Genomic DNA, 57671 nt, shown 5'->3' with positions numbered 1-57671 from the left:
CCGTCAGCTGACGTGCGTAGGTGAGGTAGTAGGAACCGAGAATGATATCCTGGGAAGGAACCGTGATCGGCTTACCGGAGGCAGGTGAGAAGATGTTGTTAGGCGCAAGCATCAGCTGGCGGGCTTCCATCTGTGCTTCCACGGAAAGTGGCACGTGCACAGCCATCTGGTCACCATCGAAGTCAGCATTGTAAGCAGTACAAACCAGCGGGTGCACACGGAGCGCGGAACCCTCGATCAGCACAGGCTCGAATGCCTGGATGGACAAACGGTGCAGAGTAGGAGCACGGTTCAGCATCACCGGGTGGCCTTTGGTCACCTCTTCAAGGATGTCCCAGACCTCGGTGGTCTTGCGGTCGATCATCTTCTTGGCACTACGCACGGTGTGGCAGTAGCCGAGCTCTTTCAAGCGGCGGATGATGAAGGGCTCAAACAAGGTGAGTGCCATCTTCTTGGGAAGACCACACTGGCCAAGCTTCAGCTCAGGTCCAATCACAATCACGGAACGGCCGGAGTAATCGACCCGCTTACCGAGAAGGTTCTGACGGAAACGTCCACCCTTACCTTTCAGCATGTCGGAAAGCGACTTCAGTGCACGGTTACCCGCACCGGTGACGGCGCGGCCGTGACGACCGTTATCAAAGAGGGCGTCCACAGCTTCCTGCAGCATGCGCTTCTCGTTACGGATGATGACGTCAGGGGTCTTGAGTTTCAGCAGGTTCTTCAGTCGGTTGTTCCGGTTGATGACACGACGGTAGAGGTCGTTCAGATCGGAAGTCGCGAAGCGACCACCTTCCAGTGGCACCAGCGGACGAAGATCGGGCGGGATCACAGGAAGCACGTTCATGACCATCCACTCGGGGCGAGTGTTGGACTGATCGAAGCCACGGGCCAGCTTGATACGCTTGGCGAGTTTCTTCTTAGTCTGCTTCGAGCGGGTGTTCAGCATTTCCTCTTCCAGCTGCACGGTCAGTTCGGCGAGTTTCACCTGGCTGAGCAGTGACTGCAGAGCTTCGGCACCCATTTCGGCGGTGAAGTTTCCTTCACCGTAGGCGTCCTCGGCATCGAAGAGTTCGTGTTCGCTGAGAAGCTGACCAAGCTGGAGCTCGGAGCTTCCGACGTCGGTCACCACGTAGTCCTCGTAGTAAATGATGCGCTCCAGCTGACGGGCGGCGAGATCGAGGATCAGGCCGATGCGGGATGGCATACACTTGTAGAACCAAATGTGGGAAACAGGCACAGCGAGCTCGATGTGGCCCATGCGCTCACGACGAACGCGGGACAGGGTCACTTCCACACCGCAGCGGTCACAGACCACGCCTTTGTGTTTGATACGCTTGTATTTACCGCAAGCACACTCCCAGTCACGGGTGGGACCGAAGATGCGTTCGCAGAACAGACCGCCTTTCTCAGGCTTGAAGGTCCGGTAGTTAATGGTTTCAGGGTTGAGCACTTCGCCACTGGACCAGCTACGGATGATGTCCGGAGAGGCCACGGTGATAGCGACGTGATCGAACTGTTCAGGCTTTTCATTGACCCCGAAGAGTTCACGCAGATTATTTTCAACGCTCATATTATAATAAGATTTAAGATTTAAGTTTTAAGTTTCAAGTGTGAGCCGCCGCTTACGCGACGGTTGTTGTTTGTTACTGCGGTTAGAGTGTGAGGTCATCGAGGGAGAAGTCAGCTCCGCCACCTTTCTTCGGTTGGCCACCCGTTCCTGGGCGGACGTCGAGGCAGAGGGACTGCATTTCCTTCATGAGAACGTTGAACGACTCCGGAGTGCCAGCCTCCAGGTTGTTATCGCCTTTAACGATGGCTTCGTAGATGCGTGTGCGGCCTTGAACATCATCCGACTTAACGGTGAGGATCTCCTGCAGGGTGTAGGCGGCGCCGTAGGCTTCGAGGGCCCAGACCTCCATCTCACCGAATCGCTGACCACCGTATTGTGCCTTACCACCGAGCGGCTGCTGGGTGACGAGGGAGTAGGGACCAACGGCACGGGCGTGGATTTTATCCGCGACCAAGTGACCGAGTTTCAGCATGTAGATCATACCGACCACAACGGGGTTCTGGAAGGCTTCACCGGTGCGACCATCGTAAAGAGTGGACTTACCAGCGATGGTTCCGTCCTGACCGTCACCGATCCAGGTGTAACCATTGCTTTCCTTCTCACCGGGCTTGCGTTCGCGGAGCTCGCCGTTGTCGCCGACGTATTTCACGCCGTCGACCTTCTTGGCCTTGCTCATGAACTTCCAGATTTCGGCTTCGGGGATACCGTCGAAAATAGGAGTCGCGACGGTGAATCCGAGGGCCTTGGCAGCCACACCGAGGTGGGTTTCAAGAACCTGACCGACGTTCATCCGAGATGGCACACCGAGTGGGTTCAGGCAGATTTCAACGGGCGTTCCGTCGCTCAGGAAAGGCATGTCCTCTTCAGGAACGATGGTAGCAACCACCCCTTTGTTACCGTGACGACCGGCCATCTTATCACCGACGCTGAGCTTACGCTTGGCGGCGACGAAGACCTTCACTTCCTTGATCGCACCTGGATCGATTTCGTCACCACTCTCAAGTTGGTCGAGGCGGCGTTCGCGATCGGTGTCCAGCTCGCCGAAGCGGCTTTCGAAGGAGGAGATGATTTCCAGGATCTTGTTACGGATCGGAGAAGGATCGATTTCGATGTGATCGTAGATCGCGGCGAGCTTACGAAGAAGCGTCTTGGTGATCTTACGGTTCGCAGGGATGATGATCTCACCGGACTGGGCGTTGACCACATCAAGCGGGATTTTCTCCCCGAGAAGGATGTCAGAGAGCTTCTCGGTGAGCTGCTCAGTGAGGTGGTCCTTCTTCTTCTTATAGTCGTCGTTGATCTTCTTGACCTGCTTCTTCAGCTTCACTGGATCAAGCTCGTTCTCGCGCTTGCGGGCGAGACCGTGGGTGACCACGCGAATGTCTTGAACGATACCGACACAACCGGATGGCACACGCAGTGAGGTGTCCTTCACGTCCGCGGCTTTCTCACCGAAGATGGCGCGCAGCAGGCGTTCCTCAGGGGCGAGTTCGGTCTCGGACTTCGGTGTGATCTTACCAACGAGGATGTCGCCAGGCTTGACCTCGGCACCGACGCGGATGATTCCGTCGTGGTCCAGGTTCTTCAGAGCTTCATCACCGACGTTGGGGATATCACGGGTGATTTCCTCAGGTCCCAGTTTGGTGTCACGGGCAGCGCACTCGAACTCGGAGATGTGGATGGAGGTGTAGATGTCCTCTTTCACCACCTTCTCGGAGATGACGATGGCATCCTCGAAGTTGTATCCGTTCCATGGCATGAACGCGACCAGAACGTTACGTCCCAGAGCGAGTTCACCGCCTTCGGTGTTGGGGCCGTCAGCGAGCACGTCGCCGACCTTCACCTTAGTGCCTTTTTTCAGAATTGGCTTCTGGTTCAGGCAGGTGCCGGCATTCGAGCGCATGAACTTACGCAGCGGATAGACGAAGGTGCCTTTCGCTGGGTTGCTCTTCACCGAGTTGATGTCGGAGAGGAACTTCTCGTCAGAAACGGGCAGTTCGCCATCCTTGGTGGTGATGATGATTTCGGCAGTGGCGGCGGCGATGATGCCGTCGGCCTCAGCAGTGACCACAGCACGTGAGTCAGCGGCGGCCTTGGCTTCCAGTCCGGTTCCCACCAGTGGGGCATCGGAAATCAGAAGCGGCACGCCCTGGCGCTGCATGTTGGCACCCATCAGAGCACGGTTGGCATCATCGTGCTCCAGGAAAGGAATGATCCCGGCAGCCACGGAGACGAGCTGCTTCGGTGACACGTCCATGTATTGCACGGTGGTAGGATCCACCTCGATGAACTCGCCTTTTTCACGGGCGGTGATCTTCTCGGTGAGGAAATTCCCTTTGTCATCGATTGGGTTGTTCGCCTGGGCGATGAGGAATTCTTCTTCCTGATCGGCTGTGACATACTCAATCTGGTTGGTCACCTTGCCGTCCTTGACCTGGCGGTATGGAGTCTCAATGAAACCAAACTCGTTAATGCGGGCGTAGGTGCAGAGGGAGTTGATCAGACCAATATTGGGACCCTCGGGAGTCTCAATCGGGCAGATACGGCCGTAGTGGGATGTGTGAACGTCTCGCACCTCGAATCCGGCACGATCGCGGTTCAAACCTCCCGGTCCGAGAGCGGACAGACGGCGTTTGTGAGTCAGCTCGGCCAGAGGGTTGGTCTGGTCCATGAACTGGGACAGCTGGGAACGACCGAAGAAGTCGCGGATCACAGCGCTGAGTGCCTTCGGGTTGATCAGCTTCTGAGGAGTCATGCCTTCGAGGTTCACATCGAAGAGGGTCATGCGCTCCTTGACCAGACGCTCGGTGCGGGCAAGACCAACACGGCACTGGTTACCCAGAAGTTCACCGACGGCACGCACACGGCGGGAGCCAAGGTGATCAATATCATCCAGCACACCCTCACCTTTCTTCACGCGAAGGAGGTATTTGACAGCGCCGAGGAAATCCTCAGGCACCATGACCCGGGCGTTGGAGTCGACGTCCAGCTTCAGCTTTTGGTTGATCTTGTAACGACCGACGCGGGTCAGATCGTAGCGTTTTTCATCGAAGAAGAGACGCTCAAGCAGGGCCTTAGAGTTGGTGGTGGTCGGCGGATCACCCGGGCGAAGCTTGCGGTAGATGTCTTTCAGGGCGGACTCTTCATCGTGTGCCGGGTCCTTTTTCAGGGACTTGAGCAGGATTTCGTCTTCGCGGGAATCGATCACCTCAACGTCCTTGTAGCCCAGCTCGATGAGTTGGTTGACGTTACCGATGGTCATTGGCTCGTAAGCCTTCACGATGACGACTTCGCCGTCCAAGATGTCCTCGAAGGTCACCTTCTGAGCGAGTTCCTCTTCATCGTTGTCCTTGACGATCTTCTTGAGGTTGAGTTTCTCGATGTTGTAGAACTGCTCGCAGAGGTCACGATCGGTCGGCCATCCCATGGCGCGAAGGAAGGTGGTGGCGAGGAATTTCCGACGGCGGCGGCGACGGTCGAGATAGACGTAGAGCAGATCGTTGGTATCGAACTGCGTTTCAAGCCAGGATCCGCGATCGGGAATGATGCGGAAGGAATGGAGAAGCTTACCATTCAAGTGAGTGGATGTTTCAAAGCAGATACCGGGTGAACGGTGCAGCTGGGAAACGATGACACGCTCGGCGCCGTTGATGACGAAGGTGCCGCGACGGGTCATCATAGGCATTTCGCCCATGTAAACACGCTCTTTCTTGGTGCCGGTTTCGTCTTTCAGTTTGAAAGTCACGTAAAGGGCGGCGCTGAAGGTCTCACCGGTCTGCAGGGACTGAAGGGCCGTGGCCTTTGGCTCCTCCATGTCATAGGAAATGAATTCGAGGGTGATCGCCTCGTCGTAACTTTTGATTGGGAAGATCTCTCGGAAGACGGCTTGAAGTCCGGTGTCCTCGCGCTGGGAAGCTGGGATGTCCTCTTGCAAAAAGTCCTCGTAGGATTTGCTCTGAACTTCAATCAAGTTGGGTGGTTCGATAACTTCTTCGATCGTTCCGTAGTAGCGTCGTTCGGCCATAATAGTTAGTGGGTATGAGCTGGTGTTTGGCTTGTAATGACAACCTGAGAATCGGCTAATTTAAACGTTCCACGCTTAGGCAGAATTACCCGCACTGTTTCCAGTCCGGGTTCCGTAGTTAGCTTGATTGCTTCAGATTGTTAGGTTGTAGTGAATGTCCGGGGAACGTCTTCCCTGGCGATTCACGAGCGGGTTTCAAGTATGCCTGCGGAGGTTTTGCCGCCGTGGTTGACCTTGGCAGTCATACCTGAATACCGCGCGTGGATGCGGTTTTTGTCTTTTTTTGGGGTAGCTGACTTGTGTGTGGCGCTTGTTCCACATTGGTGGGCAGAGGCACCACACACAAAGAAAGCTTTGGTTTGCTTAGAACTAGTCTAGGCAGGCACAAGTAGCGGACTACTTGAGCTCAATCTTGGCACCAGCTTCTTCAAGCTTGGCCTTAGCTGCTTCAGCGTCTTCTTTCGATGCGGCTTCAAGCACGGGAGTGGGAGCACTCTCGACGAGCTTCTTGGCATCTGCAAGTCCGAGTCCGCTAGCAACTTCGCGCACTGCCTTAATGACAGCGATCTTGTTACCACCGGCTTCAGCAAGCACGACGTCGAATTCAGTTTTTTCCTCGGCTGGAGCACCTGCATCACCACCACCGGCGGCAACTGCAACTGCAGCAGGAGCGGCGGCGGAAACGCCCCACTCTTCTTCGAGGGATTTTACAAGCTCAGCGGCTTCAAGCACGGTGAGTTTGCCCAGTTCTTCAGCTAGTTTTGATAAGTCAGCCATTTTATTTTTCTCCTTTTGTTGGTTACGTCGCGCCCGGAGCTTCCGGACATTTCAGCTCTTATGCCTAAGATCCGACGTGGGAACCTTATTTTGATCAGGCGCTTCCCTGGAGGGGGTGAACGCCATCCGTTCAGATTGTTTGGTTTGCTATAGAAGCGATCAGTTAAGCCAGTCGATTTGCACCGCCTGGCACTGAAAATTAGTCCTCGCTGTGTTTCGCTTGGATAACACGGGCCAGCGATGTAGCAGGCTCGTTGAGCACGCGGGCCAGCTGGGTAGCCGGTGCGTTGATAACTGCGAGAAGTTGACCAAGCAGGACTTCGCGTGATGGAAGGTCGGCAAGGGCAGTGATTTGAGCTGGCTCAAGGACGTCGCCGTCGAGGATGCCGGTCTTGACTTCAGGGCGGTTGAACTCCTTGACGAAGTTCTTCAGAGTCTTGGCCGCGCCGCAGACATCGGATTCACCGGTGACGAAGGCTGTTTGGCCGAGCAGCTGATCGCTGATGTCGGGAAGGTTGGCGTTCTCGAGAGCTTTGCGCATGTAGCTGTTTTTTGCAACATGGCACTCAGAGCCGTTTTCGGAAAGACGGGTGCGAAGTTCATCGAACTCAGGCACGGTCATGCCGGTGTAATCAACCACGAGGACGAACGGGGAATTGTCAACGCGCTCGAAGAGCTCATCGATGATGTATTTTTTATCAGGATTCATTAGTCGTTTCTCCTTGGTAGGTTAGTTGATTGCGTAGAGGGAGGAATCGAGAGCCACACCCGGGCACATGCTGGCGGAAAGGGTGACGTTTTCGATGTAGTTACCTTTGGCAGAAGCAGGCTTGGCCTTCACCACGCTGTCGAGGAGAGCGTTGGTGTTTTCGGTCAGTTGAGCTTCGCTGAAGGATGCTTTACCGACAGCCGCGGCGATGTTGCCGTTTTTGTCGAGTTTGTAGTCGATGCGACCAGCTTTCACAGCATTCACTGCGGCAGCGGTGTCTTCGGTGACGGTGCCTGTTTTCGGGTTAGGCATCAGACCGCGTGGTCCGAGAACACGGGCGATCTTACGAACTTCGAGCATGGCATCTGGAGTGGCGATGGCAGCATCGAAATCGGTGAAGCCTTCTTGCACTTTCTTGATCAGATCTTCCATGCCGACTTCGTCAGCACCTGCGGCTTCAGCGGCCTTGGCGGCATCACCGGTGGCGAATACGACGACCTTGACTTGCTTACCGGTGCCGTGTGGCAGGGCAACGGAGCCACGGACCATCTGATCACTCTTACGAGGATCGACGCCGAGTTTGAAAGAAAGAGTGACGGTGGGGTCAAACTTGGGTGCAGGGAACTTCTTGATCAGTCCCACTGCGTCTTCGAGGCCGTATTGCTTGTCGATATCGACAAGTTCAGCCGCCTTCTGGTAGCGTTTGCTTTTTTTGCTCATTGTTTTGTTTGCAGTGCGGTCGAGCCGACCCTGGATGGATCAGCCCTCCTGCGGGTTGTGTAGCGGCGGTTCAGAACCGCCTTGAGAGAGTGAAGAAGAAGAGGCAAATTGCCTCTTCGACGGATTACATCCCTGTGATTTCGAGGCCCATTTGGCGGGCGGTGCCGGCAAGGATCTTGGCGGCTTGCTCTGGATCGTTGGTGTTGAGATCGGAGATCTTGGCTTCCACCACTTCCATCAGCTGCTCTTTGGAGATGCTGCCGCAGGACACGGTGTTGGGAGTGCCGGAACCGGAAGCGATCTTGGCGGCTTTCTTGAGAAGCACAGCTGCTGGTGGCTGCTTGGTGATGAAGGTGAAGGATGCGTCCTTGAACACCGTGATGACGGTGGGAAGGAGATCTCCAGCCTGCTTTTGAGTAGCAGCGTTGAAGTCCTTACAGAACTGCATGATGTTAACACCGGCTTGACCGAGGGCGGGACCTACGGGTGGAGACGGGTTGGCTTGACCTGCTTGAATTTGCAGTTTGAGGACTTGTTTTACTTCCTTGGCCATGGTGATGCTTGGTTGTTGGTTCTTTGGTTATGGTTAAATGATTCCGTTATTCACGGCGACATTAAGAGAGTGGATGCAGTGGCCTTAGCCTTTTTCAACCTGCCAAGCTTCGAGCTCGACTGGTGTGGAGCGACCGAAGATGGTCACGGAAACGAGGAGTTTGCCAGTTTCGTGGTCGATTTCCTCGATGATGCCGGTCTGGCCCTCGAAAGGACCGTCGCCAACCTTGACGCTGTCGCCAGTGTCGAAGCTGATGGCCGGGCGAACGCTTTCCTCGCGCTCTTTGATTTGACCAAGCATGCCATCGACCTCACGCTGACGCATGGGGATGGGTTTGTCCTTGGTTCCGGCGAATCCGATGACGCCGTCCATTTCCTTGATGAAGTACCACGTTTTTTCAACGAGGCTGTTATCTTCAGCAAAGAGCTTCATGTTGACGATGATGTAGCCAGGGAAGAACTTGCGTTTGGTTTCGATTTTTTTACCTTTGCGGTTTTCTTCGACACGCTCCTGGGGAACGAGGACTTCGAAGATATAGTCGCCCATTTCCTCGGACTCGACAAGGCGCTTAATGCGGTCGCGCACCTTCTGCTCTTGACCGGAGAGAACGTGGACGACGAACCACTGTTTGCGGGCTTCTGGGATGGCAGGCATAAGATTGGAGTTGAGGGAAGTAGGAAAAAGAAAGTGAGTAGCTCCGTTGCGCCAGAACAAGTGGCAGCCAGACCGGAGCGGCGAGTGATTAGTGACCGAGGCCGGTCAAGAGTCCGATGACCTTGGTGGCGATCACGTCAAAAAGAGAAACAAATCCTGCGAGGAGGATCATAGCAACGAGTACGACGAGAGTGGAATCGACCAACTCTTTGTATTTCTGGAATCCCTTGGCTTTGGGATCGTTATCCCAGGGCCAGGAGGCCTTGCGGAGTTCGGCTTTGACTTCGTGAATGAAGGTGGCGATTTTCCTGAACATACTGCGGTGTAATGGGTTGCCCGAAGACGGGCGAAGTTAATTGTGACGCTGTTTAAAAAAGCTGGCAGGGAAGACAGGACTCGAACCTGCAACTTTCGGTTTTGGAAACCGACGCTCTACCATTGAACTACTTCCCTTTGGTGCTGTTAGCTTTTTTAAAGTGAACCGAGAGATCCGATTCGAGATTGAGAGTGCTTTAGGCGATTGAGGGGCACTTCGACGTTCGAGCCGAAGTGCCCCTGAAAACCAGCCTTTCGGCAATCTGACTACCTCAGGGTGAGACAGTCAGACTTAAGTGTGTTAGGCGATGATCTCACCGACACGACCAGCACCCACGGTGCGGCCACCTTCACGGATAGCGAACTTGTCAGCTTGATCCATGGCGATTGGTGTGATGAGAGTCACTTCCAGCTCGACGTTGTCGCCAGGCATGACCATTTCGACGCCTTCTGGAAGCTTGATGCTGCCAGTCACGTCGGTGGTGCGGAAGTAGAACTGAGGACGGTAGTTACTGAAGAAAGGAGTGTGACGGCCACCTTCATCCTTGGAGAGAACGTAGATCTCACCTTTGAACTGGGTGTGAGGAGTCACGCTGCCTTTTTTGGCGATAACCTGACCACGCTCGAGGTCGTCTTTCTTAAGACCACGCATAAGGAGACCAACGTTGTCACCGGCACGACCTTCGTCGAGCAACTTACGGAACATTTCGATGTCAGTAACGGTGGTGGTTTGAGTGTCGCGGATACCGACGATTTCAACCTCTTCCATTTTCTTAACGATACCGCGCTCAACACGACCGGTAGCGACGGTGCCGCGACCTTCAATGGAGAACACGTCCTCGATAGGCATGAGGAAGTCTTGGTCAACTGGACGTTCTGGCTCAGGAATGTAGCTGTCGACAGCTTCCATGAGCTTAAGGATGTTTGCTTTGTGGTCAGCATCACCTTCGAGAGCTTTAAGAGCGGAACCTTTGATGACTGGGATGTCGTCACCAGGGAATTCGTATGCGCTGAGGAGTTCACGGATTTCCATTTCAACGAGCTCGAGGAGTTCCTCGTCGTCGACTTGGTCAGTCTTGTTCATGAACACAACGAGAGCTGGGACACCGACCTGACGAGCAAGAAGGATGTGCTCACGTGTCTGTGGCATTGGGCCATCAGCAGCGGAAACAACGAGAATACCACCGTCCATTTGAGCGGCACCGGTGATCATGTTTTTAACGTAGTCAGCGTGACCTGGGCAGTCAACGTGAGCGTAGTGACGGTTTTCTGTTTCGTACTCAACGTGAGCAGTGGAAATGGTGATACCGCGCTCGCGCTCTTCAGGAGCAGCGTCGATTTCATCATATGCCTTAGCTTCGCCACCGCTTGCTTCAGCAAGGATGTTGGTGATAGCTGCTGTGAGAGTGGTTTTGCCGTGGTCAACGTGGCCGATGGTGCCGACGTTAACGTGTGGCTTGGATCTTTCGAATGCTTCTTTAGCCATGGTATTTTCTTTGGTTTGTTTGCCCTTGCGGGCCGCTGGTTTTCTTTGTGGTGACGCCGTCCACTTATGAAGCGGGGGAATCGGTGATTTTTTAAGCTGGAGCTCTTGAGCGGATTTGAACCGCCGACCTCGTCCTTACCAAGGACGCGCTCTACCACTGAGCTACAAGAGCATTTAGCCCTAAGATGCCTCCCCTTGATTCACCTGAAAAACCCTGATGTCAAACTCGTTTCCTGAGATTGTATTCAGCGTCTCCACAAGACTTACCGTGGGAAAGCGGGCGGCAAGCTAGCAGAGAGCGGACTTCTGTCAAAAAAAATCTCACCCTTTTCTGCATTTTTCTGGATCACATTGAAATACAGGGGATTTCAGCACGCTTTTAATCGGGGTTGATTGTTGAGAATTACCAAGGGAATGTGCTGAATGCATTGTTTTTGCCGATTTTGGGTCTCTTTCGGGCTCTAAAAACTGATCTGCATAAGCTGACCCGATCTCTGCCCCCTCCCCTAACTAACCTTTGCTCGCCAGCTTTTCGGTGACGGCAATGAGAGCAATGCCCCCTACCAACCAAGCCACGGCCACCCAGGTGTTCGCCAGCATGAGGTCAGGTAGCTCCCGGTGCCACGCGATTACCTTGACCTTGCCATCGATGACGACGGATTCGGCAATCGATTTCCACGGCCAAATAATCACCAGAGAGCCTGCCACGAAACCCGTAATCAGAGCGACGGCGGTATCGTGGTATTTTTTAAACAGCCAGCTGAGCACCCGGGAGAGAACCACCAGCCCCAGCACGGCACCGATTCCGACTGGAATGAGAATAGGCAGGGACTCGGCAAACTTCAGGGCGCGCAAATCGTTGACCGCATTGAGAATGATCAGTTTGTAATTCCCCATCAACAGGAGAATAAACGAGCCGGAAATACCGGGAATGATCATGCTGCACATGCCAGCCGCTCCGCAGACCATGAGATAACCGAGGTTTTTATTTTCTGCCGCCGGCTCCAGAAAGGCGAGCCAAACTGCGATGCCACAACCTAGCAGCAGAGCGACAATCTCGAACGGTCGCCACTTTTTCACCATCTTCCCCACGGAGAAGATCGATGCGAGGATCAGACCGAAGAAAAAGGCATCTACCAGCACCGGACTACTGGCATAGGCATCCTTGAGGATTTTCGCGAGGGTAACGATGCTCGCAAGCACGCCGAGGCCGAGCGAAATCAGGAAACCGAGGTCGACATGTTTGGCAAAGCCGCCGATGTCCATCTTCATCAACATCCTCAGCGCCCGAACATCGAAGGCCTTGAGCGAGTCCAACAGGCGCTGGTAAATCCCGGTAATGAACGCAATGGTGCCGCCCGAGACGCCTGGGACCACATTCGCGGCCCCCATAGCAAAACCCTTGAGGAAGGTGTAGAAATATTCCATGTCTGTATTCAGTGCAAAGTTGTCCGGTATTCAGCGCCATGCCAACCCTGCGGATTGGACAGTCTGAAGACCTCAAACTGAGAACTGAATACCGCCGGTTGCCGGCTTACATTTCAAGCATCATGCGGCTCGGATTCTCAAGGCAGTCCTTGATCCGAAGCAGGAAGGTCACCGCCTCTTTGCCATCCACCAAGCGGTGGTCGTAGCTCAGGGCAAGATACATCATCGGCAGGATGACCACTTCACCATTCACCGCCATTGGACGCTGCTGGATGGTGTGCATGCCGAGGATGCCACTTTGTGGCGGGTTCAGGATCGGAGTGCTCAGCAGGGAGCCGTAGACACCGCCGTTGGAGATGGTGAAGACACCACCCTGAAGGTCGGCGAGTTCGATCTTACCCTCCTTTGCTTTCATCGCGTAATCGAGGATATCCTGTTCGATCTCGGCGAAGCCTTTCTGATCGCAATCGCGGAGAACCGGAACCACGAGACCTTTTTCGGTGCCGATGGCGACGCCGACGTCGTAGAAATTATTTTCGATGATGTCAGTGCCGTCGATGCGAGCATTGATACCGGGAACATCCTTCAGCGCCTGCACGGTGGCTTTGACGAAAAACGACATGAAACCGAGCTTGCAGCCGTGTTTTTTGACAAACTCTTCCTGTACCTCTTTGCGCAGCTTCATCACGGCGGACATGTCCACCTCGTTGAAGGTGGTCAGGATGGCGGCGGTTTGCTGGGCGTTGACCAGGTGGCTGGCGATCTTGCGACGCAGCATCGACATCTTCTTACGTGTGGTGCGACCGTTGTCCTCGCTTTGCGCTTGGCCTGCACGCTCTGGAGCGTCAGGGACCACCGAGAGATCGGGTTTCGAGCTCGCAGGCTGTGCCGGTGCGGATGGCGCGGCTGCCGGAGCAGGAGCTGCAGCCGGTGTCGGTTTAGCGGCGGGTGCTTCAGCAGCTGGTGCGGGAGCGGACTCGGAACTGGCTGCCGGTGCGGCACCCACGATCAACTTTGCGATGAGTGTGCCGATATCGACCTCTTCGCCTTCAGCCACGATGATCTCGAGCACGCCGTTATCATCGGCTTCGAGTTCGTTGGAAATCTTATCGGTCTCCAAGGTGACCAAGCTGTCCCCTTTGGCGACGGCGGCTCCGTTGGAAACATGCCAGCGACCAACGCTGGCGGAAGTGATGGACTCACCAACGGCGGGAACTTTGATCTCGATCACCTTTCCCTCGTCCGCCGAGCTGGCTGGAGCAGGATCGCTGACAGCTGGTGCAGAGCTTTCTGGAGCCGACTCTTGAGGAGCTGCGGCACCTTCTTCGATCTGTGCCACCACGGTGCCGATCGCGACTTCTTCGCCTTCCGGCACGAGAATCTTCAGCGTGCCTGCGGCGTCGGCCTCGAGGTCATTGGACACCTTATCGGTCTCAATCGTGAGAACGGTATCGCCTTTATTAACAGATTCGCCGTCTTGTTTGTGCCAGCGTGCGACATTGGCGGAGGTAATGGACTCTCCGACGTTGGGTATCTTGACTTCAGTAGCCATGGGAAATGATAGTGGTTAGGTGGTGTGGTGAGATATTAAACTTCGAAAGCCTGCTCGATCAGCATGAGCTGTTCGCGCTTGTGCATTGCCTTGGAGCCAGCTGCGGGGCTGGATGATGGTTTGCGACCTGCGTAGCGGATGTGACCTTCGAGGATTTCCTGGAGGCGCGGCACGATGTAGCTCCATGCCCCCATGTTCTTAGGCTCTTCCTGGGCCCATACCCACTTCTTGGCATTGGGATACTGGCTGAGGATGAGCTCGAGCATCTGGTCGTTAAACGGGTAGAGTTGCTCGATACGAATGATCGCGGTGTTATCGATCTCCTTCTCGTCGCGGTATTCCGCCAAATCATAGAAGACCTTGCCGGTGCAGAAGACGACGCGTTCGATGTCCTCCGGCTTGTCGAAGTCCTTGATGTCGGGAAGGATTTCTTGGAAGCATGCGCCCTCGAGGAAGTCGGCCTCGGTGGACACGGCTTCCGGACGGGTCAGCAGACTCTTGGGAGTCATCAGCACCAGCGGCTTGCGGAAGCTCCGTTTTTTCTGGCGACGGAGAATGTGGAAATACTGGGCTGGAGTGGTTAGGTTGGCCACCTGCATGTTCTTCTCGGCACAGAGCTGAAGGAAGCGCTCGAGACGGGCGCTGGAGTGTTCTGGCCCCATGCCTTCGTAACCATGAGGAAGCAACATCACCATGCTGCTCGGTGTCTGCCATTTAGATTCGGCGGAGGAGATAAACTGATCGATGATGACCTGAGCACCGTTGGCGAAATCGCCGAACTGAGCTTCCCACATGATCAACATGTTGGTGCAGCCGAGCGAGTAACCGTAGTCGAAACCTAAGACAGCGGCTTCGGAAAGCAGACTGTTGTAAACGCAGAACTTCGCTTGGTCGTCAGAAACGTGGGTGAGAGGAATGTAGCGCTCGCGGGTTTCCGAATCATAGAACACGGCGTGACGGTGACTAAAGGTGCCACGGCGAACGTCCTGACCGGAAAGGCGAACAGGATTCCCCTCCATCAGCAGCGATCCCCATGCCAGTGACTCGGCGAAGGCCCAGTCGAAGTGAGTTCCTTTTTCCAACGCCTCTTTCCGACGAGGAATAAAGCGCTTGGCCAGGGTGTTGTGAAGATTGAATCCTTCGGGGATGGTGGTGAGCACTTTGCCGACGTGTTGCAGAGCCTCACGGGTGATACCGGTGGGAACCGGTGCGTGTGAGTAAGATGGCTGAGGCTCCGCGGTGGAACCACTGAAGACGGTGCGATCACCGGCATCCATGTGCTTGACCATTCTCTGGTAACCCGCTTCGAGAGCTTCTTCGATCTCGCTCTGGATACCATCGGCCTCCTGCTGAGACAGAGCGCCCTCTTGCACCACGCGGGCTTTGTAAAGGTCGCCAATCGGCTTGCGGGCGTCGACTTTCTTGTAAATGTGCGGCTGGGTGAACGCAGCCTGGTCAGCCTCGTTGTGGCCGTGGCGACGGTAGCAATACATATCGATCACCACATCGCGACCGAAACGTTGTCTGAACTCAAGCGCTGTGATCGCAGCCCAAGCCAGCTCGGTGGGTTCCTCACCATTGACGTGAATGATGGGAGCCTCGATCATTTTTGCCACGTCCGTTGCGTAGTCCGACGAGCGGGCATCTTCCGGCATGGTGGTGAAGCCGATCTGATTGTTGATGATCAGGTGGATGGTGCCGCCGGTGCGGTAGCCGGGCAGCTGGGAAAGGTTCAAGACTTCTGCGACAGGCCCCTGACCCGCAAAGGCGGCGTCACCGTGAAGCAGGATGGGCAGCACCTTGGTGCGATCGCTCTTGGCTCCATCATCGCCAATCATGCGCTGGCGAGCGCGGGCTTTACCTTCCACCACAGCATTCACCGCTTCCAGGTGGCTGGGGTTGGCAGCGAGGCTGACGCGGATCTCGCCCTCTGGCAGCTCGCGGAAACCTTCGTATCCGAGGTGGTATTTGACGTCGCCGTCACCGGCCACCAGGTCTGGCACGTAGTTCGGTGTGAATTCGTAAAGCAGTGTGGTCAACGACTTGCGCAAGAAGTTGCGCAGCACGTTCAGACGACCGCGGTGGGCCATGCCCATCTCGATCTCCATCACGCCAGCGGTAGGACACTGTTCAAGGATGGTATTCAGCACCACCATGGCACCTTCACCGCCCTCGAGGGAGAAGCGTTTTTCACCGAGGAACTTCTTCGCAATAAACGACTCGAAAAGCTGGGACTCCAATAACCAACGCAGCACCTGTGCCTTATCGATTTTCATCCGTGGCTGGGTCTGGAAGCGCTGCTCAATGCGAGCACGAATCCAATTGCGAACCTCCGTGTTGTGGATGTGCATGAACTCGAAGCCAATGTATCCGGAATAGGTCTCCTCAAGTGCTTCGACCATATCGCGCAGCTTCATTGTCTGCCCGGTGCGGAAAAACTGGGTGGAGACTTCACGATCGAGATCGCTATCGTCCAGACCGAACTGAGACAGCTCGAGACGTGGATTGCGTGCGCCACCTTCGTCCAGTGGGTTCAGATGGGCCTGAGTGTGGCCGAGGGTGCGGTAGTTGTAGACAAGGCTAACAACCTTACCGCGGAAATTCAAAGAGTGCTCGCTAACAGTATCCCCAACAGGTGCAGCGACTCCGGCAGCATCTGCCTTCTTTTTCAGCTGAGTATGGCCAAGTTCAAAGCCTTCGAAAAATGCGCACCAATCAGAACTGACTGACTGTGGGTCTTCGCACCATTGGTTATAATTTTGCTCCAGCAATTCAGCGTTAAAACGAGAGGAAACGGACGATTTCATAAGTGGAAAAAAATGATGCTTTCGCGGTGTGGTGAGTTTTTCGTGCTTGGTGTGCGCTGAAACTTGGGCCTAAGTAATGGCACGCCCCCCAAGAGTCAACGCGCAAGGCGTTTTTTTCTCACTATTTCCCTATTTTCTCAATCCTTTGCATCACCTTTTATGATCGACGTCCGCAACCTCAGCAAACGCTACGGAAGACACACCGCTGTCAACGACCTCACTTTCGAGGTTGGCGCCGGAAAAATTGTTGGATTCCTCGGGCCTAACGGCGCGGGAAAAACCACCACGCTCCGGATGCTTACCGGCTACCTCCCACCTTCGTCCGGGAGCGCGAATATCGCCGGCTACGACATCTTCAGGCAGTCGCTCAAAGCCCGCCGCAACATCGGCTACATGCCGGAGAACGTGCCACTTTATGACGACATGCGGGTGCGCGAATACCTCAAATACCGCGCTCAGATCAAAGGACTTAAAGGCAAGCAGGCACGCACCAACATTGCCGAAGCCATGGACCTCTGCGGCCTGACCCACGTGCGCCGGAAAATGATCAAAACGCTCTCCAAAGGATACCGTCAACGGGTCGGCCTCGCCGATGCCCTGGTGCACAAACCGGACCTGCTGATCCTCGACGAACCGACCAATGGGCTCGACCCCAACCAAATCCGCTCAATCCGTAACCTGATCAAGCGACTGGGAGAAACGCATACGATTCTGGTTTCCACCCACATTCTCCATGAGGTGGAAATGACCTGCGATCACGTCATCATTATCGATGAAGGCAAAATCAAAGCCACCGGCTCGCCGGCCGAACTGGTACATAACATGCGCACCGCAGGAAAAATCACCGTGGAGCTGCTCGCCGATGCCGAGACGGCCGCCGGCGCAATTGGACGACTCGAACACGTCAAAAAAGTCATCACCGAAACCACCAGTGATGAGTGGTCCAAGTTCTCCGTGCTGGTGGACTCCGGCACTGACACCCGCGAACGCATTGCCAACATAGCAAGCCAATACGGCTGGCCGATGCGCACCCTGCACCGCCAGAAATCAACACTGGAGGAGGTCTTCGTGGAATTGACCCGCAAGGATTAAGAAGAAGCCCGGCCGAACCGGCTCCTAGCGTAGACACCTGGGTAAAAAAACGATCGGTGCCCTGACGTATCAGGACACCGACCATACACACATACGATATCCGGAATTTCACCGGGAGATCGAAACACGACGAATACACAACTTTCGTCGCCTGTAATTACGTCACGAATTGGGACCTATTACATATTTCCGAAAAAAAATCACCGCCTAAGCTTGAGCCGGCAATTCAATGGTGCCGCCATCGTTGGGAGCAGCTTCGGCACTGGCCTTGGCGCGCTCGCGCATCTTATCGGCGGCATCACGTCCTGCCGCCGCGCCCTTCGCCAGTCCATCTTTGACGGACTGTGGCAGGAACTCATTGGCAAAGGCACTGGCGAAAAATGCACCGTAAGCCGCTCCGTAGGCCGCATCATGCACGGCATCTGAGATTGCCCCTTTAATCTTGGGGGCTGCCTCTTTGGCTTTTTCCGTAGCATCATCCTTGGCCGATTGAAACGCCTCCGAGCAGGACTCAAAGTGACGTTTGGCATCGCATTCTTGATCGTGATTGTCGTTATGTTTGTTGGTTTCCATGGTTTTGTTGTTTGATTTTTCGTTTTCTGTTAGTTTCATAAGAACCCGCCGGATACCCCAGCCAAGCCTTATTTCGATACATGGATTAAAACACAGCTATTTCCAATCCATGGTTACAATCGTCCATGTTGATTATAACGCCAGTGAAAATCCACCCAAGGCGTTAAATACGAGTCAGTCCCAGCGACTCCAATCGCCCCGTAAAGTCAGCAGGCAGTCGACCCCGACTACTCGCGCTGCACTCCATGCGCGCCAGGAAGATCCGACCATCATCCAGCACCTCCTCAGCGAGCAGAAGTCGCAGTCCGTTACGCTCCAGATCCCAGTCGCTATCATTTTCCAGCGTGCACCAGCCGTCATGAGTCAACTCTTCCAGCACCTCTATGCGCGACACGCTGGACGCACTCCACCATTTCGATTCATACTCATTGAAGGTCTCCATGCTATCGACCAGAATGAATGACTTGCGCTTCGGCACCTTTTCCAAACTCGACCGCCAGCCCAAACTGAACCACCAGCGCGAGAAACTTCGAATCCAAGGTTGAATATTCTCGGCGAGAGCCAGCCGACGTCGAGCTTTCCGAGAGCAGTAGCCATCGCGCAAGGGGCGTTGCGGCTGCATCGTCAGGACCAGCTGCTGGTAGCCAGCGGTGCCCATCGGGCCGTGATAGATCACACTCCCTTGGTCGGCACACATTGCACCTCCGGCATAGACATGCCCCTGCCAGCGTGCGCCACCAGCTCTACGAAATCGCTCCGGATGATCGCGCATCAGCAAAGCCTCCGCCTTACCGTAGCCATACTGCTGCTTGAAATACCGCCACAGCGAGGTTCGCCGTCGGTGCCAGACAAAGGCAGCACCGTGAAACCCCATGCGAAAGCCTGCTTTACTTAGTCGCCAGCAGAAGTCGACATCATCGCCAGCCACCCGGTAATTGCCGTCAAATCCACCGATCGTGACAAAGGCGTCTTTTTTCACCACCAAATTACACCCCGGTAAATGCTCGGCCTGTTGATCGCCTAATAAAACATGCGATGGCGCTCCAGGCGCCGAGGCCACCACCGCTTCATCCAAACGTTCCTCACCATGCCCCTCAGCCGCTGGCTCCGGAGGTAAATTCGGTCCCCCACAGGCGTCCCAACCATGTTTACCAAAGGCATGGGCCAACCACGTCAGCCAGGCGGCGTCCGGTTCACAATCGTCATCGGTGTAAGCAATAATCTCTCCCCGGGCTGCTTTCGCCCCCACGTTACGAGCCACACTCAAACCTCCGTGTTCGATGGAAATTAAACGGACCTGATCATACTCAGCGACCACCTGTTCGAGATCATCGTCTGAACCGTCGTCGACCACGATGATTTCATAATGAGGGTAGGTCATTGCCGTTAGAGCCGCGAGGCAGCGGTGCATACGGTGCGCACCATTGTAAGTGCAGACCACCACGGAAAACATCGGCCCGTCGGCCACATTCAATCCGTCTTCCGGTTGTTGGATTGATGGCAACTTGGCTGCCAGGGCATGGAAGGCTGGCTTCTCGCGCCCTTGTCGATCGGTCAAGCCGAAGTCCCAATCGGTCATCACTCGCTGACCATTCAGCCAGCAATCGCTCCAAGAATAAATCGTCAGTCCCGCCATGCCCGCACTGAGCGATTCATCGAATGCCCACTGCAGAACCTCACTCTGCCGGTCTTCACCGCCGCGGCGTGTGTCCAAGCCGAACTCACTGAGCAGCACCGGACGATCTCCTGCGACATTGTGCAGGCGCGGCAAGTAGGCGGCGAACTGCTCGCGCTGCTCCAGATAGACATTCATCGCGGTGAAGTCCGCATTCGAAGGTTCGAGGAATTCCGTGGTCGGGAAACTGGCATAGCCGTAGAGCCGGTCCGGCTGCACCGCCCTAGCCTGCTCAATGAGCTGCTCAATCACTCGGCGGACCTTGTTCACCCCCATCCAGCGGACCATGTCGGCAGGGATCTCGTTGCCCACCAGGAGACCGGCCAGCGCCGGGTGTTGCCCCCAACTTTTCAAACCATGATCGAGTTTCAGTCGGGCCTCCGCCAGCAGCGACGGCTGCGAAATAAAATCCCGCCCCTGGTCCCAGGACAAACCGGCAAAGACCCAGAGCCCCGCCTCGGCCGCGGCGCCCAACAGCGCCAGATCCGGTTCGTGGTAGAGTCGAATCGCATTAAATCCCGCCTGCCGAATCCTCTGCAGCTCAGGAAGTGGCTGTGCCAGATGCTCGGGCAGCGGCTCCGGAAAAGGCCCGTAGGTCACCATCTTCAAGAACACTCGCCGACCTCCTGCACGGAAAAATTTCCCGTCCACTTGCAAGCGCTGCATGTTCTCTCGAGGCACGAGGTATTTTCTAAACTCGAAATGTTAAATACCAAATACCAAAATGCCGACAGCGAGACATTTCGGATTTCGCGTTTGGTATTTGAAGTTTATCGATTGCCACTTAATAAGCAGACGTGCTCCGAACCACCGACTTCGACTACCACCTGCCCGATGAACTCATCGCCGACCGACCGCTCGACGATCGCGCAGCCTCGCGCATGATGGTCATCCACCGCGACTCTGGAAAAATCGAACACCGCATGTTCACCGACATCACGGAGTATCTTCAGCCCAATGACTTGCTGGTGCTCAACGATACCAAAGTCACCCCCGCCCGCTTTTTTTCCAACGATGGGAAGATCGAACTCGTCTGCACCCACAAGATTTCCGAACTCGTCTGGGAATGCCTGGTGCGCCCCGGGAAAAAGATGAAGCCGGGACGCACGGTGGAAATTGGCGACGCCACCGGCACTGTCGAGAGCATCTTGGAAAGTGGCAACCGTATCATCCGCTGGAACCAAGCGGTCGACGAAGAAACCCACGGCCGCCTCGCCCTGCCCCACTACATGAACCGCGAGAGCGACGTGGAAGACCGCGATCGCTACCAGACCACCTTCGCCCGCGAAGAAGGCGCCATCGCCGCTCCCACCGCCGGCCTGCACTTCACTCCAGAGATCCTCGCCAAGCTCAACCACACATTCCTAACACTCCACGTCGGTGTTGGCACCTTCCGCCCGGTGAAAGCGGAGTTCGTCAAGGACCACGAAATGCACTCGGAACGATTCCATCTCAGCCAGGAAAGCGCCGACCGCATCAACGCTGCGAAGCAGACGGGTCGAGTCGTCTCCACCGGCACCACCTGCACCCGCGTGCTCGAATCCCTGGCAAAGGATTTGCATCCAATCGAACTAACAGCAACCAGCGGCGAAACAGACATCTTCATCAACCCGCCCTACAATTTCAAAGTGGTCGATGTGCTGCTCACCAACTTCCACCTCCCCCAGAGCACCCTCATCATGCTGGTCTCCGCCTTTGCCAACCGAGACCTCATTCTTTCTGCCTACGAGGAAGCAGTGCGTGAAAAATACCGCTTCTTTTCCTACGGCGACTGCATGCTCATCCTTTAACGCCCCATGACCCCCACCCCTAACAAAACCCAAGGCTGGATTCTCGGCGCGGTGATCTTCGTCATGGGCGGCTGCGGCCTGGCTTACGAATACACTTTTTCAAGGATTGCCTCCGACTTGCTCGGCAACAGCGTGCAGCAGTGGGCTGTGGTGATTGCCATCATGCTGTTCTGCATGGGCATGGGCGCGGAGGTGCAGCGCTTTATTCCGGCGCGGCGGGTGGTTTCGGCGATGTTGGGGTCGCAGTTGTTGTTAGCCTTGTTGGGCGGCTTTGGTCCGCTGCTGATGCTGCTGGCCTTTTCCTACGCTCCCTATCAGTTCGGACTGGTGCACTACTCGCTGATCAGTGTGATTGGGCTACTCATCGGCTTTGAAATCCCCCTGATCACTCGGATCAATGAGGGTTATTCGGAGGACATCCGGAACAACCTCGCACGGGTGTTGAAAATGGACTACATCGGCGCACTGGCGGGCGGCTTGCTATGGATCTTTGTATTGCCGAAATTTTTCTCCCTGCACCAGACGGCATACATTCTGGCATTTCTCACCGTGGCCGCGACTTTGCTCTGCTGGTTTTTCTTTCGCAAACAAACTCGACACCCGGCACTCATCTTGGCGGGGATTGTGGTGACGACTGGTGCGCTTGGAGTGGGTGTGGCGAAGTCGCACCGCTGGTCGCTGCACGCCGAGCAGCAGCTCTATCTCGATCGCGTCATCTTCTCCGAGAGCACCCAGTATCAGCACATTGTTCTCACCAAAGACAAGAACTCCAACCTGCGCTGCTACATCAACGGCCACATTCAATTCTCGTCCACCGATGAGTTTATCTACCACGAAATGTTAGTGCACCCGCCGATGCAGCTGCTGACCCACCGAAAGCGCATCCTCGTGCTCGGTGGTGGCGACGGTTTGGCGGTGCGCGAGCTCCTCAAGTATCCAGACGTCGAAGAGATTGTCTTAGTGGATCTCGACCCGGAAATGACTCGGCTCGCGGCCGAGCAAGCGGATCTCGTCGGCATCAACGAAGGCAGCCTGACCGACGCGCGCGTGCAGACGATTTCCAACCAGGCGATCACTTCAGACGGCCCATACCAACTGGAACTCCCCCACCAACGCCGCACCATTCAACCGGGAAATCCTCACTCGCCAGAACTGCAAGTGATCAATCTGGACGCCATCGCCTACGTGCAGCAGGCGACGGGAAGCTTCGATTGCATCATCCTCGATTTCCCCGACCCCTCCAGCCCAGATCTGGCCAAGCTCTACAGCCTGCCATTCTACCAAGCGCTCAAAAGCAAACTCAATGCCGACGGCGTGATCGTCCAGCAGTCCACCTCACCGTATCGGGCTAAGGAGGCATTTTTATGCATCGGCCGCACACTCAGAGCCGCCGGATACAGCGCCATCCCCTATCACGACCACGTGCCGTCCTTCGGTGAGTGGGGGTGGTGGATCGCCGCGCATCAAGGCACACAATCCGAGCCTGAACTCCGTCAGAGGCTTTCCAAAGTCGATGAACTCCCCCAAGATCTCCGCTACCTCACACCCGACCTCATCCGCGCAAGTCTCTATTTTGGCAAAGGATCGCTCGACACAGCTCACGAAACCATCTCAACATTGACCCGACCCTCAGTCTTAGAGTATTACCTACAAGGCTGGAACTACTAACAACCGCTACTCCCACGATGCTTCACCGACTCCTCATTCTCCCCCTGGCTGCCGCCGCCCTCCTTCTCACCGGTTGCGGCAGGAACAACACCGAATACGTCACCACCATCGTGCACACCGCAGCGGATGGACTGAACCTGCAAGCGGTCACCGATCTCGCGACCAAGGTAAAAACAGCCAAGGAGTTCGAAGAGAAGCTCAACGAAAAAGGTAACACGGTCAACAATCTCGACCTCAATGAGGACAACAAGGTGGACTACATCAAGGTCACCGAGATCAATGACGGCGGCCAGCACGGCTTCTCGCTGACCACCGAATTAAGTGCGGAGGCAGGCGAGGAACAGGAGCTCTGCGTGATCCAGTTCGAGCAAGAGGGCGAGAAACAAGTCACCGTGCAAACCCACGGCAATGAGCACATTTACGGCAACAATCACTACTACCATCACCGCACTTCGATGACTGATGTGCTGCTGTGGAGCTACCTGATCAGCTCGCACCGCCCCTATTACTCCTCCTGGGGATACAATAACTACCCCGGCGGCTACTCCAACTACGCGCCCAGATCGCAGGCGGCATACGCCAATCACCACAAGGCCCAGCCCTACAGCAAAAATGTTACCGCCAGCAGCAAGCCGGCCGTGGCGAAGCCTATCAAGTCGCCCAACTTCAACAAAACCGCCACCAAAATCAAGGCGCCACTGAAGAACCCGACCAGTAGCCAGAAGAGTTTTCAAAAACGCAACCCGTCCAAGACTCTGACCAGCCGCAAAGGCTTCGGCTCACGATCCTCGAGCTCATCCTCACGCTTCGGCAGTTCCTCCTCATCCCGCTCACGCAGCTCCTTCGGCGGCGGAAAATAATCTCCCCCTAACATTCACATCCCATGTTCGATAACGCATTCGATTTCTCCCCGCTCAGTGACCTCGCCGACTGGCGGGTGGCCGTTTACCTCATCGTCGCCGCCGTCATCCTCTGGCTGGCCAAGCTGGTGAACCAAGCCTGCGCCGGCTACTCGCTGAACGATCAGCTCACCAAAGAGGACAACAAAGCGGTCGCCGTTTCCTTCGCCGGATTCCTGCTCTCCCTCTGCCTCGTCATCCACGGCATCCTCACCGCACCTGCCAGCCTCAAGGTGCTGGAGGCGGATGAAAATGCATGGCTGCTCGACCTCGGAAGCACCGCCGTCTGGTCCGGCATCGCCTGCATCCTTCTGCTGGTTTCCCGCGTCTTTAACGACAAGGTGCTCTTTCCCAAGTTTTCCAACAAAAAGGAACTCGTCACCGATCGCAACATCGGCATGGGAGCGGCTCAGGCCGGTTCCTACATCGCCACCGCCCTGGTAATCCGCGCGGTGTTAGGCGATGAAGAGTCCGGCACCTTCGTGGCCGAGCTGGGCGCCGCCCTTGTCTGGTTTGCCATCACCCAGGCCTTGTTATTTGTCTTCTGCTTCATCTATCAGAAATGCACCCGCTTCGATCTCCACGCAGAGATCGAGCGCGACAATGCCGCTGCGGGCGTGGCTCTGGGTGGCAGCTTGGTGGCATTCGGTCTGCTGCTTGGTTTCTTTGTCAAAAGCTACGACAGCCTGATCGCACTCGCCATCTGGGGAGTCGTCTCCGCCTTCCTGCTGATCATCACGCGGGTGGTTATGGACAAGTTGCTGCTCTCCGGCGCCCATCTTGATGATGAGATCCACCAGGACCAAAACTGGGGCGCCGCACTGATCGAGGTCTCCACCGCCGTGGGTGTCTCCCTCCTCATTCAAGGCGCCTTTTTCTAAGCATCCCCCATGTATTCCGTCATTCACTTTTCCATCTCACCGGAGGAAATCAAAACCTTCGCAGGCACCTTTCTGCTCACCTTGATGCAGAAGGAGAACCGCAGCTACGATGTGCTGCTGCCCAACGATGAGGCGTATCTGCAGTCGAGCCTCACCTGGCTGCAGGTGAAGGAGCTGGTCGAGATCAACGACAAGCATCACTACGTGCTCACCGAGAAAGGCAAGGCCAAGGCCACCGCTTTCGCCGCGCGCTACCGCACCCTGCTTACCTACTTCGATCTTTTCTCCGCCGTCGATCTGGCCGAGGGTGAGTTCGCCTTTGCCGAGTTTGGAAATTTCAATTCCACCGCGGCCTGGGAGCGCTTCCTCGACGACGAGCGCTGGGAGGATCTCCGCATCCCCATCATCGAACACCTCGGCGGCAGTGCCGTGGAGATGGTTTACTGCCAGTTCGTCCAGGAAGATCGCTTGGCCGGAGGCAATACCTACTGGCCGCTGGAAATGAACTCCGGCAACCTCTGGGATGAGATTTTAGAAATCTGCAACAGTGCGATCAAACCCATCGACTTGGCGTATCCAGATGATCATCACGAAGGCGGCACGATCTCCGGAGAAGAGGTGTTAGACGACATCGCCGAGCAAGGATTCATGCTGCTGCGCGAGCTCCATCCGTCCGATGTCGAGATCCACAGCAACCTGCAAGCGTGGTATCCGCTGAAAGACCGACACAATTACGACATCCCCGTGCCCCTGCCCGGCTGGGACAAGCCGATCTGGCAACAGCCGTGGAACTTGGACTAAGCGATCTCTAACCGCGACCGATGCCATGCTCTTCATTATTCTGCGCCGCTTGCTCCAACTGGGGAAAATATCTCTGTTAGGGCGTATCTGCATCGCTCTTTCGGGCGCGTTTTTACTCAACCTCATCTTCGGTATCGGCTTTTATTACGCCGAGCGCGATATCCAGACCGAGCTCACTCTCACCGACTCTATCTGGTGGGCGATGGTCACCATGACCACGGTCGGCTATGGCGATTATTACCCGCAGTCGTTCATCGGTCGCTTCTTCATCGCTTACCCCTGCTTCATCCTCGGCATTGGCCTGATCGGTTACCTGTTAGGAAGCCTTGCCGAGGCCCTCATTGATTTCACCGCCCGTAAACGTAAAGGACTAGCCCCTTGTAAAATGAAAAACCACATCATCATCTGCCACTGCCCCTCAGAGACCAAAGTCCTGCAGATCGTGCAGGAGATCCGCGCGACGCCGAAACACCGTGACACCCCCATCGTGTTACTCTGCAATAGCATCGAGGAAATCTCGCACACCATGCGCAAGGAAGGGATCGAGTTCGTCAAGGGAGACCCCACCGATGACCTGGCTCTCGAGCGGGCGAACATTCGGCTGGCATCCGGCGCATTCATCCTCGCCAAAGACGCCCACAGCGCAGCCAGCGATGCCTGCACCTACGCCATCGGTTCCATCATCGAACACATCGAAGAAGAAACCGGCAGCAGCATCAACACGGTGGCAGAGCTGGTTAATGAGCGAAGCCTGCGCATGGTCAGCCACTCCAGCATCGATAGCGCGGTGGCCACCGAGGGCATCTGCGATCGCATCCTGGTGCAGGAATTTCTCCACCCCGGGTTGCACGGTGTCTTTTCCCAACTGCTGTCGAACAAAGTCGGCAGCCAGCTCTATATCTTCGATACCAAACTCAAGGGCAAACCAATCTTCGAGCTGCAAAAAGCCGCCTTGGACAGCCCCGAGGAGCTGCAAATCATCGGTATCAAACGTGGCGACGAAAGCATGCTGAACCCGGCCAAATCGGTGGTCATCGAACCGGACGACCAACTTTTTGTCCTCACGGAAAAACGGCAGCATTTTGTCGCTTTCGAAAATTCTCTGATCGCTTAAACTCCCCCCATGTCCCCCACCGCAGCGTCCTCGCATCCAGCCCCCGGAGTCCATTACCTTCTGGAGTGTGCCGACTGTGCACCGGCGCTGCTCACCGAACTTCCCCTGCTCAAGCAGACTCTCGAACAAGCGGCGCGGCAGGCGGGAGCTACCGTGGTGGAGACTGTGCTGCACCAGTTCAACCCGCACGGACTGAGCGGCGTGGTGGTCATCGCGGAAAGCCACATCGCCATCCACACTTGGCCGGAACACGGCTACGCGGCACTCGATGTCTTCACCTGTGGTCTGCCGGAGATTGCGGAAAACATCACCACTCAGCTGCTCGACGCCTTCAAGCCGGGGAAACACACCCTCACACGGCTGGAGCGCCGACCACCGGCACTTGAGACGGCTTCAGTGCCACACTGATTTCACCGTCTTTTCACCCTCGGTTCATCATCTTTTCACGCAGTGGAGCCATTCTCCGCCTCGTTATGAATGAACCAAGCACAACCACTTCCGCCGATCTCAAACCGACCGCAGCCGAATTTGCCACCCTCTGGTCTCAGCGTCTCGCCGGACCGGCCGTCACCGTTTTCAGCTACGGCCTGATCATTGGCCTAGCCCTGACGGGTCTCGGCGTGATGGCCGTTTCTGCCATCACTTGGCTATTTTCGGGAGCCGACTGGTTCTGCGGTATCGGCCTGCTCACCGGCGGCATTTTTCTCGCCTCGGCTTCCGTGCTATTCCTCGGCCAGCTGACACGCACCGGTGAGGCCATTTCGCGCAACGGTAAGACGCCAGATCCTGCATAAACCTCTTGCAATCCTGCGCAGAGAGATTAAGAACCCCTCGCTGTCAGGGCTGTGGAGTGCCGGCAGATGAATTTGGTCAGGACCGAAAGGTAGCAGCCACAGTTTGTCCGTCATTGCCGCAGTTCCTGGCAGTATTTTTTTTGGCCCTGTCGGGCGTATTCAGTTGGAAGTATTCAGGATTCAGTGCTTAAAAGGGGGCATGGCCAACGACGATATCCGAGCTCAACTGAAATCCATCCTTCTTGAAAAATCCGTCCGCACCGGCGAATTCACACTCGCCTCCGGGAAAAAGTCCGATCTGTATATCGACTGCCGGGTCACCGCCATGGATCCGGTCGGAGCCACCTTGATTGGCAAGCTCGGCTGGGACACTGTGAAGGCCGAACTCAGCGAACGCGGCGTCGAAGCCAACTCCATCGGCGGCATGACCCTAGGTGCCGACCCGATCTCTCTGGCCGTCGGCATGACCTCTGCCAGCGATGAAAAACCGCTCCAGGTGTTCACCGTGCGCAAGGAACCCAAAGGCCACGGCAAGGGTAAGCAAATCGAAGGGAACTTCAATCAAGGCGATACCATCGTCATCGTCGATGACGTCATCACCACCGGCGGATCCACCCTGAAAGCGGCCGATGTGCTTGAAGCCTCCGGCGCCAAGATTGCATTCGCTCTGGTTCTGGTCGATCGCGAAGAAGGTGGCCGCGAAGCCATCGAAGCTCGTGGTATCCCAGTGGTTTCCCTTTTCTCCCGCAGCACCCTGCTGGACTAGGTTTCCCCTTTCCAAGATTCCATAATCCATCAGAACGCATCGCTGTGAATATCGAGATCATCAACACCGGCAGCGAGCTTCTGCTGGGAACGACCCTGAACACCCACGGCGCGTGGATGGGCATGGAATTGTTAGGACTGGGGCTACGTGTCCAGCGGCAGACCACGGTCCCGGATGGTGAGGCCATCATCACCGCTCTGGGCGAGGCGATGGAACGCAGCGATGCGGTCATCATCACCGGCGGCCTCGGCCCCACCAGCGATGATATTAGCCGCGAAGCCGCAGCGGAAGTTCTCGGCGTGGATCTGATCACGGATGAGGCCGCATTGCGCTCGCTCGAAGCCTTCTTCGCATCACGTGGTCGGCCGATGGCGGAGTCGAATAAAAAGCAAGCGCTCAACCCGGTAGGCGCCGACATCCTCCCCAACCCCAACGGCACTGCCCCCGGCATCTATGCGCCGCCGCGTATGAGTGGCGATCGCCTATGCGCCCTCTTTTTACTCCCTGGACCACCGAACGAACTTCGCCCCATGTTCCGCGCCGAGGTGCTGCCTCGCCTGCGTGCCTTGGCTGGAGTCTCGGGAGATTATCAAATGCAGGTGCTGCGGTGCACCGGCGTCGGCGAAAGCGACTTCCATCAGGACCTTGACGTGCAACTCAATGCCATCGAAGGCTTGGAAATTGGTTACTGCGCCCGGCCAGCCGAAGTGGACCTTCGATTGATCGGAAAAGCCGAGGCCGTTCGCAAGGCCGCCAGCATTGCCCAGGCTGCTTTTCCAGAACAATGCTTCAGCGCCTGTGATGAAAACCTCGAACAGGTGCTGGTGCGCCTGCTCAGCGAGCAGGGCAAGAAACTCGCACTCGCCGAGAGCTGCACCGGAGGTCGGATCGCCAGCCGCGTCACCGACGTTTCCGGCGCCTCGCAGGTATTCACCCACGGCTTCGTCACCTATGCCAATGAGGCCAAGGTCGAGATGTTGGGTGTTCCCGCCGACGTCATCGAACGCCACGGCGCGGTCAGCGAAGAAGTCGCCATCGCCATGGCTGAAGGCGCGTTGAAATCGTCCGGCGCGGATATCGCCGCCTCGGTCACCGGCATTGCCGGGCCGACGGGTGGCACGGAGGACAAACCGGTGGGCACCGTGTGGATCGGTATTGCCATCGCAGGCAAAAGTTACGCCGTGCACCGCTGCCACAACCGTGGTCGCGAAGTCTTTAAGCAGGTGGTCAGCCAGACCGTTCTAGATTTCCTGCGCAGAGAGCTGCTTGCCAATTCAAAATAGCAGCGGCAAAAGCAGCAAGGCCACAGCGCTCATAACCACCCAGGTGATGACGCCCACACCCAGCGCCTTGGCTCCCGATTTCAGCATCGGCTTTAAGTGCACCTGCAAGCCAATGGCGCCCATTGAGAGTGCTAGTAGCCACTTGGATACGCTGCCCAGCAAATCGCTCAGAGGCATTCGAACCACGCCTGCCTGATCTGGAGAAAACTCCAACACCGGCAACCAGCCAAGAGCGCGCACGGCAGCCAGTGCCACAAAACCCCAGACAAACCAAGGGATGTAGCGCCACAGCTGTTGGCGTTTCTGAGAACCTGCGCCAGCCCCCCGAGAAGTGACAGCCAGAGCAGTGAGCAAGACCACCGGAGCGAGCAAGGTCACTCGTGTTAATTTTACCAAGGTCGCCATCACCGCAGCATCCGAGCCATGGCTTTCACCGGCAGCGATCACCTGCGGCACCGCATGAATCGTCGCACCAGTCCAAGCACCAAAAAGCTCCGCACTAACGGGCATCACCCACAGGCTCATAACACAGGTGAACATCGCAAGAAGGCCGACCAAATTCACCACGCCAACGGTGACCACCACGTCTTCATCGTCGGCGGCACATACGGGTGCCGTGGCAAGGATCGCGCTGCTGCCGCAGACGGCAGTTCCAATTCCTAACAGATAAGCAGCCCGACTGCTCATGCCGAACCATTTCCCAGTGGTATAAGCCACTGCAATGGCCACTAGCATCAGCCCGATCACCAAAGCGAACAAACCCACTCCGATGCCTCCCAGAGCTCGTAAATCCATATTCGCGCCCAGGCAGACCACTGCCGCAGGAATGCACCAAGCGGTGATCCATTGGCATCCTTCGCGGACACGGTTGACCGGAATGACGTTGGCAACCAACATACCTAGCAAAATAGCTAACACCGAAACCCCTAGCGGGTGTTCCAAGGTCGCGCCTTCGAATGTAAACGGAGCAAATGGCAGCGTGTGCATCCACCAGCCCAGCGCGGTCACTGCCAGCGCTGCGAGTAATCCTACCCAGGCGTTACTCTTGCTGCCAGTTTTGGAGTTGGACTCCTCAGCTGGCCAATCGGTCCACGCCCCTTCCATCGAGGCCAGCGAAGCAAAACCGCCGCTCTCCAACTGGTCATACAGGCTTGGCCTGTTCGGCGCAGCCACCGGCTTTTCTCCGACTAATGCCATCTGAGCTAAATGCCGCAGCCATCAATGTGGCCTTCGTTGATCGGTTCGTAGATCTTTGTCTTTGGCGAATCAATCATCCACGTTTTCATGCTACGCAGAGGCGGCGAGTAGATGTGCAAGGTGACCAAATCTTGATCGGTGGATTGCAAATTAGCCACCTGATGGATGTCGGCATCTTCGGAAACAAGCACCTGGCCATAAGAATAATCTTCCGAGCTGACGGCTTTGATGTAGCCGCTCGGTGTCCTTTCGAAGACGGTCTCTGTGCCCGTGCCTTCGATAATTTTCACGCCACAGACTGAGCTTGCGTGGTCGTGAATAGGGCTGCGCTGGCCACTTTTCCAACAAAGGCAAAGCAACTCCACGGCGTCACTCTCGAACACCATATTGCGACGATAACCAGAGGCATTGTATTGAACGAACTCCCCCATGTCCTCGGCAGTCACATCAGCCTCTAACATGTGCTGACGAAGCACCTCCATATCCGGTCGATGTTTCACCTGTGCCAAGTAATCAATCAGTGGTTGAAGCTTCTCTGGGAACGTGACCGTCATCATTGGCGGCAAAATAACCACTCTTGGACTCCGTAAACAAGAGTAAACTACTAATGATTAAAGAACCCAAGTTAGTCAGTATTAAATCCACTCATGAAGATAAGATGCGACTATCCAAGTTGAACACCTGCCCGGAGGTATGTGGCAGCTGCTGGTGGAGGAAGCTGATGAAATTAGCCACCGCTTCGGCACTGTTGAACCGACCGAGCACATGTTTTTTCTCGGCGTTCCGCACCACCTGCGCTGGCAGTGCACTGGTCATCTTCGTAGGCAAAAACCCAGGAAGGATGGCGTTCACCCGGATATTTCGCGGTCCCAATTCCTGCGCCATGGATTTCATCAACCCAAGTAAGGCAGACTTCGCCGCGGCATAGTTCGCCTGCCCCTGTGGCGGGTGGACGGCGGAAAAGCTGGAGATGAAAATGATGTGCCCACAGCGGCGCTTGATCATACCACGCGAAACTTCGCGGGCGCAGCGAAACGATCCAGTGAGGTTCACTGCCATGACTTCCGCCCAATCGGCTTCGGTCATTTTCAGCAAGGGCCGATCAATTGTGAGCCCGGCATTGCAGACTAACAAATCAATTTCTCCTGCTTCAGAAAGGTAACGTTTGACGGAGTCGCTGCGAGTCACATCGAGCTCGTTCCGCCCTGGAGCGAGCACCTTGATGTCGGCCCGCTCAAGAGACGAGCGGATGGCCTTGGCCAAGTCCCCCTCGCCGCCAGTGATGAGGGCTTGGCTTGGGGACATGGTCGGAGTGTTTGAGCTGGCCGTGGACAAGGGGAATCTCGTCCACGCGCACTAGCTTGGTTGGCTTCCTCCTCCGCAGGGCAGAGGATAGAAGACTTTGCGTGAGGCAGGCTCGATTAAACGAGCATCAGGGCCGGGTTCTCGATGAGTTTTTTAACTTCATTGAGGAACTTGGCACCCACTGCGCCATCGACCACGCGGTGATCGCAGCTCAGGCCGATGTTCATACGCTGACCGGGAACGATTGCTCCGTCTTTCACCACAGGCTTCTGCACGATGGCGCCCACGCTGAGGATGGCAGCTTGTGGTGGGTTGATGATGGCATCGAAGCTCTCGATTCCCCAAGCACCGAGGTTGGAAACGGTGATGGTTCCGCCGTCGAATTCGTTTGGCTTGAGTTTCTTGTCGCGTGCACGAACAGCGAGATCCTTGACCTCTTGGGAAATCTGCATCATCGACTTGCTGGCAGCGTCTTTGACCACGGGAGTGACCAAACCATCGTCCACGGCCACGGCTACGGAGATGCCGATCTTGGCAAACTGCACGATGCTGTCGCCATTGAAGGAGGCGTTCACTTCAGGCACGGCCTGCAGCGCATTGATCACTGCCTTGAGGACGAAATCGTTGACGCTGTACTTGTTGCCGTGAGTTTGTTCTGCCTGGGCGTTCACTTGTTTGCGAAGCGTCATCAGAGGAGCGGTGTCCGCTTCGACGTGCAGGTAGAAGTGAGGAATGGTGGTCTTGGATGTCAGCAGGCGATCCGCAATGATGCGGCGCATGGAGCTGAGCTCGATTGTTTGGTCCTCGGCAGCCACGGTCGGCGCGATGGCCGTCGCTTGAGGGGCAGGAGCAGCAGCCGGTGCGGCTGACTGCGTTGCTTGAGACTTGGCGCTGGCTGCCAGAGCATTGGCGGCGGCGGAAAGTGGTGAGGTCGCTTTGCTTGCAGACCCGGAGGCAGCAGCTTCTACGTCGGCTTTGACAATTCTGCCGGCAGGGCCTGAGCCGCTGAGGCTGGCGAGGTCGACTCCTTTGTCGGCAGCAATCTTGCGTGCCAGTGGTGAGGCTTTGATGCGTTTTCCTGAATCGTCGGTGCTTGCAGCGGGTGCTGACTGCTGACCGGCGGCCGGGGCCGATGCGGCAGCGGATTCCTGGCTGGCAGGTGCATCAGCGGCTGGCTCGGGAGCTGATTCTTGAGCGGGAGCGGACGATCCGGCTTCTTCACCTTCTTCGGTGAGAATTCCGAGCACGGCACCCACGGGGGCTTTGTCACCGGCTTGAATGCGGATTTCGGTCAGCGTGCCTTCGTCAAATGCCTCCATTTCCATGGTGGCTTTATCGGTTTCGACTTCGGCGATGACATCGCCTATTTCAATTTCATCTCCAACTTGTTTGTTCCAGCGGACGAGAGTCCCCTCCGTCATCGTATCGGAGAGTTTAGGCATTTCAATATTGATAGGCATAGGAAGAAGTCTTTGGCTTGCCGAATTAATCGGTGATCATCGCCGATTGGGCAAGCTGATTATGGTTTGAATTTAGCATTCGTCACCTGAGGCGGATTCCCAAGCACTGCGGCGGGATCATTCTCTTCCCAGTGACAAAAAAACGGCCGTGACTCAAAACGAGTCACGGCCGATAAAAAATGAAGGATGATTAGCTAAGCGAATTACTCCGCGAGAGTTTTCATGGTAGGGATCAGGCCGATTTGTGGCTCACCGGTGCCGCCTTGAGCGGTGGCGCGGGCGAGAACAGCCTTGCTGACGATACCGCAGCACTCAGGCTTAGGGCAGAAGCTGGATCCGCACTTGTTGCAGCAGATGGAGACTTCCTCCGTGTGAGTTTGTGGCACACGGTCAGTCACCACGTAGGATGATTTACCCGTGTAAACAGTGCGCTCAGTTTCGGTGAATGTGGTCACTTCCTTCTCAGCAGTGAGCGATCCACCACATGGGAGGAGGCCACAGCAGGATGAGAATGCGAGGGAAAGCAGAGCGAGTGCGATAAGTTGGAACGTAGTTTTCATGATCAGAAAAAAGTTTAGGCGTTAGGTGAGTCAGTGCAATGAAAAAAGGGGAATAAATCAGAGCTCTGCGACTCGTGGCTTAGGCGATGGTCAGCACCTGATCAACGATGCGCTTGGGGTTCGGCAGCTGCTCGTCTTCGATATGCGGCGAGTAGATCGCGGGGGCATCGAGGGTGCAGACGCGTTTCACCGGAGCGTCGAGGTGATCGAAGGCATGTTCCTGGATCAGCGTGGTGATCTGAGCGGAGACACCACAGAATGGCTTGCTCTCGTCCACCAATACCGCGCGGTTTGTTTTCATCACCGTGTCGATGATGGCCTGCTGATCGAGCGGACGGATGGAACGCAGATCCAACACTTCGCAATTGATGCCGTGCTCGGACTGCAGCGTTTCGGCCGCTTCCAGGGCACGCAGCACGCTGCGACCGTGGGCGATCAGGGAAACATCGGAACCTTCGCGTTTGATATCCGCTTTTCCAAGTGGCACCAAGTGATCGCCGTCGGCAGGATCTGGCACGTGGCCTTTGGTTCCGTAGAGAAGAGTATTTTCCATGACGTAAACAGGATCGTTGTCACGGATGGCGGTTTTCATCAGACCTTTGGCATCGGCTGGAGTCGCAGGAGAGCAAACTTTCAGGCCGGGGAATGCGGCGAAGAGACCTTCCGGTGTGTGGGAGTGGGTGGCACCAACAGCAGTTCCGCCGTTGGCTGGGCCACGCATCACGATCGGGCAGTTGCAAAGCCCACCAGACATGTATCGCACGTTGGCGGCGTTGTTCACCAGCTGATCGAAGGCCACGGAGTGGAACGACCAGAACATCAGCTCCATGACAGGACGAACGCCTAACATGGATGCTCCGAGGCCCATGCCAATGAAGCCGGCTTCGGAGATGGGAGTATCGACAATACGTTTGTCGCCCCACTTGTCCCAGAGTCCTTCGGTGACTTTGTAAGCTCCGTTGTATTCGGCGACTTCCTCGCCCATGATGACGACGTTTTCGTCGCGAGCAAGTTCTTCGTCGAGGGCTTCACGGATGGCGTGGCGGTATAAAATTTCGCGCATGAGAAAAAGTTTGTTAGTGTGTCAGAGTTTGAGTTTACAGCACTGCTTAGTCGTTAAAGAAGTGACGGCCGATCTTGCTGGCCTCGGTGTTGTTATCGGTTTCCCAATAGACGTCTTCGAAGATGGACTCGACAGTCGGCGCCGGTGATTCATCGGCGAACTTAGCGGCCTCGGTGGCGGCTTGCTTGGCCTCTTTGTCGATGGCGTCGGCTTCGACGTCTGTGAAGACAGCTTCCTCAATCAGGCGGCGGCGCCAAAGACGGATGGGATCGTGGTAGGTTTTGTATTTTTCAATCTCGTCCGGTGTGCGGTATTTCTTGGCATTCGCATCGGCGACGGAGTGACCGTAGTAACGGTAAGTGGAGATCTCCAGCACGGTGGGCTTGCTCTCCTTGCGAGCGCGTTCCATGGCGATGTGGGTTTTGGCACGGACTTCGTAGAGGTCTTCCCCATTCACCACGTCCCAATCCATGTCGTAGGCTTCGGCACGTTGGGCAAGGCAGTCCTTGTAAGCGCTGGAGCGTTTCTGGCTGGTTCCCATGGAGTAGCCGTTGTTTTCGATAATATAAACGACCGGGATCTTGAACAGGGCTGCGAGGTTGAGAGATTCGTGGAAAGCACCTTGGTTGACGGCGCCATCACCCATGTAGCAGAGGCAGCAACCTTCGAGACCCTTATACTTCAGGCCGTAGGCAAGGCCGAGACCGAGAGGTGTCTGACCACCGACGATGCCGTGGCCACCCCAGAAATTCTTGTCCGGTGCGAACAAGTGCATCGATCCGCCCTTACCTTTGGCGGAGCCAGTGGCTTTACCGTAGAGCTCGGCCATGCATTCGTTCATGTCCATGCCAACCATCAGCGCGTGGCCGTGGCAGCGGTAGGCGGTGATGACGTGATCGTTGTCTCCACAGAGGGAAATCGTGCCACAGGCGACCGCTTCCTGACCGATGTAAAGATGGAGGAAACCTCCCATTTTCCCACCGTTATAGAACTTCAGCGCTGTCTGCTCAAATCGGCGGATGCGCACCATGTGACGGTAGAAGGCAATCTTGTCATCATTGGAAAGGTCCTTGTTGACCTTGGACTGGGAGAAATCGAGCAGGGAAGGTGGTGAATCCATCATGGTGTATCTTGAGATTGTGTAGCGAGAAGGTTGGCTGGGACGAATTAGTGGTAAGTGATAGTAGGATCAAGCCCAAAGCGACTCCGGGCAGAATTGCAGATCCCAGATCGCCACAGGGCTGCATGCCCGTGCAAATTACGCAAGCAAGCTGGGACTGACCAGAAAAATGCGTCTGGCGACGACTCGACACCTAGGAATTCAGCATGCGCAGGGCGTCGCGGAGCAGGTCTTCGGTCGGTGCGGAGGGTTTCAGCTTCGCCACGGAAGCCACCACCTTGCGGGCTTCGGCTTGTTTGTAGCCGAGACCGATCAGAGCGGATTCGGCATCGATAGCGGCACTGGGCACCGCGTCGCCACTGGCAGCCTGCCAGGCTTCCGCCACTCCCACCTTATCCTTGAGTTCGAGAATGATGCGCTCGGCAGTTTTTTTACCGAGCCCCTTGATTTGGGAAAGTGCCGCGGCATCGCCATTGACCACGCAGTTTTTGAAATGATCCACCGGCATACCACTGAGCACCGCCATGCCAATGGCCGGCCCGATCCCCGTGACACGCTCGATCAGGAGGAGAAACAAATCCTTTTCCGCCGCCGAGGCAAATCCATACAACGTGTGCGCCTGCTCGCGAATGTGCAGATGCGTGCGCAGATCGACCTCGGTGCCTTCCACCGGATTGATGGAGTCATAGGTGCTGAGCGATACCGTCAGCATGTAGCCGACTCCATTGACGTCCACCACCAGTCGACCCGGCAGTGCCTCTAACACCTTCCCTCGAATTCTTGCGATCATTCTGGGCAATTAGACTCAGCCGCGCCCCCTTGCGTCAACCGCAATTCATCAATCGCGCGCAGCACGGTCAGCTTGTGACAGCGGACACGATCCTTGAGAGGACGCGAACTCGGTGTTTCGAGCGTGTAGGAAACGGTCGCACCACGCTCTGCCATGAAGATCGCCTCCGGCCACTGATCGGGGAAATCCGCCTGTGGTTGGTGGAAAATCCAACCCGGTTCGCGGACAGCGTGGTCGTCGATGATGGGACTCGGTTCCGTGATGATAACTTCGGACGCCGCTTCGAGGATGGCCTTGGCGGTGCTACGGCAGACATGTTTCTGAATCTCATACAGATAGAACCCTGTGCTCTCCCAATCTTCGTGGAGAGAGACTAAAAGCGACGGCACCTGCTGCCGCTCAAGCCACGCGACATGCCCCCGAACCTCGGCGCTCTGCTTTTTCAGATAGTCCCTATTAAGATCCAGTCCCTCCGCATTTTCACGCGTTCCGGCGGCCAATCCTGTTGGGTTTAACAGAGGGCAAACCAGCCAGCTGAAGCGATCGTCAAACGCCCCCTCCTGCAGCAGTTCTAACATCGCATGCACACCCGAGGGCTCATCGCCGTGGCAACCTGCGGAAAGATACACCAGCTCCTTGCCCTCAGCCTGTTTCGAATAGGCGGGTATATTATATCCAGCCACCTCCGCCATCACCTCGCCCACAAATCCACGGGCGCTCGCCTCGCGATGGAATTCCTCCAAGTATGCCTGCACATCAATGCTCACGCCGGCAATGTAATACGCGAACTTGCAACTTGAAACTTCAAATTGAAATCATAGCCTGCCGGCATGAATGTTCTTGTTGTAGGAGGCGCCGGCTACATCGGCAGCCACTGTGTCAAACAGCTCCAGGCCGCCGGTCATCGCGCCTTGGTTCTGGATAATCTCGTTTTCGGTCACCGCTCCGCCATCTCGGACGACGTCACCTTTTATAACGAGGACCTCGGTAATCGCAGCGCTGTGGCGAAAATCCTCCTTGAGGAAAAAATCGACCTCGTGATGCACTTCGCCGCCTTCGCCTACGTCGGAGAGTCGGTCACCGATCCGCTGAAATACTACGAGAACAATGTCGGCAACACCATTCAGCTCCTGCTCGCCATGACCGATGCCGGAGTGAAAAAATTCGTCTTTTCCTCCACCTGCGCCACCTACGGCGAACCGGACGAGCTGCCGATTGTGGAAGACACCCCCCAGTCCCCCATCAATCCCTACGGCACCACCAAACTTCACGTCGAACACATCCTCAAGGACCTCGCTCACACTGGCGAGATATCCTCTGCTGTGTTCCGCTACTTCAATGCCTCCGGCGCCGCCGAGGACGGCAGCATCGGTGAAGACCACGCACCGGAAACCCACCTCATCCCTCTGGCCATCGCCGCCGCCACAGGTCAACGTGGTGCGCTGAAAATCTTCGGCACCGATTACCCGACGCCCGACGGCACCTGCCTGCGCGACTACATCCACGTCGACGATCTCGCCCGCGCTCACATCTCCGTTTTTGATCAGCTCGCCGAGCCTAACAAATTTGTCGACTACAACCTCGGCACCGGCAAACCCACCTCCGTCAGAGAAATTCTCGACGCGGTGGAAAAAGTCAGCGGTCTGCCCGTGCCAGCCGAAGAAGCCGCTCGTCGCGAGGGCGACCCTCCATCGCTCTACGCCGATAACACCAAGGCCCGCACCGAGCTCGGCTGGGAGCCGCAATACATGGACATCGAGTCCAACATCGCCACCGCCTGGAAATGGCACCAAAGCCACCCTGACGGCTACGGCGACACCCAGGACTAACATCAGGCGAAAACTCGTCCCCAAGTCCAACCAGTGGCAGATTTCTGCCACCAAATAACAGCACCCGCGTTTATGCGCAGTGTTGCGCAAGATACGCGTAGTCCATTCATGGTCAGAGACGTATGATAGAGAACAACCAACCTCTATCACCCAATGTCCACCCCCATGAAAGCCGCTATCTTTGTCGAACCAGGAAGAATCGTCCTCGATGAAAAACCTGTGCCCGATGTGGGCGCAAACGATGCCCTGATCCGCATCACCACGACCACGATTTGTGGCACTGACGTCCACATTCTGAAAGGCGAATACCCTGTAGCCAAGGGACTCACTATTGGTCATGAACCTGTCGGGGTGATTGAAAAGTTAGGCCGGAACGTTCTGGGCTACCACGAAGGTGAGCGCGTGATTGCCGGAGCCATCTGCCCCAGCGGTTACTCGAATGCCTGCCTCGATGGATTGAGCTCTCAAGACGGTCAAAGTGCAGCCCACGGGTTAAAACCGTTAGGTGGTTGGCGTTTTGGAAATACCATCGACGGCACTCAGGCTGAATATGTGTTAGTGCCCGATGCCATGACGAATCTGGCTCCTATTCCCGACAGCCTAACCGACGAGCAAGTGCTCATGTGCCCGGATATTATGTCGACCGGTTTTGCCGGTGCGGAGTCTGGAAATATTCAGATTGGCGACACCGTGGCCATTTTCGCACAGGGGCCGATTGGACTCTGCGCCACCGCTGGAGCGAAACTGCGCGGAGCCACCACCATCATCACGGTCGATTCCTTACCGGCACGGATGAAAATTTCCAAACGCTTCGGCGCCGATGAGGTGATCGACTTCAACAGCGTCGACCCCGTGGAAGAAATCATGCGCATCACCAAGGGGCGTGGCGTGGATGTTGCGATCGAGGCGCTCGGTTTGCAATCGACCTTCGAAAGCTGCCTCAAGATCCTCAAGCCAGGTGGCACCCTGTCCAGTCTGGGTGTTTACTCCGAAGATCTCACCATTCCGCTGGAATCATTTCACGCCGGCCTGGGCGATCACAAAATCGTCACCTCCTTGTGCCCCGGAGGGAAAGAACGGATGCGCCGGCTGATGAATACCATCGAGTCGGAGCGCATTGATTTCGGCCCCCTGGTCACCCATCGCTACGGTCTGGATCAGATTGAGGAAGCCTATGACCTGTTTGCCAATCAACGAGACGGAGTCCTGAAAATTGCCATCACCCCGTAACATCATGGATTCTAACTGGCATCATCAATCCGAGAAAGAGGTTCTGGAAAAACTCAACACTAGCGCCGATGGACTCAGCCACGATGAGGCGGAGGCGAGGCTCCGTGAGCATGGCCCGAACCGACTGCCCGCAGCCCCCAAGCACAGCCCACTGGTACGCTTTTTCCTGCATTTTCACAACATCCTGATCTACGTCCTGCTGGGAGCGGCAATCATCACCGCCGCACTCGGACACAGCATTGATACCTTGGTCATCCTGGCCGTGGTCATTGCCAATGCCACCATCGGTTTCATTCAGGAAGGCAAGGCCGAGAAGGCGATGGATGCCATTCACCGCATGCTCGCCCTGCACGCATCGGTGATCCGGAATGGGCTTCGGCGCAGTGTCGATGGCGAGAGCCTTGTGGTTGGAGATATCGTTTTGTTAGAAGCTGGCGATAAAGTTCCCGCCGACCTACGCCTACTCGATGCCCGCCGACTCCAAGTCCAGGAGTCCATCCTCACAGGCGAGTCCCTAGCCGTAGAAAAATCCACCCACCGAGTTCCAGAAGACGCCGCCCTGGGAGACCGCCACTGCATGGCATTCAGTGGCACGCTGGTGACCAGTGGCACTGGGAAAGGAGTCGTTGTAGCAACTGCGGGCGAAACAGAAATCGGACAGATCAGCGGCATGTTATCCGAGGTCGAAACCCTCACCACCCCGCTTGTCCGCCAGATGAGCCTCTTTGCGAAGTGGCTCACCGTGTTGATCCTACTGCTCGGCGGAGTGTTGCTTGCCTACGGATATTTTATCGCTCACTTCGACTTTGCCGAGCTGTTCATGTCCGTGGTCGGCCTCTCCGTGGCCGCCATCCCCGAGGGGCTACCCGCCGTTCTTACCATCACTCTAGCCGTGGGCGTGCAGGCCATGGCGAAACGGAATGCCATCGTCCGCCGACTTCCAGCCATCGAAACCATCGGCTCCGTCTCCGTGATCTGCACCGACAAGACAGGCACTCTCACACGGAATGAAATGATGGTCGCCTCTGTGGTGACCTCACAGCACCTGTTCACCATCGAAGGAAACGGTTACGAGCCACACGGTCGCATCAAACTAGACGGGGAAACCGTCACCGCTGACGAGCACGAGATCCTTCGAGAATTAGGTCGATCGGCCGCATTGTGCAATGATGCTTCGTTGCAAGAAAACGAAAACGGCTGGACCATCGAGGGAGATCCGATGGAAGGCGCACTCCTTGCCTTATCCGCCAAAACAACTGCCGATAGCAGCTCATGGACGCGCTCTGACATCATTCCATTTGATGCCAAACATCGCTTCATGGCCACCTTAGATCAGCACGATAACGATGCTCTCATCTCAGTGAAAGGTGCGCCCGAACGCATCTTGGCCATGTGCCAATATCAACGCAGTGAAAGAGATCAGGTTTCCCCATTGGACGGCCCCTATTGGCTGGAAAAGGCCGAGGAAATTGCGGCACTCGGGCAGCGCGTTCTAGCCATCGCAGTGAAGCCGGTTCCCACGGAGCTAACAGAGCTGGTTTTTTCCGATGTTGGAAATGGGCTGGTGCTCCTGGGGCTTGTCGGATTAATGGACCCACCACGCGAGCAATCCGCCGCAGCCGTCGCGGAATGCCACAGTGCGGGGATCGCTGTCAAAATGATCACCGGTGACCACCGCGGAACCGCTGCAGCAATCGGTAAACAAATCGGTTTAAAAAATCCGGACCACGTCCTCACCGGAGCCGATCTCGAGGCCATGGATGACGCCGAGCTGGCGAGAGCAGTCATCGATACGAACATCTTCGCCCGCACCAGCCCCGAGCACAAACTACGCTTGGTGATGGCCTTGCAATCGCACGATCTCACGGTCGCAATGACCGGAGACGGGGTCAATGACGCCCCTGCCCTGAAACGGGCTGACGCAGGCATCGCCATGGGTGTCAGCGGCAGCGAAGCCGCCAAGGAAGCCGCCGAGCTGATTCTCGCCGATGATAATTTTTCCTCCATCACCGCTGCCGTCCGCGAGGGTCGCACCGTCTATGACAATATTAAAAAGGTGATCAGCTGGACCCTGCCGACCAATGCCGGCGAGGCCATGACCATCGTCGCCGCTCTGCTCTTGGGGATGTCGCTGCCGATCACCGCTGTGCAAATCCTCTGGGCCAATCTGATCACCGGAGTCACGCTCGGCATTGCCCTGGCATTCGAGCCCACCGAGGTCGGGACCATGCATCGCAAACCTCGCTGCAGAAATGAGCCGCTGTTGGATGGCGCCCTCGCGTGGCATATTGTGCTTGTCGCCGGACTATTTCTAGCTGGCGTCTTTGGCATGTATACCTACGCCATCGATCGGGGCTACTCCTTGGAACTGGCACGGACAATCGCGCTCAACACCCTCGTCGTGATGGAGATTTTCCACCTCTTCTTCATTCGGAACATTTACGGCACCTCGCTCACCTGGCAGCTGGTCCGCGGCACGAAAATGGTATGGGCCACGGTCATCGTCATCACCGTGGCGCAGTTCGTAATCACCTATCTACCTCCACTTCAATCAGTTTTCGGCACCGCCGCCGTGCCATTTGTCGATGGCTTGATCATCGTCGGAGTAGGTATCGTGCTCTTATTGATCGTGGAAACCGAGAAGCAAATCCGCCTGCGCCTGCAGAAGCTCAGACAACCAGCATGATCCGGACCGCAGCGACAGAAAGAGTCCGTGGCTGGAAACCATCCTTTCCTCCCGCTTTAAGGACACTTATCTTGACTCTTTCCGCCTGATTCCTGATTCTCTCCCCCATGTCCACCGACTTGCATTACTGCCCCGACTACTTTGCCTATTCACGCCGCAAGACCCGCGAAATCATGGTCGGCAATGTCGGCATCGGTGGTGATAACCCCATCAGGGTGCAGTCGATGATCACTTCGGACACCCGCGACACCGAGGCCTGCGTGAAACAGGTGCTCGATCTGGCCGAGGCCGGTTGCGAAATTGTCCGAATCACCGCGCAGACCAAGAAGTATGCGGAAAATTTGGAAAACATCCGCGATGGAGTCCGTGCCGCCGGCTGCGATGTGCCCCTGGTCGCTGACATCCATTTCAAACCCGACGCAGCCTTCGAAGCCGCCAAGTGGGTGGAGAAAATCCGCGTCAATCCCGGCAACTACGCCGATAAGAAAAAGTTCGAAATCCGCGAATACACCGATGAGCAATACGCGGAGGAGTTAGAGCGTATCCGCGAAGACTTCGCTCCCTTGGTGGAGCTCTGCAAGGAGCTTGGCCGCGCGATGCGCATCGGCACCAACCACGGCTCACTTTCCGATCGCATCATGAACCGCTACGGCGACACGCCACTCGGCATGTGTGAGAGCGCGTTTGAGTTCGCCCGCATCGCCCGCGATCTCGACTACCACAATTTCTGTTTCTCGATGAAGGCATCCAACCCAAAAGTCATGATCGAGGCCTACCGCCTGTTGGTTGCCCGCCTGGAAAATGAGGGACCGGACTGGAACTACCCCATCCACCTCGGCGTCACCGAAGCTGGCGATGGCGAAGATGGTCGGATCAAGTCGGCCATCGGTATCGGATCGCTGTTAGCCGATGGCGTGGGCGACACCATCCGAGTCTCCCTCACCGAGGACGCCATCCACGAGATCCCGGTGGCCAAGGCGATCATTGCCAACATTGAAAAGTCCCACCTCCCAGTCGATCCCACCGGCAGCCAGCGAGGCACACTTTCCTACAATCCCTTCTCTTACGAACGCCGCCACAGCCACGAGCTGGAAATCAATGGTCACAAGCTCGGTTGCGATAACACCATCCGCGTCTTCACCTCGCGCGAAAAGTGGGACGCGCTAGCGCATAAGATCGATAAGCTGGGCGACTTCACTCCGGAAATCGTCCTGGAGGATTCCGTGGTTCATGAGGTCGACCCTTGGGACACCGCTTCCATTCAGCTGATTAACCAGATGAAAACACCCCAGCTGGTCACCGTGGCCGATGGCTGCCACGATGCCGCAGTCATCCACGCATTCCGCCTGTTGGCATCCAAGCTCGCCGCCCATCATCCCATCCTGCTGAAGGACACCCTCACGCCCAGTAATGACGCCAACGCCGACTTCATCAACACCCTGATCACCGCTGCGCGGAACATTGGTTCGCTGCTCTGCGATGGCATTGGCGATGCGATTCTGGTGCAGGGCGAACAGGCACCCGGACAATCGCTGCGTCTCTCCTACAACATCCTCCAGGCTGCCGGCTCGCGCATTTTCAAGACCGATTACGTCGCCTGCCCATCCTGCGGTAGAACCCTCTTCAACCTACAGGAAACCACGCAGAAGATCCGCGCTGCCACCGGTCACCTCAAAGGAGTTCGCATCGCTGTCATGGGCTGTATCGTCAACGGACCTGGCGAAATGGCCGACGCCGATTTCGGCTATGTCGGTGGCGCCCCCAGCAAGATTAACCTCTACGTTGGCAAACAGGCCGTGAAGTTCAACATCCCCGAGGCCGAGGCCGTGGACCGCTTGATCGATCTGATCAAAGAGCACGACAAATGGATCGAGGCACCTGTGGCCTAAGGGCGCGCCCAGCACGGTGTGTCAAGCACCCTGCTCGATCGCTTCCCAAACATCCTTCGCCGCACCTTCCACAGTGCGGATAAAAAGCTCCTGCAGTCCCTTCGAGCTCTGCGTCACCGCCTTCAGTCCGCCGGAAACTTCTCGCTGCACGCGGATGGCTCCGGTTTTCCCCTGCTTGCCTAACGACTTCCCTCCGTAGGACCGACCAATGATCACACCGGTGACACCTGGCATCGCCTCGATCTTGCGAATCGCCCGCAGGCATTCGCTCGATGAACTTTGATGACGACCCCTTGACGGCATGCCCTCACCATGCACCAGCTCAGGAAGCTGTGAAGTGAAAATACAGTGCAAACTTTCTGCCTCCCCCACTTCCAGCAGATCGTTTCTGGCAAAACCTTCATCCCATGATAGACTCTAAGTATGTCTGATCATATCTACAAAAAAATCGAACTCGTAGGCTCATCCACCGTTTCCTCCGATGACGCCATCAAGAACGCCATCGCCAAAGCCGCTGAAAGCGTGCGCAACATGCGCTGGTTCGAAGTCGTGGAAACCCGCGGCCACATCGACAACCAACAGGTCGCCCATTTCCAAGTGACCGTCAAAATCGGCTTCACCATTTCCGGGTAACATCTCTCAAGTGCGCTGGGGTTGATGCCTGTGGCGCTGGACAGAATTTTCAGAATGAGCAGGATTTTGATACGCATGCAGCCAAATCTAATTCTGAAAAATTCTGTTAATTCTGTCTCAAAAAAAAGTCACTCCACCATCTCCAGCATCGCCTCGGCAAACCCCTGCCCGATGCCTCCCAGAATCTTTGCGGATCCCAGGTAGTGGTAGCCGCCGTTAGAGATTCCTTTTTTCAAGCTCTCTAACTCGCGAGCAGTGAATTCCTTCTCGCGCATCGTCTGCTTCAGCGCCTTCGCCTCCTTGCCGTTCAGCTTTTTCTCCTTCTGGATTTTTTTCACCTCCCTGCCCAGCTTCGCGTCGCGCTTGCTGAGGGCATCGAGTTCCATGTCCCAGTAGTTCTCGGTGAGCACCGCCGTGACATTACCTTTAAACTCCGCTCCCTTGGCCGCGGCGGCCATGGCATCGCGGAAATGTTGGTGCATCGCTTGGTGGCGTTTTTGCTCAGGCCCATATTTTTCCGTGGGACCACCCACACCTAACACCCCAATCACCACTGGAAGTTTCGGCGCGGCAAGATCCTTTCTGAAATCGCGGATCAGGTGCTGAAGCAGATCGGTGTATTCATCATAGCCGCCAGCCTTGGATCGGTTCGGATAGACATCGTTTGCCACCAGATCATTCCACCCTTGGAACCACACCAGACCACTCAGTTGATAGCCCTGATCGGCATCGTAATCAGGATAGACCTTGGAAATATCGGCCAGCACCGTTTTCACATGCTGCAATGTGAGTCGGTAATAATGTCCCGTGGCTTTTTGCTTCTCTGCCTTCAGCTTCGCCAGGTCTTTCCCCTGCTTCTGAAACTTCTCCAGCTGCGTCTCATTCAAAACATATGGCCCCGCGCTCGGAGGCCGAAAATCTGTATTCAAGCTCTTGCCGCCCCAAGCCGCCTTGATGATCAAAATCGGCTCGGCGAGTTTCTCCCGCATGGTGATGCCAAAGGTGAGCTCCGGCCCGATCTTGGTTTCATCCCCGCCGAAACCTGTGGTCAGCGGCCCGGTTTTCAGACCTTTCGACGATAAATACGCCATCCGCACATCCTCAAACACGCGGGCCGAGCCGTCGTCGTTTTGAATCGATTTCAGCATCGGCACCGACTTCGCGTCCATCGCCAAATGCTCCAAAGTCGTCACCCGCGCATGCCCCTGCATGTTCGACTGCCCGACCAGCACAAACACCTTCAACGGCTTCTTCTCCGCCGCCTGACCAAAGCCAATCACCGCAAAAAAACCAAACAGCGCCACGACCGTGCGCGATCGCAACAGGGAAATAGAACGAAGTATCATAAGAACATTACTACACACAGCGGCTCCATCTTTCCAAAACAAACTCCCCCATTCGAACGGAGGGCGGACATTCCTGTCCGCCGACTGGCCTAGCAAGATGTGAACAGGAATGTCCACGCTCCGTTCTTTCTAAAACAGCCCGACCACGGTGCCGTTCTCGTCGAGATCGATGCGTTCGGCGGCGGGGACTTTGGGTAGGCCGGGCATGGTCATGATGTCGCCGCAGATCATGATGACAAATTCGGCACCGGCAGCGAGGCGGACTTCGCGGACTTTCACCACGTGGTCTTCGGGCGCACCTAACAACTTGGCATCGGTGGAGAAGGAGTATTGGGTTTTGGCCACACAGATCGGGTAGTCGCCAAAGCCGGCGTCCTGAAGACGTTTGACCTGGGCGCGAATTTTGGTGTCGGCGACCACTTCACTGGCGGAGTAAATCTTCTTCGCGAGGGTCTCCATTTTCTGCCACAGCGGCAGATCGTCCTCGTAGGTGAGTTGGAAACTGGCGGGGCATTTGTCGATGGTATCCACCACCGCGTGGGCGAGCTCTTCGGCACCCGCTCCACCTTTCGCCCAATGTTCTGCGAGCACGACCTCCACTTGCAGGTGGCCGAGCTTTTGACGCAGCAGGTCGATCTCCGCCTGGGTGTCGGCACTGAATCGGTTGATCGCCACAACGCACGGAAGCCCCCAGTGCTCGCGCACGTTGCGCACGTGGCGCTCGAGGTTTTTGATACCCTTTTCGAGAGCGTCCAAGTTCTCCTGCTCAAGCTCTTTGACATCGGCGCCGCCGTGGTATTTCAAGGCCCTGATAGTCGCGACCACCACCGAGGCGTCGGGCTTCAGGCCGGACTTGCGGCACTTGATATCGATGAATTTTTCCGCTCCTAGGTCAGCGCCAAAGCCGGCTTCGGTGACCACGTAGTCGGCCAACTTCAGCGCCGACTGGGTGGCGATCACGGAGTTGCAGCCGTGCGCAATGTTGGCAAAGGGTCCTCCGTGAATGAAGGCCATGTTCCCCTCGAGCGTCTGCACGAGGTTCGGCTGAAAGGCATCCTTGAGCAGCACGGTCATGGCTCCGTGGGCATTGAGTTCACGCGCGCGGATCGGTTCTCTTTTTCGGGTATAACCGACGATGATATTGCCCAGGCGCTCCTTGAGCTCCCCGAGGGATGTGGCCAGGCAAAAGATCGCCATCACCTCGGAAGCCACCACGATATCAAAGCCATCGGTGCGTGGGAACCCATTGCTCATGCCACCCAGAGCGACGGTGATTTCGCGTAGTGCGCGATCGTTCATATCCACCACCCGACGCCAGACCACGCGGCGTTGATCAATGGCCAGGCTATTACCGTGGTGGATGTGATTATCGACCATGGCGGCGAGCAAATTGTTTGCCAGTCCGATGGCGTGGAAGTCGCCGGTGAAGTGCAGGTTGATATCCTCCATCGGCACCACCTGGGCGTAGCCACCGCCGGCGGCGCCACCTTTCATGCCGAAGCAAGGGCCGAGCGACGGCTCACGCAGGCAGACGGCGGCTTTTTTGCCGATCCGGTTCAAGGCATCGGTGAGGCCCACGCTGGTGGTGGTTTTGCCTTCCCCTGCGGGTGTGGGTGAAATGGCGGTGACGAGGATCAGTTTCCCATCAGGTCGTTCCTTCAGAGTTTCCAGATAATCGAGTGAAATCTTCGCTTTGTAATGTCCGTATGGCTCGAGGTGCTCTTCGCTGATACCTAGCTTTTCCTTCGCCAGGGCGGCGATCCGTTCCATTTTATTCTTCTGTGCAATTTCAATGTCACCCATGCGGAAAACCTAGCCTATCGCGCCGAGTTAAAAAGGTTTTTCACCTGTCCATTTTTCCATTACAGCCTGTCCCCACACGCTCCGATCTTCAACATCATTTCCACATTATCACCATGCATCCCAAACACCTTATTCTCCGGCTACTGCTCCCCCTACTCCTTTCCAGTTCGCTCTACGCGGCCAAACCTAACATCGTGATCATCTTATCGGATGACCAGGCGTGGACCGATTACAGCTTCATGGGCCACGAGCAAATCGACACCCCGGCGCTCGACAAGCTGGCAGCGGAATCGCTGACCTACACCCGCGGATACGTCGCCGCTCCGCTCTGTCGTCCCTCGCTCGCCTCCATCTTCACCGGTCTCTATCCTTACCAAACGGGCATCACCGGCAACGACCTGCTGGGCAAAGACGGCAAAAAGATCCCCCGCACCAGCAAAGAGGGCGCAGCACAGCACCAGCAGCTTTATCGTGACTTCAAGAAGCACGCCGGCCTGGCAGGTCTGCTCAAGGACGCAGGTTACATCACCATGCAGCAAGGCAAGTGGTGGGAGGGCGACCCCAAAACGTCCGGCTTCCAACACGCCCTGAGCCACGGCGATCCGGCACGCGGCGCCCGCCACGGCGACAAAGGTCTGGAGATCTCACGCAAGGGGATCGATGCCACTCGCGAGTTCCTCGACATCGCCAAGAAGGAAAACAAACCCTTCTTCCTCTGGCACGCGCCCTTCCTGCCGCACACGCCCCACACCCCACCCAAGGCCCTGTTTGAGAAATACCAAAAACTGGTCAAGTCACCCCACATCGCCCGCTACTACGCGATGGTGGAATGGTTCGACCAAACCTGCGGCGAGCTCCTCGGTGAGCTGGACCAACGTGGCCTCAGCGACAACACGGTGATCATTTTCCTCACCGATAACGGCTGGATCCAGCGCCCTGACAGCCCACGCTTTGCAGCGCTCTCGAAGCAAGATGTTCACGAAGGTGGCGTGCGCACTCCGCTCACCATCAAATGGCCCAACCACATCAAGCCTGTGATGGACCTGAACACCCCGGTTTCCTCCATCGATATCGCACCCACCCTGTTGAAAATCGCCGGTGTGAAAGTCCCCGCCGCCATGACCGGGCTCGACCTCCGCGATCGCGCTGCCCTGCAGAAACGCAACACCGTCTTTGGTGCCGACCACTCACACAACATCATCGGCGTGGATCAGCGGGTGGCCAACCTGGAATCGCGCTATGTGGTTCAAGGCAAGTGGAAGCTGATCGTTTACAACCCCAACAATTTCCCCGCCCCCAAAGTCGCCGGCAAGCTCAACGGCAATGCTAACAACCCGGAGGGCAAACCGGAACTGTATGACCTCCAGGCTGATCCCTTTGAAAAGGTCAACCTCGCCGACAAGCATCCCGACCGTGTGGCCGAACTCCGCAAGGAGCTCGATGGCTGGTGGGATGGCTCGGCCGCAGAGTAAACCGAGCCACAATCGGCACAAAAAAGGACAATCTCATGGCTTTCCTGAATCGCCAATTCGCTCTATGCTCTGCCCATGGCATCTGATGACAGCAAGCACAGCTTGGATGAAGGCGAACCCCCGCATGAGGACAAGGCCCCCAAGGTAGGGAAACCGAAAACATCTGCGGCTGGAGCGACGGCCGTGGTTTCCTCCATGAACCACGTGATGCGCACCGCCGGTCCGGTGCGCGGCACCAAGGCGCTGCTCGATCTGAACCAGACCGATGGCTTCGATTGCCCAAGCTGCGCCTGGCCTGACCCTGACGACCACCGGGCACAAACCGAATTTTGTGAGAACGGAGCCAAAGCCATCGCCTCGGAAGCGACAACTCGTCAGATCGACCGATCCTTTTTCAAGAAACACAGCATCGACGAGCTGCTGGAACAGAGCGATTACTGGCACGACCAGCAAGGCCGCCTCACTGAACCGATGGTGCTGCGCGAGGGCAGCAGCCACTACGAGCCGATCTCCTGGGACGATGCCTTCGCCCTGATCGGCAAGGAGCTGAACAAGCTGGAGACTCCGGACGACGGCATTTTCTACACCTCCGGTCGGGCATCGAACGAAGCGGCTTTCCTCTATCAGGCATTCATCCGCCACTTCGGCACCAACAACCTGCCTGACTGCTCGAACATGTGCCACGAGTCCAGCGGCACCGCCATGGGGCAGGCTGTGGGCGTGGGCAAGGGCACCGTCACTCTGGACGATTTACACGAGGCGGAAACCATTATCTGCATCGGTCAGAACCCCGGCACCAACCACCCGCGGATGCTGGCATCGCTGGAGAAGTGCGTGGAAAATGGTGGCAAAATCATCGCCGTGAACCCGCTGAAGGAGGCCGGCTTGATGGGCTTCGCGCATCCGCAGAAAATCTCCGGCATGTTAGGGAAATCGACGCCACTCGCGTCGCAATACCTGCAGGTCAAAGTCAACGGCGACCTGGCCCTGCTGCGCGGTCTCGGCAAGGAGTTCTTCGAACGCGGCGCACTGGACGAAAAATTCATCGCCGAGCACACCCAGGGGATCGATGCCTACCGCACCCGCTGCGAGGCCGTCACTTGGGAGAACATCACCGAGAAGTGCGGCATCGCTAAAGAGGAAATCCAACAACTGGCCGACACCATTTTACGCGGCGAACGCAAGCTCGTCACCTGCTGGGCAATGGGCCTCACCCAGCACCGCAATGCCGTGGCCACCATCCGCGAGGTCTGTAACCTGCACATGATGTTAGGCGCGATTGGCCGACTCGGCGCCGGCCTCTGTCCGGTGCGTGGTCACAGCAACGTGCAGGGCGACCGCACCGTCGGCATCTTCGAAAAAATGCCAGCCTGGTTCCACGACGCCATGGACCGCGAGTTCGGCATCACCACCAATCGCGAACACGGCTACGACACCGTGGAAGCCATCCTCGCGATGCACCGCGAGCCGGGGAAAGTCTTCATCGCCCTCGGTGGCAACTTCCTCCAGGCCAGCCCGGACACCAGCTTCACCGCCAAGGCGCTGCAGAACTGCTCACTGACTGTCCACATTTCCACCAAGCTAAACCGCAGCCACTTGGTGCACGGCAAGACCGCACTGATCCTACCCTGCCTCGGTCGCAGCGAACGCGACACGCAGAAAAGCGGCGATCAATTTGTCACCTGCGAGAACTCGATGGGCATCGTGCACATGTCCAAAGGAAAGCTCACCCCGTCCTCTCCGGAACTGCTCAGCGAGCCAGCCATCATCGCCGGCATCGCCGAGGCCACGGTGGGCAACACCGAGAAAACCAAGTGGCGCTGGCTGGTCGAAGACTACGATCGGATCCGCGACCTCATCGAAAAAGTCATCCCCGGCTTCGCCCCCTACAACCAACAAGTCCGCCACCCCGGCGGCTTCTACCTGCCGAACACCGCGAAGCAGCGAGTGTGGAAAACAGCGAGTGGCAAGGCGGAGTTTAGCGATAGCTTGTTAGAACAGTTCGAACCTGCAGACGGTCGACTCGGACTGCAGACCTTGCGCAGTCACGATCAATACAACACCACCGTCTACGGCCTGAACGATCGATACCGCGGCATCGGCACGGGACGCCGAATCATCTTCCTCAACCCGGACGACATGAAAGAGCGAGGCATCTCGCCGGTTTCCTTGGTCGATATCATCAGCCACTGGGAAGACGGAGAGCGCACCGCCGAGGAGTTCTACGCAATTCCCTACGACATGCCCGCCGGCTCGGCCGCCGCCTATTTCCCCGAGGCGAATGTCTTAGTCCCGGTGGAATCCACCGCACTGGAAAGCAACACGCCCACCAGCAAGGGCATCGAGATCACCGTCAAACCCTCAGCCTAACCAAGCCCAGCCATGTCCACCAATCTCTACCAAGTTTACATTCTCAAGAACCGCATGAATCGTCGATTCGTGGGGAAAGCCGAAGACGCCGAAACCGAACTGCAGGCGCACAATAAGGGCCAGTATAAAGGAACCAAACCCTTCAAACCCTGGCAGATGGAATGGTACAGCGAGCCGCTTTCACGCAACGACGCGCTCCGCCTGGAGGAAAGCCTGCGCAAACACAAAACCAACACCCAGATGCTGGAGTCGATCACCCACAAGCACGACATGGGGATGGACAAGAAGTTCAAGTGATTGGTGAAAATGGAGTGAATTTCACTGGCAGACTTGCCTTTTCAGGTTAGTTTCCTGCTATGGAAAATCCTTATTCAAGCCCCTACGCGAACCCTTACACCGTGGCTGCCCAGCCGGTGGATGTTCGTGCTGCCTTTATTCGCAAGACCTACGGTCACCTGGCCGGAGCGATTCTTGTATTCGCCCTGATCGAAGCGGCGTTGATGTCGATCCCCGGCATTGAGATCACCGTTTTCAATCTCCTCGCCAAGAGCCCATACAGCTGGCTGATGGTGCTCGGTGGTTTCATGGCCGTCTCATGGATCGCCGATAAGTGGGCGAACAGTGACACCTCAAAAGGCATGCAGTATCTGGGTCTCAGCGTCTATGTGGCGGCGGAGGCTCTGATCTTCCTGCCACTCTTGCTGATGGCCAAATGGCAGGTCGGTGACACCAGCCTGATCATGAAAGCTGGCGGCGTGACAATGTTGCTTTTCCTCGGCCTCTCGGTGATCGCTTTTACCACTAAGAAAGATTTTTCCTTCCTCGGCGGCATGCTGAAAATTGTCGGGCTGATTGCGATCGGGCTGATTGTGCTCTCGATCGTCTTCCCCGGCTTCATCACCCTCGGCCTGTGGTTCTCCGTGGCCATGGTGATTCTGGCTGCCGGTAGTATTCTCTACAGCACCAGCAACATCATCCACCACTACAACACCAACCAGTATGTGGCCGCCTCGCTGGGACTCTTCGCCAGCGTCGCCCTGATGTTCTACTACATCCTGCGCATCTTCATGTCGCGGGACTAATTCTGACGAAGGTCATCCCTATAAACCCTTTGGAAGGCGGCGAGCAATCGCCGCCTTTTTTGGGGACTTGGAAAGGTGGAAGTCGGCTCTGGCCTTCTGATATACGGGTCTTGTGGAGGCCAATGTTGTTGCAGGATGGAAAGCGGCGATCGCTCGCCGCACTCCAAAGAACGTGATTCTAGTAATACGGCTTCAGCATCAGGTAGCAGATGGGGCCGGTGGCGGCAACGTAGAGCCAGAGAGGGAACACCCAGCGAGCCATCTTACGGTGACGGGCAAAGTGGTTGGTGTGTCCCAAAGAGAGAGTGATCAGAATGAAGGGCAGGCTGACCGCCGCGAGAATGATATGGCTGGCTAACAGGATGAGGTAGAAAATCCTAACCGCTCCCTCACCTCCGTGACGCACTTCTTCCTGCGTGCCGTGGTAGGCCACGTAGCAAAGTAGGAAGAGCACAGAGCAAGCGACCGCTCCGCCAATCATCCCTTTGTGCAGCGCGACGTTTTTATTTTTGATCGCCACCACAGCCAGCACCAAAAAGATAGCCACCAGGGTGTTCAGCACCGCGTGCACCGGTGGCAAAAACGACAGGTCCATGCCAATGTCCAATTTGTATTTCCCCATCACTACAACGAGTGAAAAAACGAGGATACTCACTACCCAGGACGCACGTGTGAGCACTTTCAACTTCCCAGCATCTGGCTGACGCTGGAGGTAACTTTGATAATCCGACATCGATCGATTCGTTTGCTTAGTTTTGTTTCAACACAGCCTCGACCATTTGGTGCAGGGCTTTTTCCGTTTCCTCATAGACGGCATCACCGTCCTGACGAGCGTGGAAAAGATCCCGACGTCCGACCATTTGCAAGTCTCGATTGTAGACCGCGATGGACATATTATGAGCCAAGGCACCTTTTTCAGCGGCCTCCGCAGCGTCCTCGCGCTCTTGGATGGGATCGTATTTCATCACGTCCACCATGTATTTTTTCAGCTCCTGCTCAGGACCGGTGAGGAACCACCAGTTCGAGGTGTCGGCGCCGAGGGCTTCGGCGTATGCTTTCAGCTGTGGCACCTGGTCAGTTTTGGGATCGACCGTGATACAGACGACATGGAAGTCCGGCTCGTCTTTGAATTTCTCGTAAAGCGATTTGATCCCCTGCTCGTTGTTCACCGCGCACATTGGGCAGGCGGCGTAGAACTGCGCGAAGGCCCATACCTTGCCTTTGAGATCGGAAATCTTCACCTGCTCGCCGTCTTGACGTGTCAGGGTGATGTCCTCGTCCAGGGTCAGCAGTGGTTCGAACTCGGTCTCTTCAGAAAAATAAGGAGTGACCTCAGGACGGATTTGCTGGCCGCGGATGTAGAAGGCAGTGGCTAAAATAAGCACCGAGATCAGTGCCACGACGGCGTAGATGGTGACGATTTTTGATTTTTCGTTCATGGGATGGATGGGTATCTGTCGGGTGAATTTACTCCTTTGAGCCGGTGGTTGTTTCAGCGAGCACGTAATCGGTGTTGGCGTAGAGCTTTTCCTTCAGCTTGCTCACCGCGTGCAGATAGATATCGATATTTTCTTCGTCCTTGAGTTCGGGGTTATCGGCCAAGGCTTCTTCGACTTTTTTCTGAGCTTCGTAGGCTTCTCGGAAATCGTAACGCTGGCGCAGGTGCATGGCCGGATCGAGCAAGGCAATCTGGGAAGGAAACTTCCATTTTCCCGCCGGGTCACCCTCCTCTCGCTCACTCACGAGTCCGAGGCGCAGCTGATCTTTGATGTAGCCGCGCTGCTTCTTGGTGTCGCCAGTCGTCAGCAACCACCACTTGGCGTCGGTGAGGCCGAGTTTTTCCGCAGCTTCGGCCAGCTGTTCCGGCTCCACGCCCTGATCAGCACCCTCGATGGAAATCAGCACGAAGCGGACTTTTTCATGGTCCTGATAGTGCGCGGCGATCTCTTTCAGCATGGCGATCGCGTGTTTGTTCTCGTCCAGCTGCGTCACGCTGATGGGAGCGGCAAACCACACACTGCCTTCGAGATCCGAGAGGCTCACGAGTTGCCCGTGCTGATTCTTGGCGGCGAAGTTCTTGGTGATCTTAGTGACGATGGGTGGTCGATCCGGGTCCTGTTGCCTCTCGTGTTGCACATAGGCGTATAGCACAAAGGCTGCGCCCAAGATCATGATCGCAACAAGAATCAACGCGGTGCGTCTGAGTTCGGCAGGGTTTCTTTCGGCAGGTTCCAGGTCCACAGTAGTCAATGAGTTCGAATTCCGCGAGAAGCTAGCCCTGCTTGCTGGAGATAGCAAGTCATCCTCGCCGCGTTCTGGCGAAGATCGATGTGCCTGCCGCGCTGAGGTGATATCTCTCCATCCAGACTAGCCCTGCTGGTTCCAACCGATGGCTAACAGCACCAATGCCAGCGGAAGATAAAGCAACGTGTAGAAGAACAACTTCCGCGCCGACGCCCGATCGCTCTCGCGGCGGAATTTCCAGCACAACCGAAGCATCACCAGCCCCGCCAAAGAACCACCGATCACCCAGACCAAGTTCGCGTATCCCCACACCAGTGCCAGCGGAGCCAGCGCCGTCAGTATAATGGTAAAGCCAGCGGCAATGTTTGAGGTCTTCTTTCCGGAGGCATCGCCATTGGTCCACATGCAGTAGCCGGCTTCCTCATACTCCTCGCGACAAAGCCAGCTGATAGCGACGAAGTGAGGCATCTGCCACAGGAACAAGAGGGCGAAAAGATACCAGCTCTGGCCATCGGTCCAGCTTCCTCCAGCCGTATGTGCCACAGCGGCCCAGCCGATCATGGGAGGAATCGCGCCGGGAATGCCGCCCATGAGCGTGTTGGTGGGGCTCCGTCGTTTCAGCGGCGTGTAGAGAAAAACATAGACCCCCAAGGCGGTGGCAGCCAGATAGGCGGACGCTGCGTTCACCTTCAGGGCAAGGTGGATAATACCAAAGGCCGACAAGCCCCAGCCGATGCCGAAGGCATTCACCGGCATCATCCTGCGGGCGGGCAGAGGGCGATCCGCCGTGCGTTTCATCCGCGCATCCTCCTCAATTTCCATCAGCTGGTTGAAAGCGGCCGAACCAAAGGCGGTGCAGGCAGTTCCCAGCACAGTGTGCCACAGCAACCAACCATCGTTCAGCCAGACGCCGTAAAAATACCGACTCGCCAGCAGATAGCCAAACAAGGTGGTGATCACCACAAAGGTGTTCAGCCTGACCTTGGTCAAGGTGGCCAGATCGCCGCGTAAGTTGGGAGCTTTGTCTTTTTTTACTCGTGCCATGGAAGGATGGTGGAAAGAAGCCCCTTACTGCTCTGAATGAAGCCGTTTGTCCACTGAATCTTCACACGAGAAATGCAGGTGCTCTACCAAAGTGGCACATCAGCCGACCTCAGGCGCCCTGCTCATTTCGACCGCGCCATTTTTGGAACAGGAAGATCGCAAGGCAGGAAAGTGCCACCGCTATCAGCAGTCCGTATCGGTCCACAAAGCTCCCCGCCTTGAACGGTTCTTCGGTCGCCACACCGGTAAATTCACGCATCCGCGTCACCACCGCCTCGACCCCCGACGGCCCAGTGCCCTTGGAAATCACCTGCCCGGTCTCGCGTTCGACCAGCACCAGGTAAGGGATGCCTGCCGGAGCAAAACTATTCACGCCAGGAATGGCTTCCCACTCAAGGGCGGGCCAGCGCATGTGGTAATTCTTCATATAATCCTCCACCGCCTTGGCACTGCGATCCGAGCCTACCAGCACGATTTCCACCGGCTGCTTCTCTTTCTCGAGCATCCGCTGATATTCGGCCACCAGCGATGGCGTGGTCTTGCGGCACGGTCCGCACCACGAGGCTGAAAAGTAGAGCGCCACGTATCGGGTCTCCGGTTTCAGCTCATAACTT

General features: G+C 56.4%; 51 protein-coding genes, 2 tRNA genes and 1 other RNA gene (2 of these 54 running past the window's edge). 21 read left to right on the top strand and 33 right to left on the bottom strand.

Going from position 1 to position 57671, the window contains the following annotated elements:
- From rpoC to JO972_RS09195, 14 genes are all read right to left on the bottom strand, one after another.
- Positions 1–1573, bottom strand: the start of a protein-coding gene (gene rpoC, locus JO972_RS09260; protein WP_309489753.1) for a DNA-directed RNA polymerase subunit beta'. 2624 nt of this gene lie to the left of the window's left edge; the window shows 1573 of its 4197 coding nt (coding positions 1–1573); its start codon is at positions 1571–1573; its stop codon lies beyond the left edge, outside the window.
- An 82-nt stretch (positions 1574–1655) separates the two neighbouring features.
- On the bottom strand, positions 1656–5597 hold the full coding sequence (gene rpoB / locus JO972_RS09255; protein WP_309489752.1) for a DNA-directed RNA polymerase subunit beta: 3942 nt from the start codon (positions 5595–5597) through the stop codon (positions 1656–1658).
- Positions 5598–5993: 396 nt separating this feature from the next.
- Positions 5994–6374 (bottom strand): 50S ribosomal protein L7/L12, encoded by a 381-nt coding sequence (gene rplL, locus JO972_RS09250; protein WP_309489751.1) that lies wholly within the window; start codon positions 6372–6374, stop codon positions 5994–5996.
- 199 nt (positions 6375–6573) lie between these two features.
- Positions 6574–7083: a 50S ribosomal protein L10 gene (gene rplJ, locus JO972_RS09245; RefSeq protein WP_309489750.1), complete on the bottom strand. Its 510-nt coding sequence runs from the start codon at positions 7081–7083 to the stop codon at positions 6574–6576.
- A 21-nt stretch (positions 7084–7104) separates the two neighbouring features.
- Complete coding sequence (rplA, locus tag JO972_RS09240; protein ID WP_309489749.1) at positions 7105–7803, bottom strand: 50S ribosomal protein L1; 699 nt, start codon at positions 7801–7803, stop codon at positions 7105–7107.
- A gap of 124 nt (positions 7804–7927) precedes the next feature.
- On the bottom strand, positions 7928–8356 hold the full coding sequence (gene rplK / locus JO972_RS09235) for a 50S ribosomal protein L11 (protein WP_309489748.1): 429 nt from the start codon (positions 8354–8356) through the stop codon (positions 7928–7930).
- Positions 8357–8440: 84 nt separating this feature from the next.
- On the bottom strand, positions 8441–9010 hold the full coding sequence (gene nusG, locus JO972_RS09230) for a transcription termination/antitermination protein NusG (RefSeq protein WP_309489747.1): 570 nt from the start codon (positions 9008–9010) through the stop codon (positions 8441–8443).
- An 88-nt stretch (positions 9011–9098) separates the two neighbouring features.
- Entirely contained in the window at positions 9099–9326 is a 228-nt protein-coding gene (gene secE / locus JO972_RS09225) for a preprotein translocase subunit SecE (RefSeq protein WP_309489746.1), read from the bottom strand.
- Positions 9327–9388: 62 nt separating this feature from the next.
- Positions 9389–9463 (bottom strand) — tRNA-Trp (locus JO972_RS09220).
- Positions 9464–9626: 163 nt separating this feature from the next.
- Positions 9627–10811: an elongation factor Tu gene (gene tuf, locus JO972_RS09215; RefSeq protein WP_309489745.1), complete on the bottom strand. Its 1185-nt coding sequence runs from the start codon at positions 10809–10811 to the stop codon at positions 9627–9629.
- Between the two features lie 97 nt (positions 10812–10908).
- Positions 10909–10983, bottom strand: a tRNA-Thr gene (locus JO972_RS09210).
- 338 nt (positions 10984–11321) lie between these two features.
- Complete coding sequence (locus tag JO972_RS09205; protein WP_309489744.1) at positions 11322–12239, bottom strand: DUF368 domain-containing protein; 918 nt, start codon at positions 12237–12239, stop codon at positions 11322–11324.
- Positions 12240–12345: 106 nt separating this feature from the next.
- Positions 12346–13791: a dihydrolipoyllysine-residue succinyltransferase gene (sucB, locus tag JO972_RS09200; RefSeq protein WP_309489743.1), complete on the bottom strand. Its 1446-nt coding sequence runs from the start codon at positions 13789–13791 to the stop codon at positions 12346–12348.
- Positions 13792–13826: 35 nt separating this feature from the next.
- Positions 13827–16598, bottom strand: coding sequence for a 2-oxoglutarate dehydrogenase E1 component (locus JO972_RS09195; RefSeq protein ID WP_309489742.1), 2772 nt, complete (start codon positions 16596–16598; stop codon positions 13827–13829).
- A 159-nt stretch (positions 16599–16757) separates the two neighbouring features.
- On the opposite strand from JO972_RS09195, the gene JO972_RS09190 reads away from it, so the two are divergent.
- A complete protein-coding gene (locus JO972_RS09190) occupies positions 16758–17690 on the top strand; it encodes an ABC transporter ATP-binding protein (protein WP_309489741.1) in 933 nt (310 codons plus the stop codon).
- A 207-nt stretch (positions 17691–17897) separates the two neighbouring features.
- Here JO972_RS09190 and JO972_RS09185 read toward each other — a convergent pair whose 3' ends face one another.
- Both JO972_RS09185 and JO972_RS09180 read right to left on the bottom strand, forming a co-directional pair.
- Positions 17898–18302 carry a hypothetical protein gene (locus JO972_RS09185; protein ID WP_309489740.1) on the bottom strand — a complete coding sequence of 135 codons (405 nt, stop codon included), beginning with the start codon at positions 18300–18302 and terminating at the stop codon, positions 17898–17900.
- A gap of 124 nt (positions 18303–18426) precedes the next feature.
- Positions 18427–20619 (bottom strand): glycosyltransferase, encoded by a 2193-nt coding sequence (locus JO972_RS09180; RefSeq protein ID WP_309489739.1) that lies wholly within the window; start codon positions 20617–20619, stop codon positions 18427–18429.
- 116 nt (positions 20620–20735) lie between these two features.
- On the opposite strand from JO972_RS09180, the gene queA reads away from it, so the two are divergent.
- The 11 genes from queA to JO972_RS09125 all read left to right on the top strand — a co-directional run bounded on the left by queA (position 20736) and on the right by JO972_RS09125 (position 29934).
- Positions 20736–21728: a tRNA preQ1(34) S-adenosylmethionine ribosyltransferase-isomerase QueA gene (gene queA / locus JO972_RS09175; protein ID WP_309489738.1), complete on the top strand. Its 993-nt coding sequence runs from the start codon at positions 20736–20738 to the stop codon at positions 21726–21728.
- Positions 21729–21734: 6 nt separating this feature from the next.
- Complete coding sequence (locus JO972_RS09170; protein WP_309489737.1) at positions 21735–23396, top strand: polyamine aminopropyltransferase; 1662 nt, start codon at positions 21735–21737, stop codon at positions 23394–23396.
- 17 nt (positions 23397–23413) lie between these two features.
- Complete coding sequence (locus JO972_RS09165) at positions 23414–24256, top strand: hypothetical protein (protein ID WP_309489736.1); 843 nt, start codon at positions 23414–23416, stop codon at positions 24254–24256.
- 23 nt (positions 24257–24279) lie between these two features.
- Positions 24280–25176 carry a DUF350 domain-containing protein gene (locus JO972_RS09160; protein WP_309489735.1) on the top strand — a complete coding sequence of 299 codons (897 nt, stop codon included), beginning with the start codon at positions 24280–24282 and terminating at the stop codon, positions 25174–25176.
- A gap of 9 nt (positions 25177–25185) precedes the next feature.
- Complete coding sequence (locus tag JO972_RS09155; RefSeq protein ID WP_309489734.1) at positions 25186–25977, top strand: hypothetical protein; 792 nt, start codon at positions 25186–25188, stop codon at positions 25975–25977.
- Positions 25978–26002: 25 nt separating this feature from the next.
- The gene (locus tag JO972_RS09150) at positions 26003–27091 is read left to right on the top strand and encodes an ion channel (protein ID WP_309489733.1); all 1089 of its coding nucleotides are present in this window, start codon (positions 26003–26005) and stop codon (positions 27089–27091) included.
- A 9-nt stretch (positions 27092–27100) separates the two neighbouring features.
- The gene (gene speD, locus JO972_RS09145) at positions 27101–27499 is read left to right on the top strand and encodes an adenosylmethionine decarboxylase (RefSeq protein WP_309489732.1); all 399 of its coding nucleotides are present in this window, start codon (positions 27101–27103) and stop codon (positions 27497–27499) included.
- A gap of 65 nt (positions 27500–27564) precedes the next feature.
- A complete protein-coding gene (locus JO972_RS09140; RefSeq protein WP_309489731.1) occupies positions 27565–27885 on the top strand; it encodes a hypothetical protein in 321 nt (106 codons plus the stop codon).
- Between the two features lie 41 nt (positions 27886–27926).
- Positions 27927–28019: signal recognition particle sRNA small type (gene ffs / locus JO972_RS09135), an RNA gene on the top strand.
- Positions 28020–28084: 65 nt separating this feature from the next.
- Positions 28085–28651 carry an orotate phosphoribosyltransferase gene (gene pyrE / locus JO972_RS09130; protein WP_309489730.1) on the top strand — a complete coding sequence of 189 codons (567 nt, stop codon included), beginning with the start codon at positions 28085–28087 and terminating at the stop codon, positions 28649–28651.
- Between the two features lie 44 nt (positions 28652–28695).
- Complete coding sequence (locus JO972_RS09125; protein ID WP_309489729.1) at positions 28696–29934, top strand: competence/damage-inducible protein A; 1239 nt, start codon at positions 28696–28698, stop codon at positions 29932–29934.
- On the opposite strand, the gene JO972_RS09120 is transcribed toward JO972_RS09125, so the two are convergent.
- The 9 genes from JO972_RS09120 to JO972_RS09080 form a co-directional block, all read right to left on the bottom strand.
- Positions 29926–31131: a YeiH family protein gene (locus tag JO972_RS09120; protein ID WP_309489728.1), complete on the bottom strand. Its 1206-nt coding sequence runs from the start codon at positions 31129–31131 to the stop codon at positions 29926–29928. The genes JO972_RS09125 and JO972_RS09120 overlap by 9 nt on opposite strands.
- A gap of 5 nt (positions 31132–31136) precedes the next feature.
- Positions 31137–31688 (bottom strand): cysteine dioxygenase, encoded by a 552-nt coding sequence (locus JO972_RS09115; protein ID WP_309489727.1) that lies wholly within the window; start codon positions 31686–31688, stop codon positions 31137–31139.
- Between the two features lie 88 nt (positions 31689–31776).
- Complete coding sequence (locus tag JO972_RS09110) at positions 31777–32436, bottom strand: SDR family oxidoreductase (protein ID WP_309489726.1); 660 nt, start codon at positions 32434–32436, stop codon at positions 31777–31779.
- Positions 32437–32552: 116 nt separating this feature from the next.
- Positions 32553–33896: a pyruvate dehydrogenase complex dihydrolipoamide acetyltransferase gene (locus JO972_RS09105; RefSeq protein WP_309489725.1), complete on the bottom strand. Its 1344-nt coding sequence runs from the start codon at positions 33894–33896 to the stop codon at positions 32553–32555.
- A gap of 203 nt (positions 33897–34099) precedes the next feature.
- The gene (locus JO972_RS09100) at positions 34100–34456 is read right to left on the bottom strand and encodes a hypothetical protein (protein ID WP_309489724.1); all 357 of its coding nucleotides are present in this window, start codon (positions 34454–34456) and stop codon (positions 34100–34102) included.
- Positions 34457–34535: 79 nt separating this feature from the next.
- Complete coding sequence (locus tag JO972_RS09095; protein WP_309489723.1) at positions 34536–35519, bottom strand: alpha-ketoacid dehydrogenase subunit beta; 984 nt, start codon at positions 35517–35519, stop codon at positions 34536–34538.
- Positions 35520–35565: 46 nt separating this feature from the next.
- Positions 35566–36642 carry a pyruvate dehydrogenase (acetyl-transferring) E1 component subunit alpha gene (gene pdhA / locus JO972_RS09090; protein WP_309489722.1) on the bottom strand — a complete coding sequence of 359 codons (1077 nt, stop codon included), beginning with the start codon at positions 36640–36642 and terminating at the stop codon, positions 35566–35568.
- A 190-nt stretch (positions 36643–36832) separates the two neighbouring features.
- Positions 36833–37429, bottom strand: a complete 597-nt coding sequence (ruvA, locus tag JO972_RS09085; RefSeq protein ID WP_309489721.1) for a Holliday junction branch migration protein RuvA — start codon at positions 37427–37429, stop codon at positions 36833–36835.
- A complete protein-coding gene (locus tag JO972_RS09080; protein WP_309489720.1) occupies positions 37426–38196 on the bottom strand; it encodes a M14 family metallopeptidase in 771 nt (256 codons plus the stop codon). Before JO972_RS09080 ends, ruvA begins: the two co-directional genes overlap by 4 nt.
- Before the next feature lie 63 nt (positions 38197–38259).
- On the opposite strand from JO972_RS09080, the gene galE reads away from it, so the two are divergent.
- From galE to ispG, 4 genes are all read left to right on the top strand, one after another.
- The gene (gene galE, locus JO972_RS09075) at positions 38260–39258 is read left to right on the top strand and encodes a UDP-glucose 4-epimerase GalE (RefSeq protein WP_309489719.1); all 999 of its coding nucleotides are present in this window, start codon (positions 38260–38262) and stop codon (positions 39256–39258) included.
- A gap of 153 nt (positions 39259–39411) precedes the next feature.
- The gene (locus JO972_RS09070; RefSeq protein ID WP_343221564.1) at positions 39412–40488 is read left to right on the top strand and encodes an NAD(P)-dependent alcohol dehydrogenase; all 1077 of its coding nucleotides are present in this window, start codon (positions 39412–39414) and stop codon (positions 40486–40488) included.
- 4 nt (positions 40489–40492) lie between these two features.
- Positions 40493–43174, top strand: coding sequence for a cation-transporting P-type ATPase (locus tag JO972_RS09065; protein WP_309489717.1), 2682 nt, complete (start codon positions 40493–40495; stop codon positions 43172–43174).
- Between the two features lie 107 nt (positions 43175–43281).
- Positions 43282–45063 (top strand): (E)-4-hydroxy-3-methylbut-2-enyl-diphosphate synthase, encoded by a 1782-nt coding sequence (gene ispG, locus JO972_RS09060; RefSeq protein WP_309489716.1) that lies wholly within the window; start codon positions 43282–43284, stop codon positions 45061–45063.
- Between the two features lie 21 nt (positions 45064–45084).
- Here the strand turns inward: ispG and JO972_RS09055 are convergent, their stop codons facing one another.
- Positions 45085–45297 (bottom strand): hypothetical protein, encoded by a 213-nt coding sequence (locus tag JO972_RS09055; RefSeq protein ID WP_309489715.1) that lies wholly within the window; start codon positions 45295–45297, stop codon positions 45085–45087.
- Positions 45298–45486: 189 nt separating this feature from the next.
- On the opposite strand from JO972_RS09055, the gene JO972_RS09050 reads away from it, so the two are divergent.
- Entirely contained in the window at positions 45487–45696 is a 210-nt protein-coding gene (locus JO972_RS09050) for a dodecin (RefSeq protein WP_309489714.1), read from the top strand.
- Between the two features lie 128 nt (positions 45697–45824).
- On the opposite strand, the gene JO972_RS09045 is transcribed toward JO972_RS09050, so the two are convergent.
- Together JO972_RS09045 and JO972_RS09040 are read right to left on the bottom strand one after the other, a co-directional pair.
- Complete coding sequence (locus JO972_RS09045) at positions 45825–47042, bottom strand: sialate O-acetylesterase (protein WP_309489713.1); 1218 nt, start codon at positions 47040–47042, stop codon at positions 45825–45827.
- Positions 47043–47171: 129 nt separating this feature from the next.
- Entirely contained in the window at positions 47172–48845 is a 1674-nt protein-coding gene (locus tag JO972_RS09040; protein WP_309489712.1) for a formate--tetrahydrofolate ligase, read from the bottom strand.
- Between the two features lie 113 nt (positions 48846–48958).
- Here JO972_RS09040 and JO972_RS09035 point away from each other — a divergent pair, with 113 nt between their 5' ends.
- From JO972_RS09035 to JO972_RS09020, 4 genes are all read left to right on the top strand, one after another.
- Complete coding sequence (locus JO972_RS09035; protein WP_309489711.1) at positions 48959–50317, top strand: sulfatase family protein; 1359 nt, start codon at positions 48959–48961, stop codon at positions 50315–50317.
- A gap of 75 nt (positions 50318–50392) precedes the next feature.
- Positions 50393–52687, top strand: a complete 2295-nt coding sequence (locus JO972_RS09030; RefSeq protein ID WP_309489710.1) for an FdhF/YdeP family oxidoreductase — start codon at positions 50393–50395, stop codon at positions 52685–52687.
- Positions 52688–52699: 12 nt separating this feature from the next.
- Positions 52700–52984, top strand: coding sequence for a GIY-YIG nuclease family protein (locus JO972_RS09025; protein WP_309489709.1), 285 nt, complete (start codon positions 52700–52702; stop codon positions 52982–52984).
- Between the two features lie 59 nt (positions 52985–53043).
- Complete coding sequence (locus JO972_RS09020; protein WP_309489708.1) at positions 53044–53769, top strand: Bax inhibitor-1/YccA family protein; 726 nt, start codon at positions 53044–53046, stop codon at positions 53767–53769.
- Between the two features lie 178 nt (positions 53770–53947).
- Here JO972_RS09020 and JO972_RS09015 read toward each other — a convergent pair whose 3' ends face one another.
- The 5 genes from JO972_RS09015 to JO972_RS08995 all read right to left on the bottom strand — a co-directional run.
- Positions 53948–54502: a DUF420 domain-containing protein gene (locus JO972_RS09015; protein WP_309489707.1), complete on the bottom strand. Its 555-nt coding sequence runs from the start codon at positions 54500–54502 to the stop codon at positions 53948–53950.
- A gap of 16 nt (positions 54503–54518) precedes the next feature.
- Entirely contained in the window at positions 54519–55208 is a 690-nt protein-coding gene (locus JO972_RS09010) for an SCO family protein (protein ID WP_309489706.1), read from the bottom strand.
- A 28-nt stretch (positions 55209–55236) separates the two neighbouring features.
- Positions 55237–56010: a hypothetical protein gene (locus tag JO972_RS09005; RefSeq protein ID WP_309489705.1), complete on the bottom strand. Its 774-nt coding sequence runs from the start codon at positions 56008–56010 to the stop codon at positions 55237–55239.
- A gap of 126 nt (positions 56011–56136) precedes the next feature.
- Complete coding sequence (gene cyoE, locus JO972_RS09000) at positions 56137–57057, bottom strand: heme o synthase (protein WP_309489704.1); 921 nt, start codon at positions 57055–57057, stop codon at positions 56137–56139.
- Positions 57058–57166: 109 nt separating this feature from the next.
- Positions 57167–57671, bottom strand: the 3' portion of a protein-coding gene (locus tag JO972_RS08995) for a thioredoxin-like domain-containing protein (RefSeq protein WP_309489703.1). The gene runs 77 nt beyond the window's last position; only the last 505 of its 582 coding nucleotides appear in the window; its start codon lies beyond the right edge, outside the window — the gene reads right to left on this strand; it ends in the stop codon at positions 57167–57169.

Origin of the sequence: Oceaniferula flava (assembly GCF_016811075.1) — a bacterium.
GTDB classification, from domain to species: domain Bacteria; phylum Verrucomicrobiota; class Verrucomicrobiia; order Verrucomicrobiales; family Akkermansiaceae; genus Oceaniferula; species Oceaniferula flava.
This window is presented reverse-complemented; position numbering and strand designations above follow the sequence as displayed.

Coding starts and splice junctions, on each gene's coding strand:
- rpoB (WP_309489752.1), bottom strand. CDS start 5,597: ATGGCCGAACGACGCTACTACGGAACGATCGAAGAAGTTATCGAACCA.
- rplL (WP_309489751.1), bottom strand. CDS start 6,374: ATGGCTGACTTATCAAAACTAGCTGAAGAACTGGGCAAACTCACCGTG.
- rplJ (WP_309489750.1), bottom strand. CDS start 7,083: ATGAATCCTGATAAAAAATACATCATCGATGAGCTCTTCGAGCGCGTT.
- rplA (WP_309489749.1), bottom strand. CDS start 7,803: ATGAGCAAAAAAAGCAAACGCTACCAGAAGGCGGCTGAACTTGTCGAT.
- rplK (WP_309489748.1), bottom strand. CDS start 8,356: ATGGCCAAGGAAGTAAAACAAGTCCTCAAACTGCAAATTCAAGCAGGT.
- nusG (WP_309489747.1), bottom strand. CDS start 9,010: ATGCCTGCCATCCCAGAAGCCCGCAAACAGTGGTTCGTCGTCCACGTT.
- secE (WP_309489746.1), bottom strand. CDS start 9,326: ATGTTCAGGAAAATCGCCACCTTCATTCACGAAGTCAAAGCCGAACTC.
- tuf (WP_309489745.1), bottom strand. CDS start 10,811: ATGGCTAAAGAAGCATTCGAAAGATCCAAGCCACACGTTAACGTCGGC.
- JO972_RS09205 (WP_309489744.1), bottom strand. CDS start 12,239: ATGGAATATTTCTACACCTTCCTCAAGGGTTTTGCTATGGGGGCCGCG.
- sucB (WP_309489743.1), bottom strand. CDS start 13,791: ATGGCTACTGAAGTCAAGATACCCAACGTCGGAGAGTCCATTACCTCC.
- JO972_RS09195 (WP_309489742.1), bottom strand. CDS start 16,598: ATGAAATCGTCCGTTTCCTCTCGTTTTAACGCTGAATTGCTGGAGCAA.
- JO972_RS09190 (WP_309489741.1), top strand. CDS start 16,758: ATGATCGACGTCCGCAACCTCAGCAAACGCTACGGAAGACACACCGCT.
- JO972_RS09185 (WP_309489740.1), bottom strand. CDS start 18,302: ATGAAACTAACAGAAAACGAAAAATCAAACAACAAAACCATGGAAACC.
- JO972_RS09170 (WP_309489737.1), top strand. CDS start 21,735: ATGACCCCCACCCCTAACAAAACCCAAGGCTGGATTCTCGGCGCGGTG.
- JO972_RS09165 (WP_309489736.1), top strand. CDS start 23,414: ATGCTTCACCGACTCCTCATTCTCCCCCTGGCTGCCGCCGCCCTCCTT.
- JO972_RS09160 (WP_309489735.1), top strand. CDS start 24,280: ATGTTCGATAACGCATTCGATTTCTCCCCGCTCAGTGACCTCGCCGAC.
- JO972_RS09155 (WP_309489734.1), top strand. CDS start 25,186: ATGTATTCCGTCATTCACTTTTCCATCTCACCGGAGGAAATCAAAACC.
- JO972_RS09150 (WP_309489733.1), top strand. CDS start 26,003: ATGCTCTTCATTATTCTGCGCCGCTTGCTCCAACTGGGGAAAATATCT.
- speD (WP_309489732.1), top strand. CDS start 27,101: ATGTCCCCCACCGCAGCGTCCTCGCATCCAGCCCCCGGAGTCCATTAC.
- JO972_RS09140 (WP_309489731.1), top strand. CDS start 27,565: ATGAATGAACCAAGCACAACCACTTCCGCCGATCTCAAACCGACCGCA.
- pyrE (WP_309489730.1), top strand. CDS start 28,085: ATGGCCAACGACGATATCCGAGCTCAACTGAAATCCATCCTTCTTGAA.
- JO972_RS09120 (WP_309489728.1), bottom strand. CDS start 31,131: ATGGCATTAGTCGGAGAAAAGCCGGTGGCTGCGCCGAACAGGCCAAGC.
- JO972_RS09115 (WP_309489727.1), bottom strand. CDS start 31,688: ATGATGACGGTCACGTTCCCAGAGAAGCTTCAACCACTGATTGATTAC.
- JO972_RS09110 (WP_309489726.1), bottom strand. CDS start 32,436: ATGTCCCCAAGCCAAGCCCTCATCACTGGCGGCGAGGGGGACTTGGCC.
- JO972_RS09105 (WP_309489725.1), bottom strand. CDS start 33,896: ATGCCTATCAATATTGAAATGCCTAAACTCTCCGATACGATGACGGAG.
- JO972_RS09100 (WP_309489724.1), bottom strand. CDS start 34,456: ATGAAAACTACGTTCCAACTTATCGCACTCGCTCTGCTTTCCCTCGCA.
- JO972_RS09095 (WP_309489723.1), bottom strand. CDS start 35,519: ATGCGCGAAATTTTATACCGCCACGCCATCCGTGAAGCCCTCGACGAA.
- pdhA (WP_309489722.1), bottom strand. CDS start 36,642: ATGATGGATTCACCACCTTCCCTGCTCGATTTCTCCCAGTCCAAGGTC.
- ruvA (WP_309489721.1), bottom strand. CDS start 37,429: ATGATCGCAAGAATTCGAGGGAAGGTGTTAGAGGCACTGCCGGGTCGA.
- galE (WP_309489719.1), top strand. CDS start 38,260: ATGAATGTTCTTGTTGTAGGAGGCGCCGGCTACATCGGCAGCCACTGT.
- JO972_RS09070 (WP_343221564.1), top strand. CDS start 39,412: ATGTCCACCCCCATGAAAGCCGCTATCTTTGTCGAACCAGGAAGAATC.
- JO972_RS09065 (WP_309489717.1), top strand. CDS start 40,493: ATGGATTCTAACTGGCATCATCAATCCGAGAAAGAGGTTCTGGAAAAA.
- ispG (WP_309489716.1), top strand. CDS start 43,282: ATGTCCACCGACTTGCATTACTGCCCCGACTACTTTGCCTATTCACGC.
- JO972_RS09055 (WP_309489715.1), bottom strand. CDS start 45,297: ATGCCAGGTGTCACCGGTGTGATCATTGGTCGGTCCTACGGAGGGAAG.
- JO972_RS09050 (WP_309489714.1), top strand. CDS start 45,487: ATGTCTGATCATATCTACAAAAAAATCGAACTCGTAGGCTCATCCACC.
- JO972_RS09045 (WP_309489713.1), bottom strand. CDS start 47,042: ATGATACTTCGTTCTATTTCCCTGTTGCGATCGCGCACGGTCGTGGCG.
- JO972_RS09040 (WP_309489712.1), bottom strand. CDS start 48,845: ATGGGTGACATTGAAATTGCACAGAAGAATAAAATGGAACGGATCGCC.
- JO972_RS09035 (WP_309489711.1), top strand. CDS start 48,959: ATGCATCCCAAACACCTTATTCTCCGGCTACTGCTCCCCCTACTCCTT.
- JO972_RS09030 (WP_309489710.1), top strand. CDS start 50,393: ATGGCATCTGATGACAGCAAGCACAGCTTGGATGAAGGCGAACCCCCG.
- JO972_RS09025 (WP_309489709.1), top strand. CDS start 52,700: ATGTCCACCAATCTCTACCAAGTTTACATTCTCAAGAACCGCATGAAT.
- JO972_RS09020 (WP_309489708.1), top strand. CDS start 53,044: ATGGAAAATCCTTATTCAAGCCCCTACGCGAACCCTTACACCGTGGCT.
- JO972_RS09015 (WP_309489707.1), bottom strand. CDS start 54,502: ATGTCGGATTATCAAAGTTACCTCCAGCGTCAGCCAGATGCTGGGAAG.
- JO972_RS09010 (WP_309489706.1), bottom strand. CDS start 55,208: ATGAACGAAAAATCAAAAATCGTCACCATCTACGCCGTCGTGGCACTG.
- cyoE (WP_309489704.1), bottom strand. CDS start 57,057: ATGGCACGAGTAAAAAAAGACAAAGCTCCCAACTTACGCGGCGATCTG.